At 65.6% G+C, this 45855-nt stretch carries 47 protein-coding genes; 11 read left to right on the plus strand and 36 right to left on the minus strand.

Annotated features, from left to right (window positions below):
* The first annotated feature begins 303 nt into the window (after positions 1-303).
* Positions 304-519, plus strand: a complete 216-nt coding sequence (locus tag IN820_RS08020) for a dodecin (protein ID WP_193680475.1) — start codon at positions 304-306, stop codon at positions 517-519.
* Positions 520-654: 135 nt separating this feature from the next.
* Here IN820_RS08020 and IN820_RS08025 read toward each other — a convergent pair whose 3' ends face one another.
* From IN820_RS08025 to IN820_RS08035, 3 genes are all read right to left on the minus strand, one after another.
* Positions 655-1656 (minus strand): LLM class flavin-dependent oxidoreductase, encoded by a 1002-nt coding sequence (locus tag IN820_RS08025; protein ID WP_193680476.1) that lies wholly within the window; start codon positions 1654-1656, stop codon positions 655-657.
* A 55-nt stretch (positions 1657-1711) separates the two neighbouring features.
* On the minus strand, positions 1712-2122 hold the full coding sequence (locus IN820_RS08030) for a PA0061/PA0062 family lipoprotein (protein ID WP_193680477.1): 411 nt from the start codon (positions 2120-2122) through the stop codon (positions 1712-1714).
* Positions 2123-2214: 92 nt separating this feature from the next.
* Positions 2215-2640, minus strand: coding sequence for a PA0061/PA0062 family lipoprotein (locus IN820_RS08035; protein WP_193680478.1), 426 nt, complete (start codon positions 2638-2640; stop codon positions 2215-2217).
* Positions 2641-2788: 148 nt separating this feature from the next.
* On the opposite strand from IN820_RS08035, the gene IN820_RS08040 reads away from it, so the two are divergent.
* The gene (locus IN820_RS08040) at positions 2789-3850 is read left to right on the plus strand and encodes an aminopeptidase (protein WP_193680479.1); all 1062 of its coding nucleotides are present in this window, start codon (positions 2789-2791) and stop codon (positions 3848-3850) included.
* Positions 3851-4031: 181 nt separating this feature from the next.
* On the opposite strand, the gene IN820_RS08045 is transcribed toward IN820_RS08040, so the two are convergent.
* The 3 genes from IN820_RS08045 to IN820_RS08055 all read right to left on the minus strand — a co-directional run bounded on the left by IN820_RS08045 (position 4032) and on the right by IN820_RS08055 (position 7588).
* The gene (locus IN820_RS08045) at positions 4032-4439 is read right to left on the minus strand and encodes a DUF1850 domain-containing protein (RefSeq protein WP_193680480.1); all 408 of its coding nucleotides are present in this window, start codon (positions 4437-4439) and stop codon (positions 4032-4034) included.
* Entirely contained in the window at positions 4436-6460 is a 2025-nt protein-coding gene (locus IN820_RS08050; RefSeq protein WP_193680481.1) for a TRAP transporter permease, read from the minus strand. The genes IN820_RS08045 and IN820_RS08050 overlap by 4 nt, the downstream gene beginning before the upstream one ends.
* 174 nt (positions 6461-6634) lie before the next feature.
* On the minus strand, positions 6635-7588 hold the full coding sequence (locus IN820_RS08055) for a TAXI family TRAP transporter solute-binding subunit (RefSeq protein ID WP_193680482.1): 954 nt from the start codon (positions 7586-7588) through the stop codon (positions 6635-6637).
* A 374-nt stretch (positions 7589-7962) separates the two neighbouring features.
* On the opposite strand from IN820_RS08055, the gene IN820_RS08060 reads away from it, so the two are divergent.
* Entirely contained in the window at positions 7963-8391 is a 429-nt protein-coding gene (locus tag IN820_RS08060; protein WP_193680483.1) for a DNA methylase, read from the plus strand.
* A 70-nt stretch (positions 8392-8461) separates the two neighbouring features.
* A complete protein-coding gene (locus IN820_RS08065; RefSeq protein ID WP_193680484.1) occupies positions 8462-8704 on the plus strand; it encodes a hypothetical protein in 243 nt (80 codons plus the stop codon).
* 467 nt (positions 8705-9171) lie between these two features.
* Here IN820_RS08065 and phnP read toward each other — a convergent pair whose 3' ends face one another.
* The 13 genes from phnP to phnC all read right to left on the minus strand — a co-directional run bounded on the left by phnP (position 9172) and on the right by phnC (position 20218).
* Entirely contained in the window at positions 9172-9921 is a 750-nt protein-coding gene (gene phnP / locus IN820_RS08070) for a phosphonate metabolism protein PhnP (protein ID WP_193680485.1), read from the minus strand.
* Positions 9912-10466 carry a phosphonate metabolism protein/1,5-bisphosphokinase (PRPP-forming) PhnN gene (gene phnN, locus IN820_RS08075; RefSeq protein WP_193680486.1) on the minus strand — a complete coding sequence of 185 codons (555 nt, stop codon included), beginning with the start codon at positions 10464-10466 and terminating at the stop codon, positions 9912-9914. Before phnN ends, phnP begins: the two co-directional genes overlap by 10 nt.
* 198 nt (positions 10467-10664) lie before the next feature.
* Positions 10665-11810: an alpha-D-ribose 1-methylphosphonate 5-triphosphate diphosphatase gene (locus tag IN820_RS08080; protein ID WP_193680487.1), complete on the minus strand. Its 1146-nt coding sequence runs from the start codon at positions 11808-11810 to the stop codon at positions 10665-10667.
* Complete coding sequence (gene phnL, locus IN820_RS08085) at positions 11800-12504, minus strand: phosphonate C-P lyase system protein PhnL (protein ID WP_193680488.1); 705 nt, start codon at positions 12502-12504, stop codon at positions 11800-11802. Before phnL ends, IN820_RS08080 begins: the two co-directional genes overlap by 11 nt.
* A 355-nt stretch (positions 12505-12859) precedes the next feature.
* The gene (phnK, locus tag IN820_RS08090) at positions 12860-13672 is read right to left on the minus strand and encodes a phosphonate C-P lyase system protein PhnK (RefSeq protein WP_193680489.1); all 813 of its coding nucleotides are present in this window, start codon (positions 13670-13672) and stop codon (positions 12860-12862) included.
* Complete coding sequence (locus IN820_RS08095) at positions 13669-14538, minus strand: alpha-D-ribose 1-methylphosphonate 5-phosphate C-P-lyase PhnJ (protein WP_193680490.1); 870 nt, start codon at positions 14536-14538, stop codon at positions 13669-13671. Before IN820_RS08095 ends, phnK begins: the two co-directional genes overlap by 4 nt.
* Complete coding sequence (locus tag IN820_RS08100) at positions 14535-15638, minus strand: carbon-phosphorus lyase complex subunit PhnI (protein ID WP_193680491.1); 1104 nt, start codon at positions 15636-15638, stop codon at positions 14535-14537. The genes IN820_RS08095 and IN820_RS08100 overlap by 4 nt, the downstream gene beginning before the upstream one ends.
* Complete coding sequence (gene phnH, locus IN820_RS08105; protein ID WP_193680492.1) at positions 15638-16246, minus strand: phosphonate C-P lyase system protein PhnH; 609 nt, start codon at positions 16244-16246, stop codon at positions 15638-15640. The genes IN820_RS08100 and phnH overlap by 1 nt, the downstream gene beginning before the upstream one ends.
* Positions 16246-16692, minus strand: a complete 447-nt coding sequence (phnG, locus tag IN820_RS08110; protein ID WP_193680493.1) for a phosphonate C-P lyase system protein PhnG — start codon at positions 16690-16692, stop codon at positions 16246-16248. The genes phnH and phnG overlap by 1 nt, the downstream gene beginning before the upstream one ends.
* Before the next feature lie 11 nt (positions 16693-16703).
* A complete protein-coding gene (phnF, locus tag IN820_RS08115; RefSeq protein ID WP_193680494.1) occupies positions 16704-17411 on the minus strand; it encodes a phosphonate metabolism transcriptional regulator PhnF in 708 nt (235 codons plus the stop codon).
* A gap of 37 nt (positions 17412-17448) precedes the next feature.
* On the minus strand, positions 17449-18243 hold the full coding sequence (gene phnE, locus IN820_RS08120; protein ID WP_193680495.1) for a phosphonate ABC transporter, permease protein PhnE: 795 nt from the start codon (positions 18241-18243) through the stop codon (positions 17449-17451).
* 97 nt (positions 18244-18340) lie between these two features.
* Complete coding sequence (gene phnD, locus IN820_RS08125; RefSeq protein ID WP_193680496.1) at positions 18341-19336, minus strand: phosphonate ABC transporter substrate-binding protein; 996 nt, start codon at positions 19334-19336, stop codon at positions 18341-18343.
* A 51-nt stretch (positions 19337-19387) separates the two neighbouring features.
* Complete coding sequence (phnC, locus tag IN820_RS08130; protein WP_193680497.1) at positions 19388-20218, minus strand: phosphonate ABC transporter ATP-binding protein; 831 nt, start codon at positions 20216-20218, stop codon at positions 19388-19390.
* A 268-nt stretch (positions 20219-20486) separates the two neighbouring features.
* On the opposite strand from phnC, the gene IN820_RS08135 reads away from it, so the two are divergent.
* On the plus strand, positions 20487-21251 hold the full coding sequence (locus IN820_RS08135; RefSeq protein WP_193680498.1) for an SDR family oxidoreductase: 765 nt from the start codon (positions 20487-20489) through the stop codon (positions 21249-21251).
* Positions 21252-21372: 121 nt separating this feature from the next.
* Here the strand turns inward: IN820_RS08135 and IN820_RS08140 are convergent, their stop codons facing one another.
* From IN820_RS08140 to IN820_RS08215, 16 genes are all read right to left on the minus strand, one after another.
* Complete coding sequence (locus tag IN820_RS08140) at positions 21373-21810, minus strand: GlcG/HbpS family heme-binding protein (protein WP_104098726.1); 438 nt, start codon at positions 21808-21810, stop codon at positions 21373-21375.
* Entirely contained in the window at positions 21807-22040 is a 234-nt protein-coding gene (locus tag IN820_RS08145; RefSeq protein WP_268939442.1) for a 2-hydroxymuconate tautomerase, read from the minus strand. The genes IN820_RS08140 and IN820_RS08145 overlap by 4 nt, the downstream gene beginning before the upstream one ends.
* Position 22041: 1 nt before the next feature.
* Positions 22042-22836: a 2-oxo-3-hexenedioate decarboxylase gene (gene dmpH, locus IN820_RS08150; RefSeq protein WP_104098728.1), complete on the minus strand. Its 795-nt coding sequence runs from the start codon at positions 22834-22836 to the stop codon at positions 22042-22044.
* A complete protein-coding gene (gene dmpG, locus IN820_RS08155; RefSeq protein WP_193680499.1) occupies positions 22833-23870 on the minus strand; it encodes a 4-hydroxy-2-oxovalerate aldolase in 1038 nt (345 codons plus the stop codon). Before dmpG ends, dmpH begins: the two co-directional genes overlap by 4 nt.
* Before the next feature lie 10 nt (positions 23871-23880).
* Positions 23881-24819 (minus strand): acetaldehyde dehydrogenase (acetylating), encoded by a 939-nt coding sequence (locus IN820_RS08160; RefSeq protein ID WP_193680500.1) that lies wholly within the window; start codon positions 24817-24819, stop codon positions 23881-23883.
* Positions 24820-24833: 14 nt separating this feature from the next.
* The gene (dmpE, locus tag IN820_RS08165; RefSeq protein WP_193680501.1) at positions 24834-25619 is read right to left on the minus strand and encodes a 2-oxopent-4-enoate hydratase; all 786 of its coding nucleotides are present in this window, start codon (positions 25617-25619) and stop codon (positions 24834-24836) included.
* Positions 25620-25630: 11 nt separating this feature from the next.
* On the minus strand, positions 25631-26479 hold the full coding sequence (locus IN820_RS08170; RefSeq protein ID WP_193680502.1) for an alpha/beta fold hydrolase: 849 nt from the start codon (positions 26477-26479) through the stop codon (positions 25631-25633).
* A 10-nt stretch (positions 26480-26489) separates the two neighbouring features.
* Positions 26490-27950: a 2-hydroxymuconic semialdehyde dehydrogenase gene (locus tag IN820_RS08175; protein WP_193680503.1), complete on the minus strand. Its 1461-nt coding sequence runs from the start codon at positions 27948-27950 to the stop codon at positions 26490-26492.
* A gap of 33 nt (positions 27951-27983) precedes the next feature.
* On the minus strand, positions 27984-28907 hold the full coding sequence (locus IN820_RS08180; protein WP_193680504.1) for a catechol 2,3-dioxygenase: 924 nt from the start codon (positions 28905-28907) through the stop codon (positions 27984-27986).
* Positions 28904-29242: a 2Fe-2S iron-sulfur cluster binding domain-containing protein gene (locus IN820_RS08185; RefSeq protein WP_193680505.1), complete on the minus strand. Its 339-nt coding sequence runs from the start codon at positions 29240-29242 to the stop codon at positions 28904-28906. The genes IN820_RS08180 and IN820_RS08185 overlap by 4 nt, the downstream gene beginning before the upstream one ends.
* A gap of 7 nt (positions 29243-29249) precedes the next feature.
* Entirely contained in the window at positions 29250-30311 is a 1062-nt protein-coding gene (gene dmpP / locus IN820_RS08190) for a phenol 2-monooxygenase reductase component DmpP (protein ID WP_193680506.1), read from the minus strand.
* A 10-nt stretch (positions 30312-30321) separates the two neighbouring features.
* Positions 30322-30681 carry a phenol hydroxylase subunit P4 gene (locus IN820_RS08195; RefSeq protein WP_193680507.1) on the minus strand — a complete coding sequence of 120 codons (360 nt, stop codon included), beginning with the start codon at positions 30679-30681 and terminating at the stop codon, positions 30322-30324.
* Between the two features lie 69 nt (positions 30682-30750).
* Positions 30751-32304 carry an aromatic/alkene/methane monooxygenase hydroxylase/oxygenase subunit alpha gene (locus IN820_RS08200; RefSeq protein WP_408005218.1) on the minus strand — a complete coding sequence of 518 codons (1554 nt, stop codon included), beginning with the start codon at positions 32302-32304 and terminating at the stop codon, positions 30751-30753.
* Between the two features lie 10 nt (positions 32305-32314).
* The gene (locus IN820_RS08205) at positions 32315-32587 is read right to left on the minus strand and encodes an MmoB/DmpM family protein (RefSeq protein WP_042925804.1); all 273 of its coding nucleotides are present in this window, start codon (positions 32585-32587) and stop codon (positions 32315-32317) included.
* Positions 32584-33585, minus strand: a complete 1002-nt coding sequence (locus IN820_RS08210) for an aromatic/alkene monooxygenase hydroxylase subunit beta (protein WP_193680508.1) — start codon at positions 33583-33585, stop codon at positions 32584-32586. The genes IN820_RS08205 and IN820_RS08210 overlap by 4 nt, the downstream gene beginning before the upstream one ends.
* A 49-nt stretch (positions 33586-33634) precedes the next feature.
* Positions 33635-33898 (minus strand): phenol hydroxylase subunit, encoded by a 264-nt coding sequence (locus tag IN820_RS08215; protein WP_193680509.1) that lies wholly within the window; start codon positions 33896-33898, stop codon positions 33635-33637.
* Between the two features lie 419 nt (positions 33899-34317).
* On the opposite strand from IN820_RS08215, the gene IN820_RS08220 reads away from it, so the two are divergent.
* The 6 genes from IN820_RS08220 to IN820_RS08245 all read left to right on the plus strand — a co-directional run bounded on the left by IN820_RS08220 (position 34318) and on the right by IN820_RS08245 (position 44992).
* On the plus strand, positions 34318-36009 hold the full coding sequence (locus IN820_RS08220; RefSeq protein WP_193680510.1) for a sigma-54-dependent Fis family transcriptional regulator: 1692 nt from the start codon (positions 34318-34320) through the stop codon (positions 36007-36009).
* Positions 36010-36575: 566 nt separating this feature from the next.
* The gene (locus tag IN820_RS08225) at positions 36576-37592 is read left to right on the plus strand and encodes a WD40/YVTN/BNR-like repeat-containing protein (RefSeq protein WP_193680511.1); all 1017 of its coding nucleotides are present in this window, start codon (positions 36576-36578) and stop codon (positions 37590-37592) included.
* An 11-nt stretch (positions 37593-37603) separates the two neighbouring features.
* The gene (locus IN820_RS08230; RefSeq protein ID WP_207793541.1) at positions 37604-40060 is read left to right on the plus strand and encodes an efflux RND transporter permease subunit; all 2457 of its coding nucleotides are present in this window, start codon (positions 37604-37606) and stop codon (positions 40058-40060) included.
* Between the two features lie 42 nt (positions 40061-40102).
* A complete protein-coding gene (locus tag IN820_RS08235; RefSeq protein ID WP_193680513.1) occupies positions 40103-41992 on the plus strand; it encodes a DUF1302 family protein in 1890 nt (629 codons plus the stop codon).
* A gap of 18 nt (positions 41993-42010) precedes the next feature.
* Positions 42011-43330, plus strand: coding sequence for a DUF1329 domain-containing protein (locus IN820_RS08240; protein WP_193680514.1), 1320 nt, complete (start codon positions 42011-42013; stop codon positions 43328-43330).
* A gap of 114 nt (positions 43331-43444) precedes the next feature.
* A complete protein-coding gene (locus IN820_RS08245) occupies positions 43445-44992 on the plus strand; it encodes a methyl-accepting chemotaxis protein (RefSeq protein WP_193680515.1) in 1548 nt (515 codons plus the stop codon).
* Between the two features lie 53 nt (positions 44993-45045).
* On the opposite strand, the gene IN820_RS08250 is transcribed toward IN820_RS08245, so the two are convergent.
* Positions 45046-45672: a hypothetical protein gene (locus IN820_RS08250; protein WP_193680516.1), complete on the minus strand. Its 627-nt coding sequence runs from the start codon at positions 45670-45672 to the stop codon at positions 45046-45048.
* Positions 45673-45855: the final 183 nt, after the last annotated feature.

Genomic DNA, 45855 nt, shown 5'->3' on the forward strand with positions numbered 1-45855 from the left:
GCATGAATGCGGACTCCCTTTGTGCACCGTTGTAGTAGCCCGCTTGCCGGCGAACCACTGCGCCGCACAGCGCCGATCGCCGGCAAGCCGGCTCTACACAAGCACGATGCGGCTCCTGCCCATGCGTATGCCAATACCAGCCGGATCGACAGGCCGCAACGGTGGATAAGCTTCGCGTTATCCACCCTACGCCGAAGCCTGGATCGCCGCCGTGATCGGCTGAACTTCGCCAGGCTCTGCTGGCCTCAATTCAGGCAGGACGCTTTCATGCGGGCGGAGCCCGATGGACCAGAGGAGACATTCATGTCGGATCACCACACCTACAAGAAGATCGAGATCGTCGGCTCGTCGCGCAACAGCATCGACGAAGCCATCCGCAACGCCATCGCCGAAGCCAGCAAGACCCTGCAGAACATCGAGTGGTTCGAAGTGGGCGAGATCCGTGGGCATGTCGCCGATGGCCAGGTCGCGCACTTCCAGGTCACCGTGAAGATCGGCTTCCGCCTCAAGGACAGCTGACGCCGCCCTTCGATGCCGGGCTTCATGCGGGAGCTGGTGGTGGGCTGAAGCCCACCCTACCGGGACCGGCCGCATGGCGGAGGGTGGGCCGGGCGGCGTTCCGCTTCAGCCCACCAGCCCCCCGGCACCGGGCCTTCAGCCCTGGCGCAGCCCGGCGAGTATCTCGAAGGCGCGGTGGCGGTCGGCGGTTTCGTAGAGGTCGCAGGTGAAGATCAGCTCGTCGGCGCAGGTCTGTTCCAGCAGCACGTCGAGGCGCGCCCGGACCTTCTGCGGCCCGCCGATCAGCGCCAGGCCGAGGAAATCGCCCACCGCCTGCTGCTCGTGCGGCAACCACAGGCCCTGCATGCTCTGCACCGGCGGGCGCAGCACCAGGCTCTGGCCGCGGATCAGCGAGAGGATGCGCTGGTAGACGCTGGTGGCCAGGTATTCGGCCTGCTCGTCGCTGTCGGCGGCGACCAGCGGCACGCCGAGCATCACGTAGGGCTCGTCGAGCACCGCCGAGGGCTGGAAGTTGTCGCGGTAGAGCTTGATCGCCTGGTGCATGTAGCGCGGCGCGAAGTGCGAGGCGAAGGCGTAGGGCAGGCCCTTGGCCGCCGCCAACTGGGAGCTGAACAGGCTCGAGCCGAGCAGCCAGATCGGCACCTGGCTGCCGACCCCGGGCATGGCGATCACCCGCTGGTTCGGCTGGCGCGGACCGAGCAGCATTTCCAGCTCCTCGACATCCTGTGGAAAATCGTCGGCGCTGCCCATGCGGTCGCGGCGCAGCGCGTGGGCGGTGAATTGATCGGCGCCCGGCGCGCGGCCGAGGCCCAGGTCGATACGCCCGGGATACAGCGCGTCCAGCGTGCCGAACTGCTCGGCGATCACCAGCGGCGCATGGTTGGGCAGCATTACGCCGCCGGCGCCGAGGCGGATGCGTTCGGTGTGGGCGGCCAGGTAGCCGATCAGCACGGCGGTGGCGGCACTGGCGATACCGTCCATGTTGTGGTGCTCGGCGACCCAGAGGCGCTCGAAGCCGAGCGCCTCGACGTGGCGGGCCAGGGCCAGGGCGTTGTGCAGCGCCTGCGCCGGCGTGCCGTCGTCGCGGATCGGTGCCAGGTCGAGTACGGAAAAACGGGTCTGTGCAATGCGGGACATCGGTTACCTCATGCTGGAAACGGGGTGCGGTGCAGCGGCCAGCGGGGCGGGCTGTTCAGCGGCAGTGTTCGGCCTCGGCCCTGGCCAGCTCGTTGCGCTGTTCGTCGCGCAACCAGCCCTGCGGGGTGAAGCCCAGCGAGCGGGCCTGGAACAGGTAGCGCTGGCCGGCCTGGAAATCGTCGTAGCGGATCACCAGGGTACAGCGCATGGTATGGGTTTCGCCGAACAGGCCGAAGGCGCCGCCACTGACTTCGAATTCGTAACGCGCCTCGAGTTCATGGGCACCCGGCGGCACCAGGAAATAGCGGCCGTCGGGGGTGCGTTTGCGGTCGAGGCGCTCGGACATGAAGATGTCGCTGGGCTGCGCCGTCATGTCGACCCAGGCCATGTTCGGATCGTGCGGCGGCAGCGGGCTGGCGCAGCCGGCCAACACCAGGACGAGCGGCAGGACGGGAAACAGGCGCATGGAAAAACCCTCCGGCGGTTGTGGGCGAGGCGCTTCGGCCTCGCCGCGTACCACCGAGCCTGCGCCAGATGGCGCGGCTTTTCAACGGGCGCTCAACGCCCGGCGAGGTCGCCGCAGCCCTGCTCCTGGGCGCGGGCCAGCACGTACTGGTGCTGGTCGTAGAGCTTGGCCCAGGGGCGGAAGCCGTAGCCGCCGGCGACCAGGCGATAGCGCGAACCGGCGGCGAAGCGGTCGTATTCGAGGGTCAGCTTGCAGTCGCGCGGCAGCGGCGCGCTGCCCGGGCCGATGTCGTCGCCGTCGACCTGGAAGCGGTAGCGCATTTCCAGCCGGCGGCTGCCGGGCATGACCTGGAAATAGCGGTCGTCGTCCAGCGCCCGGCCGTCCACCGCCAGCGCCTGCAGCCGGCTTTCGCCGTGCGCGCTGAGTTCGACCCAGGCCTGCTCCGGGTCGGGTTGGGGCAGCCACAGCGAACAGCCGGTGAGACTGGATAGCAACAGCACAAGGACGAAACCGCGCATCGACAAGCTCCGGCCGGGCACCAGCGGCCCCGGCGAGGGATTCAGAACAGATGACGGCCGCGCGGGATTGCCTGCAGTGCGCGGCCTTTGTAGGGTGCGCTAGGCGCGTCCCTCCGGCGCCAGTCCCGACCCGCAACCCGGTTTCCCGATGCCGAATACCAACGCCGCCTTGATCGACCGTCGCATCCTGCGCTGGGTTCCCGTGCTGCTGGCCGTTGGTCTGATTGGCTGCAGCAGCTATTACGGCCAACTGGCCGTCGGGCAACTGGACCTGCTGCGCCAACGCCAGCCGATCGAGACGATCATCGCCGACCCGGCGCAGAACCCCGCCCTGCGCCAGCGCCTGGCCGGCGTGCTGGAGGCGCGCGCGTTCGCCAGCCGGCAATTGGCGTTGCCGGACAACGGCAGCTACCGGTCGTATGCCGATATCCAGCGGCCCTACGTGGTGTGGAATCTGTTCGCCACCGAGGAATTCTCGGTGGCGCCGCTCGAGCATTGCTTCCCGATCGCCGGTTGCGTGGCCTACCGCGGCTACTACCGCCCGGGCGCGGCGCGCGGCGAAGCGGCACGCCTGCAGTTGCGCGGGCTGGATACCCACGTCGCGGGGGTGGAGGCCTATTCCACCCTCGGCTGGTTCAGCGACCCGCTGCTCAGCTCCATGCTGCGGCGCAACGACGAGCAACTGGCGGCGCTGATCTTCCACGAGCTGGCGCATCAGCGGCTGTACCTGCCCGGCGACACGGCCTTCAACGAGTCCTACGCCAGCTTCATCGAGCGCGAGGGCCTGCGCCAGTGGCGCGCCAGCCGCGGCCTGCCGGAGCCGGACGAGCAGGGCCGGGCGCGTTATCGGCAACTGGTGGAATTGCTGCTGCAGACCCGTGAGCGGCTGGCCGAGCTGTACGCCTCGGGGCGCCCGGAGGCCGAGCTGCGGGCGCTGAAGCAGGCCGAGTTCATGCGCCTGCGCCAGCAGTACCGGCTATTGCGGGACGCGCACTGGGGCGGCGACCGGCGCTTCGACCGCTGGTTCGCCCAGCCGCTGAACAATGCCTCGCTGCTGCCGTTTGGCTTGTACGACCGCTGGGTCGCGGCGTTCGCGGCGCTGTTCGAGCGCAGTGGCGGGGATTGGCGGCGCTTTCATGCGCAGGTGGAGGCGCTGGCCGGACGGCCGGCGGATGAGCGGGAAGCGGTGTTGCTGGGGTTGGAGCGTTGACTCGCCCAGCAGGGCGAAACCAATCCTTCAAGCACCTCGCTAATCGCTTAATGAAACTGAAGCTTTCATCAGCGTGCCGCTTGCCGGATAGGTATCAACCGCCTCGATACGCCACCCCGCACCAAGAAAAAGGGACGCAGCCTCACGATCGCGTCCCCCTTCCCAGCCTCCGGCCAACCCTTCAGCCGCCGGTGGAGCCACCCTCATCCAAGGCGCAACCCCAGGCCTCCAGCGCCGGCCGGTCCGCGCGTGGCGGGCCGAGCCATTCGCTCAGCGCGTGGCAACGCTGCTCGAAACACAGTTGGTAATCCCCCGCCTCGGGGGTTCGCCCCAGCCGCAGGAGCGGCAACGCGGGCATCCGGCGCTGGTAGTGCCAGGCCCCGTCGCGCAGTTCGGCGTCATCCGGGATTTCCATCCCGGCGCCAGAACCCTTGACCCGCGCCTCGCCGAGCAGCAACCCGGCCGGCGTCACGCGGTAATCCTCCTCCCAGCGAATCTTCTCGATGGTGTGGTTCCACGCCAGGGTGAAGGCCGGCGTGGGCACTTCGGCCCATACCACGCCGGCCAGCCCCAGACAGAGACCGATCACGCCGCCGCCGGCTCGGCACGCCGGGCGCGCCAGACGTGCTGGATAAGGAACAACGCACCCAGGCCGAAGCCGATTTCATCGCTGATCGGGATCGACAGCACCATCGCGGCGCCCGCGGCGAAGGCCAGTGCCTTCTCCCACCAGGCCATGCTGCGCTGCAGGTAGCCGGTAAACACCGCGCCCCACAGGCCGATGGCGAAGGCCGCCTTGAACAGCATGTACAGCGTCGCGCCCCAGTCACCGCCCTGCATCATCAATGCCGGGTTGTACACCGCCATGAACGGCACCACGAAGCCGGCGATGGCGATACGGATCGCCCACATGCTGATCTTCAGCCCGCGCTCCTTGGCGATCGGCGCGGCGGCGAAGCAGGCCAGGGCCACCGGCGGGGTGAGGTCGGCCATGATGCCGAAGTAGAAGACGAACATGTGCGAGACGATCAGCGGCACGCCCAGGTCGAGCAGCGCCGGTGCGGCGATGGAGCTGGTGATGATGTAGTTGGGAATGGTCGGGATGCCCATGCCCAGCACCAGACAGGTCAGCATGGTCAGGATCAGCGAGAGGAACAGGTTGTTCTCGCCCACCGCCAGGATGTAGCCGGCGAAGGTCGAGGCCACGCCAGTCAGCGACACCACGCCGATGATCACGCCGACCAGTGCGCAGGCGATCCCCACCGGCACCGCGTGGCGCGCGCCTTCCACCAGCGCATGCAAGCAGATGGTCAGCGTGTCGCGGCCACCCTTGACGAACCAGCACGCCGCCACCAGCGCGGCGATGACGCCGAAGATCACGCCGATGCCGAGCTGGAAGAAGCCGGCGCAGAGCAGGCCCAGCGCGATCCAGAAGGCGATGCGCAGGCCGAAGCTGGAGACCTTGAGGATAATCGCCGAGCCGAGGATGACGATGGCCGTCAGGGCCAGGCCGATGGTGCCGGCGAACATCGGCGTGCGCCCGGAGAACAGCAGCCAGACCAGCACCAGCAGCGGGATCAGCAGATACCAGCGTTCCTTCACCGATGCCCAGGCGCTCGGGCATTCCTCTTTCGGCAGGCCGTGCAGGTTGGCGCGCTTGGCTTCCAGATGCACCATCCAGAACACCGAGCCGAAGTACAGCAGCGCCGGGATCAGGGCGGCCTTGGCCACTTCGACGTAGGGTACGTTGATGGTCTCGGCCATGATGAAGGCCACCGCGCCCATGACCGGCGGCATGATCTGGCTGCCCATGCTGGCGGTGGCTTCCACGCCACCGGCGAATGCCGGGCGGTAGCCGAAGCGCTTCATCAGCGGGATGGTGAACTGGCCGGTGGTGACCACGTTGGCCACGCCGGAACCGGTGATGGTGCCCATCAGCGCCGAGGACACCACCGAGACCTTGGCCGGCCCGCCGAGCTTGTGGCCGAACAGGCCGAGGGCGAAATCGGTGAACAGCTTGATCATCCCGGCCTGCTCGAGGAAGGCGCCGAACAGGATGAACAGGAAGATGTAGGTGGCCGAGACGTAGGTCGGTGTGCCGTACAGGCCTTCGGTGCCGAACGCGAGCTGATTGACGATCTGATCCAGGTAATAGCCGCGATGCGCCAGGTCACCGGGCAGGTATTCGCCCAGCAGGCCGTAGGCCAGGAACAGCCCGCAGATGATCGGCAGCGCGATGCCCATCACCCGCCGCGCCGCTTCGAACACCAGCACGATCAGCGTCAGGCCGACCACCATGTCGGCGGTGGTCATGTCGCCCGAGCGCTGGATCAGGTCGGCTTCGAAATACCACTGGTAGATGAATGTCGCGAAGCCGGCCAGGCCCAGCAGCCAGGCCAGCGGCTGGAACGGCTTGGCGTTGCCGCGCGCCGGGTAGCAGAGGAACACCAGCAGCAGCAGGAAGCCGACGTGGCCGGCGCGCAGCACCTGGCTGGTCACCGGATGGAAGGCGGCGGTGATGATCTGATAGATGGAAAACAGCAGGGCGACGTAGAACAGCGCCCTCGGCCATTCGCTGGGACTGGCGTGCAGTCCTTGGGTTTCGCTCATGGGAATCACTCTCTGGAAAAAGCAGCTTCAAGCTTCAAGCTGCAAGTTTCAGGCTGTCAGTGAGGGATTCGGCGCCCGTGGCTGACATCTGGAACATGGCGTTGTTTTCAAGCTCCGCAAGTCGCTGCAAGCCACCCGCCGCTTTACTGGCAGCTTGTGGCTTGCAGCTTGCGGCTACTTGAGGGCGCCCACTTCCTTGTAATAGCGCTCGGCACCCGGGTGCAGCGGGATCGGCAGGTTCTGGGTGGCGTTTTCCAGCTTGATGTCCTTGGCTGCCGAATGCGCGTTGGCGAGCGCGCCGAGGTTTTCGAACATCAGCTTGGTCATCTGGTAGGCGACCTCATCGGAGACCTTGTCGTGGGTGACCAGGATGTTGGTGATGGCCACGGTCGGCACGTCGGCGTCCTGGCCGTCGTAGGTGCCAGCCGGAATCACGCCCGGCAGGTAGGCGTCGCTTTCGATCTTCTCCACCACCGCGGCGGGGATTTCGACGAAGTTCACCGGCATGGTGCTGGCCAGGTCGCGAATGGCGGCCATGCCCAGACCCGAGGATTGCAGGGTGGCGTCCAGCTGGCGGTTCTTGATCAGCTCGACCGATTCGGCATAGGGCAGGAATTCGACGCGGCCCATGTCCTTGTAGGTCAGGCCGGCGGCCTCGAAGATCGCGCGGGCGTTGAGCTCGGTACCGGACTTCGGCGCGCCGACGGAGATGCGCTTGCCCTTGAGGTCTTCCAGCGTCTTGATGCCCGATTCCTGGCTGGCGACGATCTGGATGTAGTTGTTGTAGGTGCCGGCGATGGCGCGCAGGCGCTTGAGTGGCGCCTTGAAGCCGGCATCCTCGACGCCGTTCCAGGCATCATCGACCGAGTCGCCCAGGGAGAAGGCCAGTTCGCCACGGCCGGCCTGCAGCAGGTTGAGGTTTTCCACCGACGCCTTGGTCGCCTGCACCGAAGTCCTGGCGTCCTCGATCTTGTTGTACTGCTGCGACAGGGCCACGCCGATCGGGTAGTACACGCCGCTGGTACCGCCGGTAAGGATGTTGATGAAGGTCGGTGCGGCGACGGCCGTGGTGCTGGCGGTGAAGGCTGCAGCGGCAGCGAGCAGGCCCAAGCGTTTGGTCAGTCTCATGGATGGATCTCCGTTCGTTTTTATTGGTTGACGCAGCTTTGACGATAGACGATTGCCCACGGCGTGAAAGCGGTGGCCGAACGAACAAGCGCAGAGGCGATGGTGCCGGGAGTGCGTCCCGGAAAGAGGAATCGCTGGCAGCTCTTGTTGTCGTTGGAATCGCATCGAGCGCAAAGCGTGTAGCAGGAGCCGTGCCAGTCGCCGTGGAGGCTCTGTGACGCGGCCTCCCTGGTGAGCCTCGGGCAATGATCGGCAAGAATCCGCTCATGGCCGCGCCACCATCGGCGGGAATTCGCTCACGTTCGCCGGCGGTCGCGGCGAACCTTGAGCCGCGCCGGCATTCGAATGGCCTGAACCCGCGACGGAGGTGCGCCATGAGTGCGGAAATCAGTGCGAAAGATCTGGGTATCGAAATCGGCCAGGGCGAGGGCGAACTGTTCAAATGGTTTCTCGCCAGCTTCCTGTTCGGCAAACGCATCCAGCAGGACATCGCCGCCGAGGCCTATCGGGTCATCGTCGACAAGCACAAGCGCGATACCCCGCGCAAACTCGGCAACTGTAGCTGGCAGCAAGTGGTGGACATGCTCGGCGAGGGTCATTACGTGCGCTACGACGAGTCCACCGCCGAGCGGCTGCTCAAGCTCTGCGGAAAGCTCAACGGCGAATACGGCGGCAAGCTCGGGCGCATCCACGAACTCAGCGAGAACCGCAAGGATTTGGAAAAGCGCCTGGCCGAATTCGAGGGCGTCGGGCCGAAGACGGTGGAAATCTTCATGCGCGAGGCGGCGAAGGTCTGGTACTGAGCGGCCGGACGGCGCTTGCGCACGGCAGGCGAAGCGCTACAGTGGCGGCATCGTCCTGTCGAAGTTCGCCATGCGTATTTGCCTGTTTGCCCTCAGCCTGTTCCTGCCCCTGCTGGCCAGCGCCGCGCCGGCGCCCTATTACCAGTGGCAGAGCAAGCTCGACGGCACCATCATCTGCCGCCAGACTTCCCCGGGCCCCGGCTGGGAACGGCTCGACGGCCGCCCGTTTCGCGACCTCAATTGCACGCTGCCGGCCGCACGCATCGAACGTCCAGCCAGCGTCCCGGGCTTCCGCCCACAGCCGGGCCGCTGAGCCGGCGTCTTGTTTTGTCCTTGCCCAAGATTTTCGCCGGGCACGGGCGCCTGCGGTGGACAAGCTGCGCGTTGTCCACCCTACGGTGGCAAGGCAACGAATCGGTAGGGTGGAAAACCGCGAAGCGTTTTCCACGCGTCATGGCGGATCTTGCTCGTGTCTCGCCGGGCACGAGTGCCTGCGGTGGACAAGCTTCGCGTTGTCCACCCTACGTGGCAAGGCAACGAATCGGTAGGGTGGAAAACCGCGAAGCGTTTTCCACGCGTCATGGCGGATCTTGCTCGTGTCTCGCCGGGCACGAGTGCCTGCGGTGGACAAGCTTCGCGTTGTCCACCCTACGTGGCAAGGCAACGAATCGGTAGGGTGGAAAACCGCGAAGCGTTTTCCACGCGTCGTGGCGGATCTTGCTCGATGCCTCGTCGCGCGCGGTGCTTCGGTGGACAAGCTTCGCGTTGTCCACCCTACGATTAAAGCGTCATTCCGTCTCGCGCCAGGCGCACGTTGTCCGGCAGTTCCCGTGGCTGCTGCATGAACCAGGCATCCAGCTCGTGGCCGACGTGGGTCAGCAGCGCCTGGGCCGGTTGCAGTTCGGCGATGCTCTGCAGCGCGCGGGTCAGGTCGTTGTGATTGCGCGGCGGCGTCTCGCGCGGCGGTGTCGAGCAATCGAGCACCAGTACGTCCAGCGCGGTGTCCTGGAGAAACTCCCGCGTGCTGTCCGGCAGGCCGACCGTGTCGGTGAGGTAGGCCATGCAGCGCCCATGGCCTTCCAGCAGGTAGCCGAAGGTGGGCCGGGAATGGGTCAGCGGCAGCGCGGTGACCCGCAGCGTGCCGAGCGGGCGCTGCTCGAAGGCGGCGAACGGCTCGCTGAAGTCGAGGATGCCCGGGTGCTTGTAGAGATCGGCGAGGCCTTCGGGATCATCCGGGCCGAGCACCGGGATGCGCAGCCCGCGGCCCCAGCGCAGTTGCAGCAGGCCCTGGGCGTGATCGGCATGGTAGTGCGTCTGCAGGATGCCGTTGAAGCTGCCCGGCGCGAAGCGCTCGCAGAGGTCCGGCAGGCCGCTGTCGAGCAGCCAGCGCTGGCCGCCGCATTCCACCAGTGCCGAGCAGGCGCGACGGCGCCGGTGCGGGTCGGCCTGGGCGGCGCGACAGGCCGGGCACGCGCAGTTGTACACCGGGACCTGGGCGGCGTCGCCAGTGCCGAGCAGGGTCAGTTGCATCGCAGGTGCTCGTCCAGCAGTTCCAGCAGATGCTGGACGCTCTGTGCCAGGGAGGCGGAGTTGTCCAGGCGGATATAGTCGTCCAGTTCGCCGGCGAACAGCGCGTTGCGCGCCAGGCGCGCCTCGATTTGCTCCGGGCTTTCCCGGCCGCGTGTCAGCAGGCGCTCGCGCAGCACGTCCTGCTCGACGGACAGCAGCACGGCGAGCAGGTCCGGGTAGCGCCGCCGCGCCTCTGGCAGATAGCCCCGCGAGCCGTTGACCAGCACGTGCTCGCCGGCGGCCAGCCAGTCGTCGATCTGCGCCGGAATGCCATAGGCCAGGCCATTGGCGCGCCAGCTGAGAGCGAAGGCGTGCTGCGCTTCCAGGCGTTCGAACTCGGCCTCGCTGACCGACTGCGCGGCTTCGCCGACTGCCTCGGCCGAACGGGTGATGACCCGCCGGGCAATGCGCACACCGCGCTCGGCGAGCGGCGCACGGGCGGCGTCGAGCAGGCTGTCCTTGCCCGCGCCGGAGGGCCCGATCAGGTAGATCAAGCGGCCTTGCATGGGGTTACTCCCGATTGTCGAAAGCCTGCGCTGGGCAGGCAGTATAGAGCCGGCCGGGGCTGGCTGGTGCGGGTGGCTCGACTCGTTGTGCTGCTGTCGGTTTTGCTGGCAGGCCTGCAACCGCCGCGGGGGCGCGCTTCCCACGGGGCCAGTGGTGTACCCCCCGCTTTTGTGGCGATGCTTTTTCGGTCCGCTGCATCAGAACACCCGCCGTCCCTGGCGCCAGACCTGCTGGATCACCGGTTGAGCGTGACGCACCCGGGCCTGGACCAGGTCGGCGCGCAGGCCAACGCGGATCTCGCCGCGATCGTCGAGGCCGGCGGCGCGTGCCGGCGCCAGGCTGATGGTGGCGACGGCACGCGGCAGATCGTAATCGTTGTCCTGCTCGGCCAGGCCCAGCGCGGCCTGCAACAGGCTCGCCGGGTAGTAGTCGCTGGAGAGGATGTCCAGCACGCCGCGCTGCGCCAGGTCGGCGGCGGCGATGTTGCCCGAGTGCGAGCCGCCGCGAACGATGTTCGGTGCACCCATCAGCACCTTAAGGCCATGCGCGTGGCTGGCCTCGGCGGCCTCGAAGGTGGTCGGGAACTCGGCGATGGCCATGCCGTAGCCGGCCGATTCGGCGACGTGGTCGAGCGTCGCGTCGTCGTGGCTGGCCAGCGCCAGCTCGCGGCTGCGGCAGATGTCGACGATGGCGGCGCGCTGCTGGTCGCTGTGCCGCGCGGAGTTGGCCAGCTGCTCGCTGACGAAACTGTCCATCTCCGCCGGGCTCAGGTGGTACTTGCCCATGTAGTACTCGCGGTACTTCTCCATGCGCGCGAACTGGCGCTGGCCGGGCGCGTGGTCCATCACCGAGACCAGTTGCACCAGCGGCTGCTCGACCAGCTCGCGGAACAGCGCCAGGCACTGCGGGTGGCTGACTTCGCAGCGCAGGTGCAGGCGGTGTTCGGCGCGGGTCTGCCCGGCCGCTTCGGCCTCGGCGATGGCCTCGAGCATCACCCCGAGCTGCTGCATGCGCTTGCCCTTGGGGTTGATGTCGCCGATCGACAGCGCATCGAACACCGTGGTGATGCCGGCGGCGACGATCTGCGCATCGTGGGTCAGCACCGCCGAGGCGGACGGCCAGTCGACCCCGGGGCGCGGGCTCATGTGCTTTTCCAGGTTGTCGGTGTGCAGTTCCACCAGCCCCGGCAGCAGCAGGTCGCCGCCCAGGTCCTGGGCCTGCGGCAGGCCGCTGGCACCTTCGCTGATGTCGGCGATTTGGCCGTCGCGGATCAGCAGGCTGCCGTGGATCAGCGTATCGGCCAGCACCAGCCGGGCATTGCTGAGTATCTGTTCAGTTGGCATGGGCCAGGTCCTCCTGCGTCATGTCCAGGTAACGGTCGGCGACCGCCTCGCGGATCGCGCGGTCATGGAAGATGCCGATCAGCGCGCTGCCGGCGGCCTTGGCTTCGTCGATCAGTTCCAGCACCACGCCGGCGTTGGCTTCGTCCAGCGAGGCGGTGGGCTCGTCGAGCAGCATCACCGGCCAGCTGACCATGAAGCCGCGCGCCAGGTTGACCCGCTGCTGCTCGCCGCCGGAGAAGGTGCCGGGGGCCAGTTGCCAGAGCCGCTCGGGAATGTTCAGCCGGGTCAGCAGCGCCTTGGCCCGCGCCTCGGCATCGGCACGGCTCCAGCCGCGGGCCAGCGCCGGTTCCATCACCACCTCCAGGGTCGGCACCCGCGGAATCACGCGCAGGAACTGGCTGACGTAGCCCAGCGTCTGCCGGCGCACGGCGAGCACCTGGCGCGGCTCGGCGCCGACCAGCTCCAGCCAGTCGCCGGCGTGGCGGATGCGGATGCTGCCGCCGGCCGGCAGGTAGTTGCCGTACAGCGTGCGCAGCAGGGTCGACTTGCCGGCACCGGACTGGCCGTGCAGCACCAGGCATTCGCTGGCAGCGACGGCGAAGTCCAGCCCGCACAGCACCTGCAGGCTGACGCCGTGCTGCTGGTGCAGGGTGAAGGTCTTGCTGAGGTCACGGACCTCGATCAGGGTATTCATGCGTGCACTCCTCGAGGGAGGGAAGTGGCCGGATCGCGAGCGAGCTCGCTCCTACAGGCGCGGCTGGGGCGGCACGCTGGTGTAGGAGCCGGCTTGCCGGCGATGGGGCGTGCGCGGGCGTTCATGGCTGCGGTACCGAGAGGCAGCGGATCGCGAGCGAGCTCGCTCCTACAGGTGCGATCGGGGCGACGCGTTGCCATAGGAGCCGGCTTGCCGGCGATGGGGCGGGCGATAGCATTCATGGTTGCGGCACCGCGGGGCAGCGGATCGCGAGCAAGCTGGCTCCTACAGGCGCGGCTGGGGCGGCGCGCTGGTGTAGGAGCCGGCTTGCCGGCGATGGGGCGGACGATGGCGCTCATGGCTGCAGCACCGAGGACACCAGCAGCTGCGTATAGGGATGCTGCGGGTCGTCGAGAATCTGGTCGGTCAGGCCCGACTCCACCACCCGCGAGCGGCGCATCACCATCAGCCGGTCGGCCAACAGGCGCGCCACCGCGAGGTCGTGGGTCACGATCACCACCGCCAAGTCCAGTTCGCGCACCAGCCCGCGCAAGAGGTCGAGCAGGCGTGCCTGCACCGATACGTCGAGGCCGCCGGTGGGTTCGTCCATGAACACCAGCTTCGGACTGGAAACCAGGTTGCGGGCAATCTGCAGGCGCTGCTGCATGCCGCCGGAGAAGGTCCGCGGCAGGTCGTCGATGCGCGCCGGGTCGATCTCCACCTGTTGCAGCCAGTCCAGCCCGGCGGCGCGCAGCTGGCCGTAATGGCGTACGCCCTGGGCCATCAGCCGCTCGCCGATGTTGGCGCCGGCGGAAACGCCCATGCGCAGGCCGTCGCGTGGGTTCTGCTCGACGAAGCCCCACTCCGTGCGCAGCAGCGTGCGCCGCTCGGCCTCGCTGGCGGCGTAGAGGTCGAGCCAGTCGCCTATGCCGTCGCGGTAGAGCACCGTGCCGCGGTCCGGCGGACAGCGGCCGCAGAGCAGCGAGAGCAGGGTGGACTTGCCCGAGCCGGACTCGCCGACGATGCCCAGCACTTCGCCGGGGTAGAGCTCGAAGGACACGCCCTGGCAGCCCTTGTCCGGGCCGTACAGACGGGTCAGGTCGCGCACCGCGAACAGCGGCTCGGTGCCGGTGCTCGCGGCGTGCAGCAGTTGTTCGGCGGCGCTCATGGGCGGCTCTCCTGTTGCTGGGCGCGCTGCGCGCAATAGTCGGTATCCGAGCAGACGAACTGCTTGCTTCCGGCGTCGTCGACGATCAACTCGTCGAGGTAGGAATCGCCGCTGCCACAGATGGCGCAGCACTGCTCCCACTGCTGGATCTGGAACGGGTGATCCTCGAAATCCAGGCTGACCACGCGGGTGTACGGCGGCACGGCGTAGAGGCGCTTCTCGCGGCCGGCGCCGAACAGCATCAGCGCCGGGCTGCGGTCCAGCTTGGGGTTGTCGAATTTGGGAATCGGCGAGGGGTCCATCACGTAGCGCCCGTCCACCGTCACCGGGTAGGCGTAGCTGGTGGCGATGTGGCCGAAGGTGGCGATGTCCTCGTAGAGCTTCACGTGCATCACGCCGTAGTCGCCCAGGGCGTGCATCGTCCGTGTCTCCTGCTCGCTGGGTTCGATGAAGCGCAGCGGCTCGGGGATCGGCACCTGATAAACCATGATCTGCCCGGCGGCGAGCGGGGTTTCCGGGATGCGGTGGCGGGTCTGGATCACCGTCGCCGCGGGCGTGCGCTCGGTGGTGGCGACCCCGGCGGTGCGGGCGAAGAAGCGGCGGATCGACACCGCGTTGGTGGTGTCGTCGGCGCCCTGGTCGATCACCTTGAGCACGTCGCCGGCGCCGAGAATGGCCGCGGTCAGCTGCATGCCGCCGGTGCCCCAGCCGTAGGGCAGCGGCATCTCGCGGCCGCCGAAGGGCACCTGGTAGCCGGGAATGGCCACGGCCTTGAGCAGCGCGCGGCGGATCATGCGCTTGGTCTGCTCGTCGAGGTAGGCGAAGTTGTAGCCCGCCTCGCTGGCGGGAATGGCGTGGGCATTCATGCGCGCTTCTCCTTGGCGGGTTCGCTGGCTGCGGCCGGCTCGGCCTGCGGCTGGCGCAGCTTGCGGATCAGCTCCAGCTCGGACTGGAAGTCGACGTAGTGCGGCAATTTCAGGTGCGAGACGAAACCGGCGGCCTCGACGTTGTCGCAGTGCATCAGGACGAATTCCTCCTGCTGCGCCGGGCCTTGCATCTCCTCGCCGTATTCGCCGGCACGCAGCGCGCGGTCGACCAGCGCCATGCCCATCGCCTTGCGCTCGGCATAGCCGAAGGCCAGGCCGTAGCCGCAGGTGAACTGCGCTTGTGCGGCGCTCTCGCCGACGAACTGGTTGACCATCTCGCACTCGGTCAGCTCGATCTCGCCGAGGCAGACCGGGAAGCCCAGCTCCTGCGGCTCGATCCAGACCTCGGCGGTGCCGATGCGGATCTCGCCGGCGAACGGGTGGTTGCGGCCGTAGCCGCGCTGGGTCGAATAGCCCAGCGCCAGAAGGAAGCCCTCGTCACCGCGGGCCAGTGCCTGCAGGCGTTCGGCGCGGCTGCAAGGCAGCTCCAGCGGCTCGCGGGTGAGGTCCGGCACCGGCTCGCCGCGGTCGATTTCCGGCGTCATCAGGCCTTCCTCGCCGAGCAGTCCGAGCACGCGGGGGCAGCTGTCCAGGCTGGCGCTGGCATCCACCCGCGGCCCGGGATGCTCGCCTTCGGCGAGCAGGGCGAAGTCCAGCAGACGGTGGGTGTAGTCGAAGGTCGGGCCGAGCAGCTGGCCGCCGGGCACGTCCTTGAAGGTCGCCGAGATGCGCCGGCTGAGCTGCATGGCGCCGGTGTCCAGCGGCAGGCTTTCGGCGAAGCGCGGCAGCGTGGTGCGGTAGGCGCGCAAGAGGAAGATCGCCTCGACCAGATCACCGGCGGCCTGCTTGATCGCCAGCGCGGCGAGTTCCTCGTCGTACAGCGAGCCTTCGCTCATCACCCGTGCCACGGCCAGCGGCAGCTGCTGGCGGATCTGCTCGACGCCCAGTTCGGCGACGCCGGTATCGCCGCGGCGCTTCTTCGCCAGCAGCGCGTGGGCGTTGTCGATGGCCTGTTCGCCACCCTTGACCGCGACGTACATCAGGCCACCTCCGCGAGCGAGTCGCCGATGCGCGTGCTGCGCGGCAGGCCGAGCACCTCGCCGTCGGCGCAGAACAGCGCATCCAGCCCGCGCGGGAAGTCGCTGCGCGCGGCGCGCTGCTGCCAGAACGCCGGCTTCAGTGGCAGGCCGACCAGCCGGTTGCCGTCGATGCCCGGGCCCTGCCAGCTCAGCGCCGGGCCGCGGTCGAGCCGATCGAGCTGGACCAGCAGCGTGCAGGACTGGTCCGGGTAGCGCTCGCTGCCGTTGTAGAAGCCGGACAGGTCGTCCAGTGCGGCGGCGTCGAGCAGGGCGAACATCGCCTCCTCGCGCGCTTCGACCACCGGGCAGCCGCAATGGAAGGCCAGGTTGGCGCGGATCGCCGGGGTGTCGAAGGCCGGCGCCAGCCACAGCGGCGTGTCGTTATCCAGCAGGCTCAGGCACAGCGCGTAGGTGGCGGCCTGCAGATGGTCGACGGCGGCGACCACGGCCAGTGGCTGGCGCGTGCCGGGTTCGGCCAGCGCCTTGAGTGCGGCGCGAAAGCTCTGCTGGGCGTCCAGCACCGGGTCGTCGAAAGCGGCCTGCAGCAATTCGGATGGGGCGCGATACATCAGTCTTCTCCTCGCAGCAGCGTGAAGAACTCCACGCGGGTAGTGGCGGTTTCGGCAGCCTTGTGCGCGGCGCGACGGGCCTGCGCGGCGGCCAGGGGTTCGATCAGCTCGGCGAGCCAGCGGCTCTGCCGGGCGCCCTGCAGATGGGCGTCGGCCAGCGCGGCGAGTTCGGCCTGGCGCTTGTCGCGCCCGGCGCGGTAGCTGTAGCCGGTGCTGCCGTCGGCCAGGCGCACCACGCAGCGGGTGACGCTCATCTCGCCGAGGTTGAACGGCGCGCCGGTGCCGCCCATGCGGCCGCGTACCAGGGTCATGCCGATTTCCGCCGGGCGGATCAGCTGGTAGGCGCAGTCGCGCAGGGCGCTCTCGAAAGGCGCCAGCTCGGCGGCGCTGGCGCGCGCCAGCACGGCCATCCAGCGCTGGCGGGGGGATTGTTCGCGGGTGTGCATGGGGTTCTCCATCAGGTGGCGACCTGGTACTGGAAGCGGTCGGAACGGCTGGCCGAGAGGGCGATCTCCAGCGGTCGCCCGGCGGCGTCGCAGGACAGGGTGAACACCGACAGCAGCGGCATGCGCAGCGGCATCAGCAGCCGTGCGGCCTCGTCGCGATCGGCCAGGCGCGCGCCGATCAGGCTGAAGCGGCGGGTCAGCGGCAGGCCGCGTTCGCCGAGGTAGCGGCGCAGCGAGCCGCCCTGGTAGTCGGCGAGCAGTTCGGCATGGCTGGCGCAGTAGCGGTGGCGGATCAGGCTGACCGGCTCGCCATCGAGCAGGCGCAGGGTGCTCAGCTCGATCAGCGTGGTGCCTTCGGCCAATTCCAGGTGGCGTGCCTCCTCGGCGCTGGCGCTGAGCAGGCGGCGCTCCAGCAGCCGCGCCTCGGTGCGTACGCCAAGGGCGGCCAGCGCGTCGCTGTAGGCGCTGTCGGCCTGCAGCGGATAGACCAGCGGGCGTTGCAGCACCTGGGTGCCCTTGCCCTGGCGGCGCAGCAGGCGGCCTTCCTGCACCAGTTCGTCGACGGCGCGGCGCAGGGTGTGGCGGTTGACGGCGAAGCGCCGCGCCAGCTGCATCTCGCCGGGCAGGAAGTCGCCGCTGCGGTAGTGGTGCAATTCGCCCCGCAGCACCTGGGCGAGTTCGAGGTAGAGCGGTTCGCTGGGTTGTCTAGACAACTGCATGGTTTTTTTTTCGAGAGCCGCGCAGGCCCTCACTCCGTCAGATGAAGAGCTTGCGCAGGCGCTGGGAGAGCAGGTCGATCAGGCTCACCACGGCGATGATGATCAGCAGCAGGGCGGCGGTCTGGCCGAACTGGAAACCGCGGATGGCTTCCCAGAGGATCACGCCGATGCCGCCGGCGCCGACCATGCCGACCACCGTGGCCGAGCGCACGTTGGATTCGAAGCGGTACAGCGAGTAGGAAATCCACAGCGGCAGCACCTGTGGAATCACCCCGAAGATGACTTCCTGCAGCGCGCTGGCGCCGGTGGCGCGCACGCCTTCCACCGGGCCGGGTTCGATGGCTTCCACCGCTTCGGCGAACAGCTTGGCGAGCACGCCGGTGGTGCTGATCCACAGCGCCAGCACGCCGGCGAAGGGGCCGAGACCGACGGCGACGACGAAGAGCATGGCGAAGACCATCTCGTTGATCGAGCGGCAGGCATCCATCAGCCGGCGCACCGGCTGGTAGACCCACCAGGGCACGATGTTCTCGGCGCTGAGAATCCCCAGCGGGATGGCGCAGACGATCGCCAGCAGGGTGCCCCAGAGGGCGATGTGCACCGTGGTGACCATCTCCTTGAGATACAGCTGCCAGTTGCTGAAGTCCGGCGGGAAGAAGTCGGCGGCGAAGGTCGCCATGTTGGCACTGTCGCGGATCAGCAGCAGCGGATTCATCTCCGCGCCCTGCCAGGCCCAGGCCAGCACGGCCAGGCACAGGCCCCAGCCGAGCAGGCGCGGCCAGCTGCGCTTGTCGTTGCCCGCCAGCGGCGGTGTGGTGCTCAGTGTGGTCATGTGAATTTCTCGGTGGACGACGAGGACTCATGTAGGGCGGGTAAAACCCGCCGATACGGCGCTGCTGCCATGCAGGGGGCGGCGGGTTGCAACCGCCCTACGCGCCGGCGGTCTTCTGTTCGCGCTCGGCCATGCGCCGTTCCAGCGTGGCCAGTTCCTGGTCGAGCGCCTGCAGCCGGGCCTGGCGCTCGCTGTCGGAGAGCTTGCCGTCGGCGGCGACTTCGCTGCGCTGCTTGAACAGTTCCAACTGACGAATCGGCAGCAGCTGGTCGTTGTCCGAGGCGCGGAACGGTGCCCACTGCAGACCGGCGAGGATTTCCTTCTCGGCCGGCTTGGCGCCGTAGCTCATGAAGAACTCGCGCAGCCTGTTCTTCTGCTCGTCGCTCAGGCTCTTGCGCCACACCAGTGGGTCGGCGGGGATCAGCGGCGAGGTCCAGATCACCTTGAGCTGGGCGGCCTTGTCCGGCGCGGTGATCTGCAGGCGCTCCATGCCCTCGCTGTTGAAGGTGCCGACGTCGACCTGCCGGTTGGCTACCGACAGCGCGTTCACTTCGTGGCTGCCGTTGAGGCTGCGCTTGAAGATGCGGCCGGCATCGACCTTGTTCTTGGCGAACACGTAGTAGCCGGGCACCAGGTAGCCAGAGGTGGAATTCGGGTCGCCATTGGCGAAGGTCAGGTCCTTGGCGTTCTTCAGTACGTCCTCGACCGAGTTCAGGGCGCTGTCCTTGTGCACGATCAGGTGGCTGTAGTAGCCGGGGCTGCCGTTGGCGGCGACGGTCTGGGCGAAGACCTCGCCATTGGCGCGGTCGACCGCCTCCATCGCCGACTTGTTGCCGTACCAGGCCAGGTCGACCTTGTCGAAACGCATGCCCTGGATCACCCCGGCGTAATCGGGGGCGAAGAAGGCCTTCACCTGGTAGCCGGTCTGCTCGCTCATGTCGGCCAGGAAGGGCTCCCAGACGCTGCGCAGATTCTGCGACGACTCGGTGGAAATGATGCCGAAGGTGAGGGTCTCGGCGGCCTGGGCGGTGCCGAGCAGGGCGCCGGCCAGCAGCGTGGAGGCGGCGACGGCGCGGCTGATGGATTTCAACATGGAGGTCACTCCTGAAGGTGTGGCGTTGGTTGGCGGGGCGTTGCCGGCGGCTCAGCCGTTGACCAGCTGCAACGTCCGCGGCTCGGCGGCGCGGGCGCGGTCGGAGAACAGCAGGCTGGCGTCCAGATCGGCGCCGTAGAGGTCGTTGAGCAAGCGGTCGCTGAGCGCTGCAGAGGGCCCGTCGTAATGGATGCGGCCGCCCTTGAGCGCCACCACGCGCGAGCAGTAGCGCAGGGCGTAGTCGACCTGATGCAGAGTCACCACCACGGTCTTGCCGTCCTGGCGGTTGATGTCGGCGAGGATTTCCATGACCTTGCGTGCCGACTCCGGGTCGAGCGAGGCGATCGGTTCGTCGGCGAGGATCACCTCAGCCTGCTGGGTCAGCGCACGGGCGATCGCCACCCGCTGCTGCTGGCCGCCGGAGAGGGTCGAGGCACGCTGCGCGGCGCGCTCGGCCAGGCCGACGCGCTCCAGCGCAGCCATGGCCTGGCACTTCTGCGCGTCGCTGAACATGCCCAGCGAGCCGCGCCAGCGCGGCATGCGGCCGAGAAAGCCGAGCAGCACGTTGTCCAGTACGCTGAGGCGGGTGACCAGGTTGAACTGCTGGAAGATATAGCCGATGTCGGCGCGCAGACGACGCACCTCGCCGTGCAGGCGGCCGGTGGCCTGTACTTCGCGGCCGAGCACCTCGATGCGTCCGCCGGCGGCGCGGTCGCAGCAGGCCAGCCCGGCCAGATGGCGCAACAGGGTGGACTTGCCGGAGCCGGACGCGCCGATCAGCGCCACCATCTCGCCCGGCTGCACCGCCAGCCCCAGGTCGAACAGCGCCTGCTTGCCGGCGAAGGTCTTGTTCAGTCGCTCGACTCGAATAGCCGCATTCATCGTCTTGCCCTCTCGTCTGTGCGGCCGGGGGAGTCGGCCAACTTGTCTAGACGAGAAGGTAGTCAGCGACTATTGCAGTCCGGCGAAGCGTCGATGAAGTTGCGATGACGATTCAGTGAAGCTTTCACCGGCGGCGCGGACGGTCCTGGGCGATAAGCGCACGAAGCGCTTTGCCCCGGCGGCCAGGGCCCCTAAGCTGGACGCCGTCACAGCGCCTTATGCCGCGTCGCCTACACGACGGTCAGGCATTTCAGAGAAGAGGAAGAGCATGAAACAGAAGATCGTATTCATCACCGGCGCCACCTCCGGCTTCGGCCGCGCCACCGCCCGTCGCTTCGCCGAGGCCGGCTGGGCGCTGGTGCTCACCGGCCGGCGCAGCGAGCGCCTGGAAGCGTTGAAGGGCGAACTGTCGGCCAAGGTGCCGGTGCACGTCGCCACCCTCGACGTGCGCCACGCCGGCGCGGTGCAGGAGGCGGTCGCGCAGTTGCCCGCCGCGTTCCGCCAGATCGACTGCCTGGTCAACAACGCCGGCCTGGCGCTGGCCCCGCAGCCGGCGCAGCAGGTCGATCTCGCCGACTGGCACACCATGATCGACACCAACATCACCGGCCTGGTCAACGTCACCCATGCGCTGCTGCCGACCCTGATCGAGACCGGCAAGGGCGCCAGCATCGTCAACATCGGCTCGGTGGCCGGGCACTGGCCCTATCCGGGTGGCCACGTCTACGGCGCGACCAAGGCCTTCGTCGAACAGTTCGGCTACAACCTGCGCTGCGACCTGCTGGGCACCGGCGTGCGCGTCACCGACATCGCCCCGGGCATGGCCGAGACCGAGTTCACCCTGGTCCGCACCAAGGGCGATCAGGCCGCAAGCGACCGACTGTACCGCGGCACCACGCCGCTGACCGCCGAGGACATCGCCGAGCAGATCTACTACGTCGCCACCCTGCCGGATCACATCAACATCAACCGCCTGGAAGTGATGCCGACGCGCCAGGCCTGGTCGCCGTTCAATATCGATCGGGACAAGTAGGCAGCGGCTTATCTGAAGTAGGGTGGGCTTCAGCCCACCGACAGGGCCGGGCTTGGTGGGCTAAAGCCCACCCTACGGTGCGGTGAGGAGAGGCGTAGGGTGGGCCGGGCGGCGTTCCGCTTTAGCCCCCCGGTGCTGCGGCGTCAAGAGCCTCCAGGCCTGCCTTGGCGCAGGCCTCGTCCTGCTCCTCGGAACCGCCGGAGACGCCGATGCCGCCCAGGCAGCGGCCATCGAGCAGGATCGGCAAGCCGCCGCCGAACACGACCAGCCGTTCGCGCGACGGCAGGCCGATACGCAGCCGCGGGTTCTCGCCGAGCACCTCCAGCCAGTCGCGGGTGGGAAAGCCGAAGCTGGCGGCGGTGTAAGCCTTGTCCACGGCGATGCCTTCGGAATGCAGGAAGGCGCCGTTCATACGCAGATACGCGAGAGTGCGCCCGGCGCGGTCGACCACCGCGACATGGATGCGGATGTCCAGCGCGCAGGCATGGGCCATGGCGGCCTCGGCGGCGCGCTGGGCGGCCTGCCAGTGCAGGTCGGGCTCGACGAACTGGAGATTCATGGCTTGACCTTGCTGGCCGGTTCGCCGCCGATGCCGAAGTGAGCCTTGGGCATCTCGCTGATGATCACCCGCACGCTGGCCAGCGGTGCGTCCAACGAGCGCGAGATCGCCTCGCTGACCTCGCGGATGAGGGTTTCCTTCTGCGCGTCGCTGCGGCCTTCAAGAATGTGGATCTGGGCAATGGGCATATCGGACTTCCTTGAGAAAAGGCCGGCCGGAGCCGGCCGCAGGTCAGACGAAACGGGCGGACACGCTGCCCAGCCCCTGGTAGCGCACGCAGATGTTGTCGCCCGGCGCCACCGCCACGGCGGCGGTGATGCCGCCGGTCATGATGAAGGTGCCAGCCGGGATATGCTCGCCGCGCTCGGCCAGCAGATTCGCCAGCATCGCCACGCTGGACAGGGGATGACCGAGCACCGCGGCACCGGCGCCGAGCTCCACCACCTCGCCGTTCTTCTCCATCACCACGCCGAGGGTGCGCAGGTCGACCTCCTCGAGGCTGGCCATGCGGCCGCCGGTGATGAAGCGCGTCGAGGAAGCGTTGTCCGCCACCACGCTGATCAGGTCGAACTTGAAGTTCTCGTAGCGTGAATCGATCACCTCGACGGTCGGGATCACGTAGTCGACCGCCGCGATGACGTCGCCGATATGGCAGCCCGGGCCTGTCAGCGGCGCCTTGGTGACCACCGAGATTTCCGCCTCGATCTTCGGGTGGATCAGCTTCGAGCAATCCACGGTGCCGCCGTCCGGCACGCTGAAGTAGTCGGCCAGGAAGCCATAGATGGGCGTTTCCACGCCCATCTGCGCCATCTTCGCCCAGGAGGTCAGGCCCATCTTCAGGCCGACGATCCGGTTGCCGCGCGCCTCCTTGCGCCGGCGGATTTCCCACTGGATGTCGTAGGCGTCGGCGAAGGTCATCTGCGGATAGTCGTTGGTGACCTTGTGGATGTCGTGGGCCTGCAGCTCGGCGTTTTCCACGTGCTCGGCCAAGGCCAGCACCTGTTCGCGGGTCAATGTACGGTTCATGCGTGTTGCTCCTTGCGAGTTGCCAGCAGGTCGAGCGCGACGTCGACGATCATGTCTTCCTGGCCGCCGACCATGCGGCGCCTGCCCAGTTCTACGAGGATGTCGAGCGTCTTCAGTCCATACTTCGCGGCCGCCACCTCGGCGTGGCGCAGGAAGCTGGAGTAGACCCCGGCATAACCCAGGCCGAGGGTCTCGCGATCGACCCTCACCGGACGGTCCTGCAACGGCCGGACGATATCGTCGGCGGCGTCCATCAGGGCGTACAGGTCGGTGCCGTGGTTCCAGCCCATGCGCTCGGCCGCCGCGATGAATACTTCCAGCGGCGCGTTGCCGGCGCCGGCGCCCATGCCGGCCAGCGAGGCGTCGATGCGATCGCAGCCCTCCTCCACCGCGATGATGGAGTTGGCCACGCCGAGACTGAGGTTGTGATGCGCATGCATGCCGGTTTGGGTCTGCGGATTCAGCGCCGCCTTGAAGGCGCGCATGCGGTCGCGGATGTCGTTCATGTTCATCGCGCCGCCGGAATCGGCCATGTAGATGCACTGTGCGCCGTAGCTTTCCATCAGCTTGCCCTGCGCCGCCAGCTGCTCGGCAGGGATCATGTGGCTCATCATCAGGAAGCCGACGGTGTCCATGCCCAGTTCACGGGCATACTCGATGTGCTGCCGCGAGACATCCGCCTCGGTGCAGTGGGTGGCCACGCGCACCGAGCGGGCGCCGGCGTCATAGGCGGCTTTCAGGTCATGCACGGTGCCGATGCCGGGTAGCAGCAGCACGGTGATCCGGGCGTGCTGGATCACATCGGCGGCGGCCTCGATCCACTCCAGGTCGCTGTGCGCACCGAAACCGTAGTTGAAGCTGGAACCCTGCAGGCCATCGCCGTGGGTCACCTCGATGGAGTCGACGCGGGCCTTGTCCAGCGCGCGGGCAATGTCCTGGACGTTCTGGATCGAATACTGGTGGCGGATCGCATGGCTGCCGTCGCGCAGGGTCACGTCGGAGATATAGAGTTTCTTGCCGGGGTTGAAGGTCATGGCTCGGTCCTCAGGCGTTCAGCAGCGACTGCGCCATGCGTTCGGCGGTAGCCAGCGCGGCGGAGGTCATGATGTCGAGGTTGCCGGCGTAGGCCGGCAAGTAGTGGGCGGCACCTTCGACTTCGAGGTAGATCGAGGTCTTCAGGCCACTGAATGTGCCGAGGCCAGGGATATGCAGCGGCGCGGATGCGGGAATCACGTCGAACTGCACCTTCTGCTTGAGGCGGTAGCCCGGCACGTAGGCCTGCACGGCGCTGGCCATCTCCTCGATGCTGGCCTCGACCTGTGCCTGGTCGACGGCCTCGGACAGCACGAACACCGTGTCACGCATGATCAGCGGCGGCTCGGCCGGGTTCATGATGATGATCGCCTTGCCCTTGGCGGCGCCGCCGATCACTTCGATGGCCTTGCTGGTGGTCTCGGTGAACTCGTCGATGTTGGCGCGGGTGCCGGGGCCGGCGGATTTGCTGGCGATGGAGGCGACGATCTCGGCGTAATGCACCTTGGCCACGCGCGACACCGCGGCCACCATCGGGATGGTGGCCTGGCCACCGCAGGTGACCATGTTGACGTTGAGCTTGGCGAGGTGCTCTTCCAGATTCACCACTGGCACGCAGTAGGGGCCGATGGCAGCCGGGGTCAGGTCGATCAGGCGGATGCCGGGTTTGGCACGACGCAGCAAGGCATCGTTCCGTACGTGGGCAGAGGCGCTGGTGGCATCGAAGACGAAATCGATGTCGGCGAATTCGGGCAGGTTGATCAACCCTTCGACACCTTGGTGGGTGGTCGCCACGCACATGCGCTGGGCGCGGGCCAGGCCGTCGGAGGCCGGGTCGATGCCGACCATCGCGCCCATTTCCAGGTGCTCTGCGTTGCGCATCACCTTGATCATCAGATCCGTACCGATATTGCCCGGGCCGATGATCGCTACTTTGAGTTTCTTGCTCATCAGGCTGTCCTCGATCAGATGAAGCGCACGCTGGCGCTGCCGATGCCGCCGATCTCGACGCGCATGAAATCGCCTGCCTTGACCGGCTCCAGCGGAACCAGCGAGCCGGACAGGATCACCTCGCCGGCCTTCAGGCCGATGCCGAACCGGCCGAGGGTGTTGGCCAGCCAGGCCACGCAGTTGACCGGCGAGCCGAGCGCCGCGGCGCCGGCACCGGTCGAGAGCAGCTGGCCGTTCTTTTCCACCAGCATGCCGCAGGTGACCAGATCGACCTGGCGCGGCGACACGGCCTGGTCACCGAGCACGAACAGGCCGCAGGAGGCGTTGTCCGCCACGGTGTCCTGGATCTTGATCTGCCAGTCCTGGATGCGCGAATCGACCACCTCGAAGCAGGGGATCACGCATTCGGTGGCGGCCAGCACGTCGGCATTGGTGACGCCGGGGCCCATCAGGTCCTTCTTGAGGATGAAGGCGATCTCGCCTTCGGCCCGTGGCTGGATCAGCCGTTCGCTGATCGGCATGGCTTCGCCGCTGTTGTAGACCATGCTGTCGGTGAGGTAGCCGAAGTCCGGCTGGTGCACGCCGAGCATGTTCTGCACGGCCTTGCTGGTGACGCCGATCTTCTTGCCGATCACCCGCTCGCCGGCGGCCAAGCGCCGTTCCAGCATGCGCAGGGAAATGTGGTAGGCGTCATCGACGCTGATGTCGAAGCCACGGCTGGTCAGCGGCGTGACGGTCTCGCGCTGGACCATCGCCTGGTAGAGCTCGTCGCCGAGCTCGTTGATCAATGTCTTGTCCATATTGGTCTCTCTCAGCAATGGAGGGCGTCGGCCTCGGCGAGGAAGTTCTCGACCAGGCGGGCGAAACGCTCGGCGTGTTCGATCTGGGTCCAGTGGCCGCACTGGCCGAATACGTGCAACTGGGCGCAGGCGATCCATTCGGCCAGGGTCAGCGAGGCCGCCAGCGGAATCACCTGGTCCTCGCGGCCATGGATCACCAGTGTTTCGTGGGGCAAGGCGCGGATGTCCGCTTCGTCGCTGGCCAGCCCGTCGACCCAGCGCTGGCGCGGGGCGGGGAACATCTGGGCGAAGGATTCCTGAAAGCCGGGGCGGATACTGGCCTGGTAACGCAGCTCGGCCAGCTCGTCGGTGACCAGGCTGCGGTCGTAGGCGAAAACATCCATCAGCCGGCGCATGTTGGCGAAGGACGGCTCGTAGCCCCAGACGGCATCCAGCCCCGGCGTGATTGGAAAACTCACTCCGACGCTGCCCATCAGCACCAGCCGCCGCACCCGCTCGGGATGTTGGATGGCCAGCGCCAGGGCCAGGCCGCCACCGAAGGAGTTGCCGACGATATCGGCCTGGGCGATACCCAGCGCATCCAGCACGCCGATGGCATGCTCGACCCAGCGCTGCTGGTGGTACTGGCCGTCGGCCGGGCGCTCGCTATAGCCGAAGCCGAGCATGTCCGGCGCGATCACCCGGCGCTGCCTGGCCAGCTCGGGTATCACCAGACGCCAGTTGGCCCAGGCGGTGACGCCCGGCCCGGAGCCGTGGATCAGCAGGACCGGGAAGCCTTCGCCCTGATCATGCAGGTTGGTGCGGTAGCCGGCGGCGAGAATTTCGCGACCGATTTCAGGGCCTTGCTGCGGTGCGTTCATGGTCAGGTCCTCAGAGTTTCACGCAGATGTTCTTCAGCTCGGTGTAGAACTCCAGCGAGTGCACCCCGCCTTCGCGGCCGATACCCGACTGCTTGGCGCCACCGAAGGCGGTGCGCAGGTCGCGCAGGAACCAGCTGTTCACCCAGACGATCCCAGCCTCGATCTGCCCGGCGACGCGGTGCGCCCGCGAGGCGCTCTCGGTCCAGATCGCCGAGGCCAGGCCGTAAGGCAGGCTGTTGGCCAGTTCGATGGCTTCTGCCTCGCTGTCGAACGGGCGGATGTGGCAGCAGGGGCCGAAGATTTCCTCGGTGACCACCGGCGAATCGTCTGGCAGGCCGGTCCAGATGGTCGGCTGCACCCAGGCGCCGCCGGCCAGGTGCGCCGGCATCTCGGGCACACCGCCACCGGTGACGAGGGTGGCACCTTCGTCCCGGGCCCTCTGGTAGTAGGAAAGGACCTTCTCGCGGTGCTTGTGGCTGACCAGCGAGCCGAAGTTGGCCTCCGGGTCGTTCGGCTCGCCGATCTTCAGCGCTTCGGCGCCGGCCTTCAGGCGGGCGACGAATTCGTCGAAGATCGGCCGCTCGACGTAGACCCTCTCGGTGCCCAGGCAGACCTGGCCGCAGTTGGCGAAGGCCGAGCGCAGGGTGCCTTCGATGGCCTTGTCCAGGTCGCAGTCGGCGAACACGATGCCGGCGTTCTTGCCGCCCAGTTCCAGCGACACCTGGCGCACGCCCTTGGCCGCGGCGCGCATGATCAGCTCCCCGGTGCCGGTTTCCCCGGTGAAGGTGATGCCATCGACGTCCGGGTGGGCGGTGAGGAAGGCGCCGGCCGAGTCGCCGCCGAAACCGTGCACCACGTTGTAGACGCCCGGCGGCACCCCGGCGGCGTTCATCACCTCGCCGAGCAGTGCGGTGGTACTGGGGGTTTCCTCGGACGGCTTGACCACCACGGTATTGCCGCAGGCCAGCGCCGGACCGACCTTCCAGGTCATCAGCAAGAGCGGCAGGTTCCACGGGCTGATCACACCGATCACGCCCTTGGGCCGGCGCACCGCGTAGTTGATCGCCCCGCTGCCGTCCGGGGTGGCCATCTCGAAGGCCTCGGTCGGCACGTTCCTGATCAGGTCGGCGAACACCTTGAAGTTCGCTGCGCCGCGCGGGATATCGATATGGCTGGCCAGCGACTTCGGCTTGCCGGTGTCCAGGCACTCGGCCTCGAGGAACTCGTCGAAGCGCGCATTGATGCCGTCGGCGACGCGATGCAGGATCTCGCTGCGCTCGGCCAGGGTCATCCGGCCCCAGGGGCCCTTCAGCGCATCGCGTGCCGCCCTGACCGCCGCGTCGACCTCGGCCTCGCCGGCTTCATGGACCCTGGCGATCACCTGGCCGTTGGCCGGGTTGACGTTGTCGAACCGCTTGCCGCTGGCCGAGCCGACGTACTCGCCGTTAATGAAATGCTTGATTTCTTGCATGTGTGCAATCTCTATGTAAATTCGGGCCGGCCTTCAGGTGAGCACCGTGAGGAAGCGTTCGTTGAGCACGCGGTCGTGATAGAAAATCGCCTTGCCCAGGTCCTTGGCCATCCAGGTCACCGGCTTGTGATCCTGGTAGTTGTAATCGCCGCCGCAGAACACCTCGTTGCGGTTTCCGGAAGGATCGAAGAAGTAGATGGTCTTGCCGTGGGTGAGGCCGTGGCGGGTCGGACCGATATCGATGGAGGTGTCGGTCATGGAGATCAGGTCGGCGGCGCGCAGCACGTCTTCCCAGGTTTCGAGGTAGAAGGAGACGTGATGGAAGCGACCCTTCTCGGGATGATGAATGAAGGCCACGTCGTGGGCCTTGGTCGACAGGCTGAGGAACTGGGCGACGCGCGTGCCATCCTCGTCCAGCACCTGTTCGGCCAGATAGAAGCCGAGCACTTTGGTGAACAGGTCGTGGGTCGCCGGCAATTCGTCGCCGTACATGAGGGCGTGGTCGAAACGCACCGCGCGCATGCCCTGGAGATTGCGCGGCCAGGCTTCAGGGTTGATTTCCTCCACGCCCCACTTGCCGGTGTATTGCTTGTCGGCATACAGCTCGAAGAAGTGTCCGGACGGCGCCTGGAAGCGCACGCGACGCCCGCAGCCCCTGAGTTCTCCGGCGGGAATGGTCTCGATCAGGCAGCCGTAGTCGATCAGGTCCTGGGTCAGACGGACCAGGCACTCGTCGTCGATCACCTTGAAACCCATGAAATCCATGCCCGGCTCGTCGGCTTCACGCAGTACCAGGGAGAACTTGTCCACTTCGGTCCAGGCCTTCAGGTAGACGCGCCCGAAGTCATCACGGTCCACTTCGATCAGGCCGAGCAGGTCGCGGTAATGGGCCAGGGCACTCTCTAGATTGAGTACGCGCAGCTGGATGTGGCCGGGTCGCATAACGCCTTTTTTCATGACGGCACCTCTTGTTTCATCTTGTTGTTTTTGTCGCCTTCGCCATTTCGGCGAAGGCATTCGATGCTCAGATCGGATTGCGGAAATACCTGGCATGCCAGCGCCAGGCCCTGGCTCGCCAACTCGGGCGGCACGTGATGGCAGCTCATGCGACCGCGGCGGTAATCGCCGCCCAACACCCGCACCTTGCACAGCCCGCAACCGCCGCCACGGCAGCCCACCGGCACGCAACGCTTGCCCTGGGCCTCCATCGCCTGCAACACCGACTGGCCCTCCGCGCAGCGGAATGACTGACCGCTTAGCACTTCGCACACCTCGTAGCCGGCACTGTTCATGCTCACCTCAGATGCGCTTGAACAACGCTGAACGGGTGCTCTCACCGGCACCATCGGCGGCGGTGAAGAAGCGCTCCATGAAGATGTCCCGCTCGAACAGCCGTCCCTGCATGAGGGTGGTGATGGCTGCGTCGATCATCGGTGGCGGGCCACAGAGATAGGCCTTCTGGCCACTGAAACGGCCGTCGAAGTGCGCCTTGGCCGCGTCATGCACGAAGCCCTTGAAGCCCTGCCATTGCGGATCGTCATTGGCCTGATTCAGTGCCGGCACGTAGTTGAACTGCGGGTACTGTGCGGCCAGCGTCTCGAACAACTCGCGGTTGTATAGCTCGGCACGGTTGCGGGCGCCCTGGAACAGGGTGATCTGCCGGGTATCGCCGCGCGCCAGCAGATCGAGGATCATCGACTGCGGGCTGGACAGGCCGGAGCCACCGGCGATGAAGATCAGGTTGCCGGCCTGGGAGTCGCGGACGAAGAACTGCCCATAGGGGCCGGACAGCTCCACCGAGTTGCCGACCTTCAGTTGCTTATGAATGAAGCCGGTGCCGACCCCGCCTTCGACCAGGCGAACATGCAGCTCGACTTCATCGGCCTTGCTCGGCGGGTTGGCCAGGGAAAAGGCGCGGGTGCCGTCGATGCCGGGCAGCGACAGGTTGATGTACTGCCCGGCCTGGAAGGCCATCGGCCGGTCCAGTTTGATATGCAGGCCCTTGATCGTCGGCGAGAGATCGACCAGGGCGGTGACCGCGCCACGGTAGTCTTCCACCGGGTGGCCGAGGAAATCCGGGTCGGCCTCGATATCGGCCTCGATCACCATGTCGGACTGGGGCAGGGCGCAACAGGCCAGAATCTTGCGCTCGTCGCGCTCGATGTCCATCAGGGCGAACGGCGAGGCCGCGCCGATATCCACTTCGCCTTCGAGCACCTGCACCTTGCAGGTGGCGCAGGTGCCGTGGCCACAGGCGAACGGCAACCATACGCCCTGGCGCAGCGCGGCCTGCAGGATGGTCTGGCCTTCCTCTACTTCGATCACTTCGCCGGTGGGTTCGATGGTGACGTTGTATGTCATGGCACACCCCTCAGCTGCACGAACCCTGGACGCCATTCAACCCTGGGGTGTTCAGGCGCAGCATGCTTTTGTGGTCGATACCGTTGGCCTCCAGGCTGGCGGCGTAATCCGGTACGAAGCGCTCGCCGTTGAGGGTCCAGACAGCTTCGTTGAAATCGACCCTGGCGCTGTCCGGGTGGGCCTTTATCGCATCGCTGAGCAACTGCTCGACGAACGCGGCGAAGGTCATCGCCGGGGCGACGAGGAAAGCAAAGGGCGAGCAGAAGATCAGATGCTTTTCCCAATGGACGTAGAGCATCTGCATGCCATTGAAATTGGCTTGCAGGTCGCGAGGCGTGGCGCGGTATTCGCCGATGGCGTTAACAGACATGAACTGACCCTCTTGTTCTTGGAATAGGGGCGGTCGGGGTGGCGGCGCCACCCCGACCGGGGTGACGCGTCAGGCAGCGTCGCGCCTGTCCCCGGTGCCGGCGGGGGCTTGCGGCGTGGCGAGTTTCTTCCAGGCCAGCCAGCGCAGGTATTCGGGCGAGCCGACGTACTCGAGGTTGTCCTGGCCGTTTTTCAGGTGGTAGTACTTCTCCACCACGGTTTGCACGTCCCCCCCGCCGCAGTTGCCCTGGTAGATCTGGTGCACCGGTAGCCAGGCCTGGATGTATTTCTCCGGCTCGTTCTGGAAGATGTCGCAGCAGCCATCCGAGCAGAAGTGATAACGCTCGCCTTCATGCACGATCTGCCGGTGGCTGAGCTGGGTCGGGTCGTCCGGCTCGGTGAACAGGGCCGGAACCTGGCACACCTGGCACAGCTGCGGCAGGATGGAGTTGTAGAAGCGCTGGCCGTTGGCATGCTGCTCTTGCCAATGGTCGAAACGTGGGCGGTAGTATTTGTCGAAGGTGTCCGGGTATTTTTCCGCCAGCCATTGCTGCTCGTCTTCGCTGGGAATCCAGGTGTGGAAGTTGGTGGCGTGGCTGTACTGGTAGAAGGTCGCCCAGATCTGGTGGGTGATGTGCTGCTTGCCGATATTGGCCTGCTCCTGGTACTTCGGCGGACGGATGCCATAGCGCTCCAGGTCCTTGAACAGCGCGCCGCCGTTCTGCTCGTAGTAGACCTCCCAGGCTTCGGCCCAGGACATCACTTTGTTCGGCAGCATGTAGTCCATCATCATGCCGACCAGGCTGAGCAGGCGGTAACCACGCCAGAACCACTTGTCGATCCAGCGCTGGATGATCGGCACGTTGTCCTCGTGCTGCTCGAGCATGAACTTGATCACTTCCAGGCCGAGGGTCATATGTCGCGCTTCGTCCGACTGCGCCGAAAAGCCGAAGGTGACCGTGGCCATGTCGCCGTTGTAGGCAGCGCCGGACATGAACGGCACGAACAGCAGGTTGGTCAGCACGTACTCGAAGGAGAACGAGATGGCGGTGAGGAACTCGAACGGCCCCGCCGAGCGCGCGTCATCGAAGAACGACTTGGGCACCGAGAGGAACCACACCCGGTCGTGCATGTGGGCGAAATCATGCAGGCCGTTGAAGTGCTTGTTGTAGTGACTCATCGCATGGATCTGCGTCTGCACGTGACGCAGTTCGTCGATTGCCTGCATCTGACAGGCGACCCGTGCTCCGGCGCCGCTGAACTGCCGGCCAGCCCGCGAGTAGCCCTGGAAGGCGCCGTATTCCAGCGGTGACACACCGGTGAGGAACAGTTTCAAGGCGTTGACGTAGCGTGCATCTGAGATGTTCTGATGGCCATTGTTCTGGGCAAAGGCGTCGAAGATCGCGTAGAGCTTCTTCTCCTTTTCGGCCTGGTACTTCCAGTAGGCATCCATGGTCAGGCGGAACGGATCTTCCCACTTGTCCCAGTCCGTGATCTTGATGCCCTCGAAGTCCTCGTGAGGGAAGATGTCGGCTTTCTTCTGGTAGCTCGGCTCCCAGGCCATGTCACGGGTCAGATAGCGGTACTTGTCTTTCAGGCCAAGCTTTTTCTTCTGCATTGTCATGGTCTGCCTCCTAGTTCTTCCACTCGAGGACGAAGCTGTCGTCGTCTTCTGTCACGTTGCCGCCGATGCTGATTACGTCGATCAGCATCTCCTGGACGTCCCACTCGCGGCCGATCTTTTCCTCCACCGTCTCGCGGCGGATTTCCAGGCGCTTCTCGGCCTGGATGCGGATCATCGCGGGCTGGTACTGGACCTCGGCACGGGGGTTGTCTTCGGTGATGGCGTCCACCAGGTAGCGGGCGTTGTCGTTGTCCTGGAACACGATGAAAGCGAGCTGTTTCATAGCGCTACTCCCGGGCTGCGCAACCCCGACTTGTGCAGGCGTGCGGCCAGCGCGGTACGCACTTCGTCGAGGGCGTCGCGGCCGGTGGCCACTTCGGCCAGCTGCAGCAAGGCCTCGTAGGCACGCGGTTCCCATACATCCACCCAGGCCTGAACCTGCGCGCGGTTCTCGTCGCTTTCAGCCAGCACCACCTTGAGCATGGCGTCGACCCAGCGGGTACTCTCGGCGTACCAATCGCGCATGAATTCGGTCAGCATCGACAAGTTGCCGGCGCCCTCTTCCCCGAGCTGCCGGTCGAGGTGCTGGTACATCAGCGGGTAGGTCAGGCCGTCGAGCAGCAGGTTCTGCGCCAGCGTCAGCTCGAACCAGTCCTTGATCACCAGGCTGTCTTCGACGTAACGGCGCAGGCCCTGCCAGATCGGGTCGTCCATCCAGTACGCCTTGGCCTGATCCAGCGCTGCACCACCGCCCTCGCCAAGTAGCAGGCCGATGCGCGACAGGTACTGGCCGATGCCCAGACGATCCATGGCCTGGTAGATATGCAACTGGGTCATGGTGCCGGCGATGCAGTCGCCGGCAATGCTGCTGTTGTTCATGTTGGCGCCCATCTCGGCGTGCCGCAGCGGCACCAGGCAACGCAGGATCTTGTGCTGCAACGCCTCGGGCAGCCGGTTCATCAAGCCGCGCTTCTCGCAGAAGCCGTAGGCATGCTCGGTGGTTTCCTGCATCCGCGCCCGGCTTTGCACATAGGCGCCATAGAAGTACTGGCGCGGGTCGGTGACCGCATGCCAGTCGGTCATGCGGATCGCCGTGCGGGTGGGATCGTTGAGCTGGCGCTGCGGGTCCCACAGCGGCCGATAATGAAAGTTGGTGGTCGCTTCGATGTCGTAGCTGGCTTCCTGATAACGGCTGGCCGGCTTGTCGCCGAAACGACGCTGCAAATTGCCGTAGGTATGGCGGAGGGTTTCCGCCGTATTCGTCTTGATCTCTACGCTCATTTCAACCGTACCTTCTTGTTATGTATTCGGCTGTCGCTCGTACTCACTCTCAACCGTGCGTCTCGCGTCGGCCGATATCGCCGTAGCGCCATTTGGCCGCGTCCTCATCCACCGCCCGGCACATTGCCGCGTCCATCTGCACGACGCGCTGGCGCTGGCAGAACGTGGCGAAGGCTGCGCATGGCATCACCAGCTCGACGAACAGCTCCGGATGACCAATGGCGAAATCGAACTCGACGAACCTGGCGTCGGGCTCACTGCGCACCCGGACAAAGCGGGGCAGCTGATCGAAGGGAATGTCTGGCTCTGTCATCGAAGCTGGCTCCTGGCAGGTTGCGGGCACAGGGGCTAAAGCAACGCATATGCCAAGCCAGGGATACACCTCTTAGATCTTTGTATTTAAAGGATTTTTCGTCTATGAATGGGGCGGGATGAAGGAGGGGAAGGGAGGCTGGATCTGGTTCTTTTTCAGCATTTGATCAAATAAATTTCAATACTTGAGCAAATGCTTACAGCCGCTGCGCAGGGTGTCGCGCAGCACGACCGGGGGACCCGGAAATACATCATATGGTCACCTTTCTTCTGCCGAACAAAGCGAATATGGTTGACTAGCTTTGCGCCCATGCGGTGAAAAAGCCGCCCGATCCGCTCGTTGAATGTGCGAATTGCACTGTCGTTTCAACGTCGTGTCAGCGGCCCCCTACAACAATAAATCAGGGGACTTGGAAGCTCATGTCGATCCAATACAAACCTCAACTGCGGTACACGGATTTCAACGACCTCACCAATCTCATCCATTTCCAGAGCACCGAAGGCAAGATCTGGCTGGGAGAGCAGCGCATGCTGCTGTTGCAGATATCGGCGATGGCCAATTTTCGCCGGGAGATGGTCAATACGCTGGGTACCGAGCGAGCCAAGGGCTTTTTCCTGCGCATGGGTTACCAGTCCGGGCTGAAGGACGCCGAGCTGGCGCGCAAGCTGCGGCCGAATGCCACCGAATACGAGATGTTCCTCGCTGGGCCTCAATTGCACTCGCTCAAGGGCATGGTCAAGGTGCGTCCAATCGAGGTGGACATCGACATGGCGAGCGGAAGGTTTTACTGCGAGGTGGAGTGGATCGACTCCTTCGAAGTGGAAATCTGCCAGACCGAGCTGGGCCTGATGGATCAACCGGCCTGTTGGACGCTCATTGGCTACGCCTGCAGCTACAGCTCGGCGTTCATGGGGCGCGAGATCATCTTCCAGGAGGTCAGCTGCCGCGGCCGTGGCGACGACAAGTGCCGCATCATCGGCAAGACCGCAGAGGAATGGGGCGACACCAGCGCCTTCAAGGTTTATTTCCAGAGCGACCCGATCATCGAGGAGCTCTACGATCTGCAGTCGCAACTGGTTTCTCTACGCACCAACCTCGACAAGCAGGCAGGCCAGTACTATGGCATCGGTCAGACGCCTGCCTACCAGACCGTGCGCAACATGATGGAGAAGGCTGCGCAGAGTAAGGTTTCGGTGCTATTGCTCGGCGAAACCGGCGTCGGCAAGGAAGTCATCGCGCGCAGCGTGCATCTGCGCAGCAAGCGCGCCGCCGAGCCCTTCGTCGCGGTGAACTGCGCGGCGATCCCGCCCGATCTGATCGAATCGGAACTGTTTGGCGTTGAAAAAGGCGCGTTTACCGGCGCCACCCAGTCGCGCATGGGCCGCTTCGAGCGGGCCGACAAAGGCACCATCTTCCTCGACGAAGTGGTCGAACTCAGCCCGCGCGCCCAGGCCAGCCTGCTGCGCGTCCTGCAGGAAGGCGAGCTGGAGCGGGTGGGGGACAACCGTACGCGCACGATCGACGTACGGGTCATCGCGGCGACTCACGAAGATCTGGCCGAGGCGGTCAAGGCCGGACGTTTTCGCGCCGACCTGTACTACCGGCTGAATGTCTTTCCGGTAGCGATCCCCGCGCTTCGTGAACGTCGCGAGGACATCCCGCTACTGGCGGAACATTTCATCCAGCGCTTTCACGAGGAATACGGCAAGATAACCCTCGGCCTGTCGGACCGCGCGCTCGAGGCCTGCCTGCATTACAGCTGGCCGGGCAACATCCGTGAGCTCGAAAACATCATCGAGCGCGGCATCATCCTTACCGATCCGAACGAAAGTATCAGCGTACCCGCCCTGTTTACCCGACCGCCCCAGGAGCACTCGATCGATAGCGCACGGGTATCGTCGGACGGAGTATTGGTTTCACCGAGCAGTGGTCGCGGCAACTGGGTAAGTCAATTGCTAAGCAGCGGCCTGAGCCTTGACGAAATCGAGCAGAGTTTGATGCAGGAAGCCATGCGGCAGGCCAACGGAAATGTCTCGGGCGCCGCGCGTCTGCTCGGTCTCAGTCGCCCGGCACTGGCCTATCGGCTGAGGAAAACCGGCGTCGAGAGCTGAGCGGTCAGGGCTGGCCAGGTGCTTCCCTTCAGCTCGGGGGTTTCGGAGGGTAGGTGAGTTCTGGCGAAAAGAGGCTGCGGCCTTCGAAATTTTTTCTGCGCCTGTGTGCATTGCCGTGCAGCAAGATCTTATCTTCCTTTGCTTGTTGTTCATTAGTGTTTGTCATAGGCATCTCGCCCTTGTTACCACGACGGACTCCACAGGTGCCGCTCTGGATCGATCCGAACCGGCGGATAACTCGCTGCAGCTCCGGAAATAGTGTCGATGGCCCCCCCGTGTCGTTCGTTGAGGAGGGCACTGTTCGGCCACGTTCGCGTTGCAGGATGCCTTACCGCAAACGGCATTTCACCAAATGAGCAACCCCTCGTCGGTTTTGACTATTTGCTGAACCCCGCTTCGAAGAAGTATGGCTGCTGGACGGTCACGGAGTGCACGTACTCATATAAGAATTCCAACTAAATCATTGGGTTAAGATCAAGCCTCGGCCGGATATCGAGGACTGGCACAGGCGTTGCTCCAGGGTCATCAACCGCTGCAAGACAATAACAATCGAGTGGTGATCCGTAATGAGCTTCATCTCTAACCCGCGCAAGGGCCTGACCTGCGCGAATGCCTTGACTCGCGTGCCTCGTTCCACCGTTGCCCTGCTGTTGCCCGTTCTGCTGGCTGGCTGTGAGGCCGATCTGAACCTGGCGGGGGTTACCGCAACAACCTCCCAGGCCAGCCTACGCACCGATTATTACCAGGCGCTCGCCAGCGACGCCGGGACCAGTGTGCTGGTCGGTAACGATGGCGTGATCTTGGTCAGCCAGGATCAAGGCCGCAACTGGCAGCGCCAGCAGCTGCCCGGACATCCCAGCCTGATCGCTCTCGATGCCTGCTCCGACGGCAGCTTCATTGCCCTGAGCTTCGACAACCGACTGTGGCACAGCGCGGACCGCGGCCAGAGCTGGCGTGAACATGCCCTGCAGACCGAGGAGCAGATGCTTACCACTGCCTGTGCGCCCGATGGCGCCTGGTGGGTAGCCGGCAGCTACAGCACGCTGTTGAGCAGCCGCGACCAAGGTGCGACCTGGGCGCAGAGCAGCCTTGACGAAGACGCGATGCTGACGACTCTGCAGTTCCTAAACCAGAAGCAGGCCGTGGTGACTGGCGAGTTCGGGCTGGTTTTCACCAGCACCGACGGTGGCCAGAACTGGGATCCGGCCGGCAGCCTGCCGGACGAGTTCTATCCCCATGCCAGCCATTTCCGCAGCCTCAGCGAAGGCTGGGTCGGCGGCCTCAACGGTTTCATCTACCACACCGCCGATGGTGGGCAGACATGGGAGCGCCAGGAGGCTCCGGTCAGTGCCCCGATTTTCTCCTTCAGCGCCAACGCCGATGGTCTGTTCGCCATCGGCGATCACAGCAGCGTACTGCGCCTGGTCGGCAATCGCTGGCAGGCCATGGCGACACCCAGCGAGCCGGTTTATCTGCGTGCCGCCACGATGACGGCCGACCACCGTCTGACCGTCGCGGGGGGTAAGGGGCTGCTGCTGAGCCTGGATACCCGTCCGTCCCTGACCGCCGTCCAAGAACAGTGAGGCCAATGCCCATGTCCCTGCATCACTTCACGCATGTCTTCTATCTGGTCAAGGTCTGGCTGTTTCGCCATCCGCGTAGCGTGTTAATGGTCATCGCTGCCCTGACGCTGCTGTTCGCGATGCGCATTCCGGCGCTGAAGATCTACACCGACTTCGCCGACCTGTTGCCGCAGGAGCATCCCTATATCCAGTTGCACAACGGCATCAAGGACACCTTCGGCGGCGCCAACGTGCTGGTGATTGGCGTCGAGTTCACCGAGGGTGATCTGTTCAGCAACGAAAACCTGGCCACCATCGACCGTGTCACCCAGGCGGTGGACAGCCTGCCGGGGGTCAACCACAACCTGGTCAGCAGCCTGACCCACCGCAACTCGCGCAAGATCTGGTTGACCGAGGTTGGCAGCATCAATTCCGAGCCTTACTACCAGTCCGAGTTCGGCCCGCTGGACGAGGCCCAACTGAGCGCAATGAAGGCCGACGTGGTGGCTAATCCGCGGGTCTACGGCCCTCTGGTTTCACCGGACCTCAAGGTGGCTCTGGTCAAGGCGCAGTTGATCGAAGGCCAGCTCGACTACGAGCAGACGTTCGCCCAGTTGCAGGCGTTGCGCCAGGCCGAGACGCGCGAGGGCGTGACCCTCTACGCGACCGGGCAACCGGTGCTGGTGGGTTGGGCCTACACCTACATGGACCAGATCCTGCAGATTTTCCTGTTCACCGTGCTGGCGATGCTGGCGCTGCTGGTGTTCCATTTCCGCAAGGCCTACGGCGTGCTGATCCCACTCGGCGGCGTGATGATTTCGACCGTCTGGGGCCTGGGCATCATCAGCCTGCTGGGCTACAACCTCGATCCGCTGGGTCTGGTGATCCCCTTCCTGATCGCGGCGCGCGCCATGAGCCATGGCGTGCAACTGGTCGAGCGCTACTATGCGGAAGTGCGTGTACTCGGCGATGGCCAGTTGGCGGCGCGGGCGACCTTCGACAGTCTGTTCCGCCCGGGCACTCTGGGCATTGCTTCGGACGCCATCGGGCTGGCGCTGATCGCCATCGGATCCATCGCATTGAACACCAAGCTTGGTATCTATGCCTCGCTGTGGGCGACAACGGTGATTTTCTCCGTGCTGATCGGCGTGCCACTGTTGCTGTCCATCCTGCCAACGCCAAAGAATCCCGAAATCAAGGAAACCTTCCTGCGGCATGTCGGAGGAACCTGCGCCGCGACCGTCGCGCGTCCCGGTGCGGCCGGCAAGCTGCTGATCATCGCCGCGCTGGCAATCCTCGCCGGACTCTGGGCCTCCTCGAAAGTGACCATTGGTGACTCCGAACCGGGCTCGCCGATTCTCTATCCGGAGCATGATTACAACGTCTCATCCAAGGAGATCAACGAGCGCTTCCCCGGCTCCGAAGAGCTGTACATCATCGCCGAGCATGCGGAAGCCGGCGGCATCAAGCGTCCCGAGGTACTCAAGGCACTGCAGTCGCAGCAGGCGCACATGCTCGGCGATCCCTCGGTAGGCGGCAGCAAGGGGTTGCCGGACCTGGTCAAGCAGGTCAACCGGCTGATGCACAACGACGATCCGCGCTGGTTCCAGATTCCCCACGATGCCGATTACGTGGGTGGTTTGATGTTCACCTACATGGCCTCCAGCCCGATTCCCGGCGCGCTCAACGAGTTCAACGACACCGACGACCGCATCGCCAACCTGGTGTTCTACTACAAGGATCGCCAGGGCGAGACCATCCGCCGCGCCATCCATATGGCCAAACAGTGGATCGCCGAGCACGGCGAGGAAGTTCCCGGCCTGTCCATACGCCTGGCCGGCGGCACCCTGGGTGTGGCCGCGGCGATGAACGAGTCGGCCTTCGACACCAACCTGCTGGTGCTTCCGCTGGTGTTCCTGCTGATCTTTGCCTTCGTCATGGTCTTCTACACCAGCTGGCACGCCGGGCTGATGATGCTGATGGCGATGCTCTTCGCCACCGTGCTGACCTATGCCTACATGGGCCTGGCGGGGATGAGCATCGACATCAACACGGTGCCGGTGATCGCTGTCGGTATCGGTGTAGGCATCGACTACTCGATCTACATGATGGACCGCATACGCGAGGAGATGGTCAAGAACGGCAGTCTCGCCAGCGCCGTGCACCGTGCCATCGCCACCACCGGCATGGCCGTGAGCTTTACGGCGATCACTCTAATGGCCGGGATCATCATGTGGGTGTTGCTTTCCGACCTGCGCTTCCAGGCCGACGCCGCGCTGTTGCTGTGCGTGATGATCGTCCTCAATGGCTTCACCTCGATGCTGCTGGTGCCCGCCTGGGTGCTGGTATTCAAGCCTCGCTTCATCACCGATGCCTATGCGGACGAAGACGGCATCATCCATGCCGGCCACGACCTGCCCACCGAATCCCTGTCCCCGGCCCAACGGGTCGAGGGTGGGTTGCTAGAGGGGGCTACGCATCCGGCTTGAACCGGGTGCGCGGCTTCAACCATGATCGCAAGAGGAACTGCCATGCAGACAACAACAAGAACGAACCTGCGCAACCTGGGATTCGCCATGCTCGGCGGTACCGGCGTGGCCCTGATGCCGCTGGCCAGCGCGCTGGCCGAGGAGGAAACCCGCTATACCGGCTTCTATGAGAACGCCACCCACGTGCGTGACTCGGCCGGCCTGTCGAAATTCCGCAACACGCTGCAGCTCAACGCCGACCGTGCCCTGGAAGACCGCGGCGCATTTCGCAACATCAAGTTCCACGGCACCTTCCGTGGCAGCTACGACGGGGTCTACGACCTCAATTCCAGCGAATACGGCAGTGGTGCGGGCGGTGCCATTACCCTGGAAAACAGCGCGGCGGGCAACAGCGTGCCCCACGGTGGCGGACTGCAGCTGCCGTATACCTTCGATCCGGCCAACAACCCCAACGAAGGCATGCTGGTGCTCGGCGAGAGGCTGCACAAGACCCGTGGCGGCGTCGCCTTCGGCGTGCCGGTACGGCCCTGCGACAAGGACAGCCGCGGCTGCATCGACGACTACCTGGACGCCGACAGCAACGACCTGCGCTTCCCCGAGTTCAACGAGCGGCTGGACTTCATCCGCGAGCTGTACATGGACTTCGACCATGACCTGCCCAACGGCGACATGGTCAGCTGGCGGGTCGGCAAGCAGCAGGTGATCTGGGGCCGTACCGACCTGTTCCGCGTGCTCGACGTGATCAACCCGGTGGACTACTCGCGCAACAACATCTACGACGAGCTGGAGGACATCCGCATCCCGATGTGGATCGCCAAGGCTGACTGGCGCATGGGCGCCGGCGAGGTGTTCGACGACCTCAACCTGTCGTTCGTGTGGAATTTCGACAAGTTCCGTCCGCACAACCTCGGCCAGTGCGGCACGCCCAACTCGATCCTCGATGCGGCCTGTTTCTTCCGCGGGATGAACAACCTCTGGGAGAACGGTGGCACCGTGGCCAACTTCGCCGGTGCCAGCCCGGCTGGTGGTGTTGCCACCGACTTCGGTCCCGGACAGATCGGCATCCGCAAGGCGCATATGCCGTCCTGGAGCCTGTCCAACACCCAGTTCGGCATCAAGCTGGAAGGTGTCTACGGTGACCTTGGCTTCAGCCTCAATGCGTTGACCTACCGCTCGCAGCTGCCATCCCTGCGTGGCGGCGTGCCTGGGCAGAATGGATTCACCGGCGAGGTGGCGCCGTGGCCAAGCCTGATTGCCTTCGATATCCACTTCCCACGGGTCAACCTGCTCGGTGGTTCGCTGGACTACTACTCGCAGGCCATCGACACCGTGTTCCGCTTCGAAGTGGCGCACACCTCGGGCGAGGAGTTCGCCAACACCCTGCAGTCGCGGTTGTTCTCCGAGTCCGACGTGACCCGTTACGTGATCGGTGCCGACAAAAACGTCTTCATTCCCTTCCTCAACCCAGGCCGTGCGTTCCTTATCTCCGGCCAGCTGTTCGGCCAGCACATCCACGAGCACCAGGAGGAGAAGCGGGCATGGGGTAAGGCTGGCATGCCGGACTGGGAGCAGAACTGGATCGCCACCTTGCTGTTCAAGGGTTGGTGGATGAACGACCGTCTCAGCCCGCAGCTGCTCGCCGCCCACGACTTCAGGGCCAGGGCCACCGCCATCGCGCCGAGCGTCGAGTACCTGTTCAACGACAACTTGCGAATCATCGCCGGTGCCAACGTCAAGGTCGGCCGCGGCGCGCGCGAGTACGACGATTGCCGCAGCTGCAACCCATGGGATCCCTTCACCAGCGCCGGCCAGCCGGAGGGCTATACCCTGGGCCTTGGCGGCTATGAGCCACTTGGGCGCTTCCGCGCCGGCCCCATTGGCATGGCCCAGAAGGAAGACGAACTGCAACTCACCCTGCGCTACAGCTTCTGATCACAAGGAAAGAACCTCATGAAAAACAACAAGAACACCTTCCGTCTGGGCGTGCTGACGCTTGCGCTTGCCGCTGGCTGTGCGCAGGCCGCTGACGAAACCGTGATCGAGCAGTCCTTCCAGCCCTATGCCAAGAATAAGCCGAGCTTTGCCGGGCTGAGCGCCGGCATGACCATCAACCAGGGCAATGTCGCCCAGTTCAAGGACATCCTCGATCCGGCCTTCTACGGCTTCATCGAGAAGGGCTGGGCCGAGCTGAAGGTTGGCGAAACCACCTCCTTCGACCTGCACCCCAACTACGTCGAGGCTACCCGCCAAGGCATGGACAAGATTCAACTCGGCGCCAAGCCGGGCGAGATCAAGGGCTGGGTCGCCGGCCGGCCGTTTCCCCAGGAGCCGGACGTCAACGATCCGCGTGCCGGCGAAAAGCTCGCCTGGAACTATAAGTACGGCTACAACTGGGGCGACAGTGCGGCGATCCAGCCGTTCTATTGGAAATTCCGCGACATGAACTCGGGCAAGGTGGAGCGGACCATCAAGTTCAACTTCCACTTCCTGAATTTCACCGGCCGGGTGAACCAGGACCCGAAGCCGGCGATCACGCCGAACCCGTCGGATCTGTTCCGCGGTATCTACGTGAACGTGCTGGAGCCGCACGACGTGCGTAACACCCAGCTGTTGATCCACCGCGCCCAGGATGACTTGAAGCGCGACAATTCCTGGCTGTACCTCGGCTTCCAGCGCCGCGTGCGGCGTCTGGCCACCGGCCAGGTGACCGACGCCTTCCTTGGCTCGGACCTGATGATCGAGGACTTCGAAGGCTACAACGGGCGCATCTCCGACATGAAGTGGACCTACAAGGGAACCCGTTTCATGCTGATGCCGTTCTACAACCACAACGACCTGAGCCTGGACAGCGAAACCCACAAGGACAGCGAGGGCTACCAGGTGGTGGCGTTCGGCGGCCAGGGCGGCTGCTTCCCCAACATCACCTGGCAACTGCGCAAGGTCTATGAAGTGGAAGCCGCACCGGTGGACGCCGGCCACCCGTTGGCCAAGCGTGTGCATTATATGGACGCGCAAACCTTCACCGTGCCGCGCACCATCTCCTACGACCGCAAGGGCAGTCTGTGGAAGACCTTCACCATCGGCCAGGCCCACCCCGACCACCATTTGCCAGTCAACAAAGGTAGCGGGGTGTCGATCGACGACAGCTTCAGCATGATCGACGTGCAGGCCATGCACTGCACCTCCGGGCAGTTCAAGGGCGTGGTCGACGCCAAGCTGAGCCCGCCGGAGATGTTCAGCGTGCAGCACATGCGCGCCACCGGTAACTGAGCCCCCGCGGACCGGTGCTCTGCCGGGCCGCAACCTTTTGTCATGTCGAGCAAGGCGCACTGGCGGTTTCCCGTCGGTGCGCCTTGTTTCGCTCCCGCCGCGCACGAGGAAACCATGCAAAAGAACCACCACGAACCGGACCCACTTAGCGACCAACTGGTGCTGCTGACCGACAGCAAGGCCAACATTCTCTACGCCAGCCCGGCGCTGTGCCGGCAACTCGGCGCATCCGCGGCGTCGCTGGAAGGGCGCCCGGCATCCCTGCTGCGTCATCCGGACATGCCGGCCGGCCCGATCGCGGACCTGTGGAATACCCTGGGCCGCGGCCAGCCGTGGATGGGCATGATGAAGAACCGTGGCGCCGATGGCCGGCCATTGTGGGTCGATGCCTTCATCAGTCCGGTGTTCGATGGCGATGCGGTCAGCGAATACCAGGCGATCTATCGCTTGCCGGACGCCGACACCATCCAGCGGGCGGCGGACATCTACCGGGTCCGTAGCCAAGGCAAACAACCCGCGGCGCTGCGCTGGCAATGGCTGGGCCGCACCCGTGTCCAGGTGCTGCTGGCCGCGCTGGCGTTCACCCCGCTCGGCCTGCTGGCCGCGAACACCGCGCCGGCCTTCGCACTGGCGCTGCTGGCGGGCGGCGTCGGCTTGTGCTGGCTGCTGCTGAGTCTGCATGCGCGGCCCTTCGCCCGGTTGGTGGCTCACAGCAGACGGCTCGTCGAACATCCGATCAAGCAACTGATATACACCGGGCGGATCGATGAAATCGGCCAGTTGCAGCTGGGCAATCGCCTGCTGGAGGCACGCCTGGCATCGATGGTGGCGCGCCTCGGCGACAGCAGCGGCCGGGTCGCCAGCCATGCCGAGCGTACTCGCGAGCTGCTCTGCAGCGGCAACCGCGTGGCCGAGCGGCAACAGCAGGCCCTCGATGCGATCAGCGCGGCGGTGGAACAGCTTGGCGCCACCATCCGCGAAGTGGCCCGCAATACCAGCAATGCCGTCGGGCTTACCCAGCAGGCACAGGCGCTCAGCGCCGAGGGGCAGCGGCGGGTGGAGGCTGCGCACCAACGTATCGGCGCCCTGGCCGGCACGCTGGATCATTCGGCCGAGGCGATCGGCGTCCTGAGCCGGCACAGCCAGACCATCGGCGGCATTCTTGCGGTGATTCGCGGCATCGCCGAACAGACCAACCTGCTGGCGCTGAATGCCGCCATCGAAGCGGCGCGGGCCGGCGACAACGGCCGTGGCTTCGCCGTGGTCGCCGACGAGGTGCGCTCCCTGGCCCGGCGCACCCAGGCCTCCACCGACGAGATCCAGCAAATGATCGAGGCGCTGCGCCAGGGCACGGGCGAGGTGGTCAGTCGTATGCAGCAGGGCCTGGAGCAGTCGCGGGCCAGTGTCGAGCAGGTCGAGGCCACCTCTCAGGCCCTCGCCGACATAGCTCGTCACGTCAGCGAAATCGCCGACATCGGCGGCCAGATCGCCGGGGCGGGTACGCAGCAGGAGCTGGCGGCCGAAGAAATCAGCCAGAAGCTCTGTGCCTTGCAGGAGCTGGCCCGCCATGGCCTGCAGCTGCAGCACGACACCTATGGCGTGGCGGACGAGGTGAGCCGCCAGGCGGGAAGACAGCGTGCCTTGCTCGCGCAGATGAATTGACGGACCACCGGGAACGGGAACCCGGGATTCGTTCGGCGAACGTTGCGTTCAGATCAGGCACGCGGCTGGCCCTGCTCCAGGTCGACCAGGCGGCTGGTCGGACCATCGGCACGCAGGCGCTCACGAATGAGTTGCGGCCACTGGCTGCGCGAGCGGCGCTTGGCGATGGCGTAGGTGAAGTTTTGCAGGGCTCGCACGGGCAACAGCAGCATGCTGCCGAACAGCAGCATGAAATCGGCGTAGCTGAGAAAGTTGCGCCCCTTGTTGGCCCGGTATTCGTCCTTGATAAGCCCCCAATACAGGCGTACCGACTGTCCCTTGCTCTTACGCACCTCCAGTAGGCTCTGATTGAACTCGGGCGATTCGCTATGCCGGCCCTGCTCGTCGAACCAGGGGCCATTGTCCATATAGGCGCGCAGGTACTCCCAGAAACCCAGTTGCATCTCCAGGCTCTTGCCGATGGGCGAGCCGAGGTTGATCAGTACCTGCTCTTCAGGATGGCCGTGGCGGTGCAGTAGGGCTTCGAGAGCCGCATGGCGCATGCCCGCGGTATAGGGGCCGACGGTGCCGTAGGCATAGGCCACTGCGGCAATACCGTCCCACGGTGCGTGGCACAGCTCGCCATCCTGCTCGAAATACAGCTCGCGGGTGCGGCGGTTGAGCAGGATGGGAAGGGGCATGGGACGCAGGACTTCCCATAAAAACGGAGTCACGGTGCCTGCCAAGGCAATAAGAAGTGCTTGAGCCATGCCCTCGGCATTCCCACTTAAAAGTGCGATCCCCCCCATGACTGAAAGAAAGAGCCCGAGCCCCCCCCTAGAGCTCCAGTCAGCATCCCCCTATCCGCACTATCGCCATGCTCG

Origin of the sequence: Pseudomonas lopnurensis, from assembly GCF_015070855.1 — a bacterium.
Lineage (GTDB): Bacteria > Pseudomonadota > Gammaproteobacteria > Pseudomonadales > Pseudomonadaceae > Stutzerimonas > Stutzerimonas lopnurensis.

Coding starts and splice junctions, on each gene's coding strand:
- phnC (WP_193680497.1), bottom strand. CDS start 20,218: ATGAATGCGGCTATTCGAGTCGAGCGACTGAACAAGACCTTCGCCGGC.
- IN820_RS08100 (WP_193680491.1), bottom strand. CDS start 15,638: ATGTACGTCGCGGTCAAGGGTGGCGAACAGGCCATCGACAACGCCCAC.
- IN820_RS08235 (WP_193680513.1), top strand. CDS start 40,103: ATGCAGACAACAACAAGAACGAACCTGCGCAACCTGGGATTCGCCATG.
- IN820_RS08200 (WP_408005218.1), bottom strand. CDS start 32,304: ATGACAATGCAGAAGAAAAAGCTTGGCCTGAAAGACAAGTACCGCTAT.
- IN820_RS08250 (WP_193680516.1), bottom strand. CDS start 45,672: ATGCCCCTTCCCATCCTGCTCAACCGCCGCACCCGCGAGCTGTATTTC.
- IN820_RS08230 (WP_207793541.1), top strand. CDS start 37,604: ATGTCCCTGCATCACTTCACGCATGTCTTCTATCTGGTCAAGGTCTGG.
- IN820_RS08170 (WP_193680502.1), bottom strand. CDS start 26,479: ATGAACGCACCGCAGCAAGGCCCTGAAATCGGTCGCGAAATTCTCGCC.
- IN820_RS08025 (WP_193680476.1), bottom strand. CDS start 1,656: ATGTCCCGCATTGCACAGACCCGTTTTTCCGTACTCGACCTGGCACCG.
- phnP (WP_193680485.1), bottom strand. CDS start 9,921: ATGCAACTGACCCTGCTCGGCACTGGCGACGCCGCCCAGGTCCCGGTG.
- IN820_RS08065 (WP_193680484.1), top strand. CDS start 8,462: ATGCGTATTTGCCTGTTTGCCCTCAGCCTGTTCCTGCCCCTGCTGGCC.
- IN820_RS08035 (WP_193680478.1), bottom strand. CDS start 2,640: ATGCGCGGTTTCGTCCTTGTGCTGTTGCTATCCAGTCTCACCGGCTGT.
- phnE (WP_193680495.1), bottom strand. CDS start 18,243: ATGACCACACTGAGCACCACACCGCCGCTGGCGGGCAACGACAAGCGC.
- IN820_RS08210 (WP_193680508.1), bottom strand. CDS start 33,585: ATGAGCGTAGAGATCAAGACGAATACGGCGGAAACCCTCCGCCATACC.
- phnG (WP_193680493.1), bottom strand. CDS start 16,692: ATGCACACCCGCGAACAATCCCCCCGCCAGCGCTGGATGGCCGTGCTG.
- IN820_RS08240 (WP_193680514.1), top strand. CDS start 42,011: ATGAAAAACAACAAGAACACCTTCCGTCTGGGCGTGCTGACGCTTGCG.
- IN820_RS08135 (WP_193680498.1), top strand. CDS start 20,487: ATGAAACAGAAGATCGTATTCATCACCGGCGCCACCTCCGGCTTCGGC.
- IN820_RS08095 (WP_193680490.1), bottom strand. CDS start 14,538: ATGAATGCCCACGCCATTCCCGCCAGCGAGGCGGGCTACAACTTCGCC.
- dmpP (WP_193680506.1), bottom strand. CDS start 30,311: ATGACATACAACGTCACCATCGAACCCACCGGCGAAGTGATCGAAGTA.
- dmpE (WP_193680501.1), bottom strand. CDS start 25,619: ATGGACAAGACATTGATCAACGAGCTCGGCGACGAGCTCTACCAGGCG.
- IN820_RS08020 (WP_193680475.1), top strand. CDS start 304: ATGTCGGATCACCACACCTACAAGAAGATCGAGATCGTCGGCTCGTCG.
- IN820_RS08215 (WP_193680509.1), bottom strand. CDS start 33,898: ATGACAGAGCCAGACATTCCCTTCGATCAGCTGCCCCGCTTTGTCCGG.
- IN820_RS08180 (WP_193680504.1), bottom strand. CDS start 28,907: ATGAAAAAAGGCGTTATGCGACCCGGCCACATCCAGCTGCGCGTACTC.
- phnH (WP_193680492.1), bottom strand. CDS start 16,246: ATGTATCGCGCCCCATCCGAATTGCTGCAGGCCGCTTTCGACGACCCG.
- IN820_RS08205 (WP_042925804.1), bottom strand. CDS start 32,587: ATGAAACAGCTCGCTTTCATCGTGTTCCAGGACAACGACAACGCCCGC.
- phnL (WP_193680488.1), bottom strand. CDS start 12,504: ATGAATACCCTGATCGAGGTCCGTGACCTCAGCAAGACCTTCACCCTG.
- IN820_RS08185 (WP_193680505.1), bottom strand. CDS start 29,242: ATGAACAGTGCCGGCTACGAGGTGTGCGAAGTGCTAAGCGGTCAGTCA.
- IN820_RS08060 (WP_193680483.1), top strand. CDS start 7,963: ATGAGTGCGGAAATCAGTGCGAAAGATCTGGGTATCGAAATCGGCCAG.
- IN820_RS08220 (WP_193680510.1), top strand. CDS start 34,318: ATGTCGATCCAATACAAACCTCAACTGCGGTACACGGATTTCAACGAC.
- phnF (WP_193680494.1), bottom strand. CDS start 17,411: ATGCAGTTGTCTAGACAACCCAGCGAACCGCTCTACCTCGAACTCGCC.
- IN820_RS08040 (WP_193680479.1), top strand. CDS start 2,789: ATGCCGAATACCAACGCCGCCTTGATCGACCGTCGCATCCTGCGCTGG.
- IN820_RS08175 (WP_193680503.1), bottom strand. CDS start 27,950: ATGCAAGAAATCAAGCATTTCATTAACGGCGAGTACGTCGGCTCGGCC.
- dmpG (WP_193680499.1), bottom strand. CDS start 23,870: ATGACCTTCAACCCCGGCAAGAAACTCTATATCTCCGACGTGACCCTG.
- phnD (WP_193680496.1), bottom strand. CDS start 19,336: ATGTTGAAATCCATCAGCCGCGCCGTCGCCGCCTCCACGCTGCTGGCC.
- IN820_RS08050 (WP_193680481.1), bottom strand. CDS start 6,460: ATGAGCGAAACCCAAGGACTGCACGCCAGTCCCAGCGAATGGCCGAGG.
- IN820_RS08140 (WP_104098726.1), bottom strand. CDS start 21,810: ATGAATCTCCAGTTCGTCGAGCCCGACCTGCACTGGCAGGCCGCCCAG.
- IN820_RS08195 (WP_193680507.1), bottom strand. CDS start 30,681: ATGTCTGTTAACGCCATCGGCGAATACCGCGCCACGCCTCGCGACCTG.
- IN820_RS08225 (WP_193680511.1), top strand. CDS start 36,576: ATGAGCTTCATCTCTAACCCGCGCAAGGGCCTGACCTGCGCGAATGCC.
- dmpH (WP_104098728.1), bottom strand. CDS start 22,836: ATGAACCGTACATTGACCCGCGAACAGGTGCTGGCCTTGGCCGAGCAC.
- IN820_RS08245 (WP_193680515.1), top strand. CDS start 43,445: ATGCAAAAGAACCACCACGAACCGGACCCACTTAGCGACCAACTGGTG.
- IN820_RS08080 (WP_193680487.1), bottom strand. CDS start 11,810: ATGCCAACTGAACAGATACTCAGCAATGCCCGGCTGGTGCTGGCCGAT.
- phnN (WP_193680486.1), bottom strand. CDS start 10,466: ATGCAAGGCCGCTTGATCTACCTGATCGGGCCCTCCGGCGCGGGCAAG.
- IN820_RS08160 (WP_193680500.1), bottom strand. CDS start 24,819: ATGAGCAAGAAACTCAAAGTAGCGATCATCGGCCCGGGCAATATCGGT.
- IN820_RS08055 (WP_193680482.1), bottom strand. CDS start 7,588: ATGAGACTGACCAAACGCTTGGGCCTGCTCGCTGCCGCTGCAGCCTTC.
- IN820_RS08030 (WP_193680477.1), bottom strand. CDS start 2,122: ATGCGCCTGTTTCCCGTCCTGCCGCTCGTCCTGGTGTTGGCCGGCTGC.
- phnK (WP_193680489.1), bottom strand. CDS start 13,672: ATGAGCGCCGCCGAACAACTGCTGCACGCCGCGAGCACCGGCACCGAG.